This window comes from Kluyvera sp. 142486 (assembly GCF_046569695.1).
Lineage (GTDB): Bacteria > Pseudomonadota > Gammaproteobacteria > Enterobacterales > Enterobacteriaceae > Kluyvera.
This window is the reverse complement of the sequence record NZ_JBKHUI010000004.1, coordinates 286,503-331,403: the sequence shown is the minus strand read 5'-3', so window position 1 is coordinate 331,403 and position 44,901 is coordinate 286,503. Positions and strand designations below refer to the sequence as shown.

At 54.5% G+C, this 44,901-nt stretch carries 46 protein-coding genes and 7 tRNA genes (1 of these 53 cut by a window edge); 12 read left to right on the top strand and 41 right to left on the bottom strand.

The window, feature by feature from the left end; genetic code table 11:
- Positions 1-137: 137 nt before the first annotated feature.
- Positions 138-566, bottom strand: coding sequence for a universal stress protein UspG (gene uspG / locus ACLGE8_RS07345; RefSeq protein WP_185669843.1), 429 nt, complete (start codon positions 564-566; stop codon positions 138-140).
- 184 nt (positions 567-750) lie between these two features.
- Positions 751-1,161, bottom strand: coding sequence for a nucleoside diphosphate kinase regulator (gene rnk, locus ACLGE8_RS07340; protein WP_185669842.1), 411 nt, complete (start codon positions 1,159-1,161; stop codon positions 751-753).
- A gap of 234 nt (positions 1,162-1,395) precedes the next feature.
- Between rnk and ACLGE8_RS07335 the strand changes: the two genes are divergently transcribed.
- Positions 1,396-2,226 (top strand): alpha/beta fold hydrolase, encoded by an 831-nt coding sequence (locus ACLGE8_RS07335; RefSeq protein WP_410997527.1) that lies wholly within the window; start codon positions 1,396-1,398, stop codon positions 2,224-2,226.
- A gap of 38 nt (positions 2,227-2,264) precedes the next feature.
- Here the strand turns inward: ACLGE8_RS07335 and rna are convergent, their stop codons facing one another.
- Positions 2,265-3,065: a ribonuclease I gene (gene rna, locus ACLGE8_RS07330; RefSeq protein ID WP_410997525.1), complete on the bottom strand. Its 801-nt coding sequence runs from the start codon at positions 3,063-3,065 to the stop codon at positions 2,265-2,267.
- Positions 3,066-3,159: 94 nt separating this feature from the next.
- The gene (gene dcuC / locus ACLGE8_RS07325) at positions 3,160-4,530 is read right to left on the bottom strand and encodes an anaerobic C4-dicarboxylate transporter DcuC (RefSeq protein ID WP_185669839.1); all 1,371 of its coding nucleotides are present in this window, start codon (positions 4,528-4,530) and stop codon (positions 3,160-3,162) included.
- A 674-nt stretch (positions 4,531-5,204) separates the two neighbouring features.
- Here dcuC and pagP point away from each other — a divergent pair.
- On the top strand, positions 5,205-5,780 hold the full coding sequence (gene pagP, locus ACLGE8_RS07320; RefSeq protein WP_410997523.1) for a lipid IV(A) palmitoyltransferase PagP: 576 nt from the start codon (positions 5,205-5,207) through the stop codon (positions 5,778-5,780).
- Positions 5,781-5,940: 160 nt separating this feature from the next.
- Positions 5,941-6,150: a transcription antiterminator/RNA stability regulator CspE gene (gene cspE, locus ACLGE8_RS07315; protein WP_000034825.1), complete on the top strand. Its 210-nt coding sequence runs from the start codon at positions 5,941-5,943 to the stop codon at positions 6,148-6,150.
- A 60-nt stretch (positions 6,151-6,210) separates the two neighbouring features.
- Here cspE and crcB read toward each other — a convergent pair whose 3' ends face one another.
- Complete coding sequence (gene crcB, locus ACLGE8_RS07310; protein WP_410997521.1) at positions 6,211-6,588, bottom strand: fluoride efflux transporter CrcB; 378 nt, start codon at positions 6,586-6,588, stop codon at positions 6,211-6,213.
- A gap of 117 nt (positions 6,589-6,705) precedes the next feature.
- Between crcB and ACLGE8_RS07305 the strand changes: the two genes are divergently transcribed.
- The gene (locus tag ACLGE8_RS07305; RefSeq protein WP_410997519.1) at positions 6,706-7,494 is read left to right on the top strand and encodes a deaminated glutathione amidase; all 789 of its coding nucleotides are present in this window, start codon (positions 6,706-6,708) and stop codon (positions 7,492-7,494) included.
- Between the two features lie 126 nt (positions 7,495-7,620).
- Entirely contained in the window at positions 7,621-7,821 is a 201-nt protein-coding gene (gene tatE / locus ACLGE8_RS07300; protein WP_410997517.1) for a twin-arginine translocase subunit TatE, read from the top strand.
- Between the two features lie 212 nt (positions 7,822-8,033).
- Here the strand turns inward: tatE and lipA are convergent, their stop codons facing one another.
- The 15 genes from lipA to leuS all read right to left on the bottom strand — a co-directional run bounded on the left by lipA (position 8,034) and on the right by leuS (position 23,614).
- Positions 8,034-8,999 (bottom strand): lipoyl synthase, encoded by a 966-nt coding sequence (gene lipA / locus ACLGE8_RS07295; RefSeq protein WP_185669836.1) that lies wholly within the window; start codon positions 8,997-8,999, stop codon positions 8,034-8,036.
- A 200-nt stretch (positions 9,000-9,199) separates the two neighbouring features.
- Entirely contained in the window at positions 9,200-10,156 is a 957-nt protein-coding gene (locus ACLGE8_RS07290) for a YbeF family transcriptional regulator (protein WP_317983867.1), read from the bottom strand.
- Positions 10,157-10,463: 307 nt separating this feature from the next.
- Entirely contained in the window at positions 10,464-11,105 is a 642-nt protein-coding gene (gene lipB, locus ACLGE8_RS07285; RefSeq protein WP_410997515.1) for a lipoyl(octanoyl) transferase LipB, read from the bottom strand.
- Between the two features lie 99 nt (positions 11,106-11,204).
- Complete coding sequence (gene ybeD / locus ACLGE8_RS07280; RefSeq protein WP_035894333.1) at positions 11,205-11,468, bottom strand: DUF493 family protein YbeD; 264 nt, start codon at positions 11,466-11,468, stop codon at positions 11,205-11,207.
- 105 nt (positions 11,469-11,573) lie between these two features.
- On the bottom strand, positions 11,574-12,773 hold the full coding sequence (gene dacA, locus ACLGE8_RS07275; RefSeq protein WP_123650106.1) for a D-alanyl-D-alanine carboxypeptidase DacA: 1,200 nt from the start codon (positions 12,771-12,773) through the stop codon (positions 11,574-11,576).
- A 138-nt stretch (positions 12,774-12,911) separates the two neighbouring features.
- Positions 12,912-14,024, bottom strand: a complete 1,113-nt coding sequence (gene rlpA / locus ACLGE8_RS07270) for an endolytic peptidoglycan transglycosylase RlpA (RefSeq protein WP_410997513.1) — start codon at positions 14,022-14,024, stop codon at positions 12,912-12,914.
- 10 nt (positions 14,025-14,034) lie between these two features.
- Positions 14,035-15,147 carry a peptidoglycan glycosyltransferase MrdB gene (mrdB, locus tag ACLGE8_RS07265; protein WP_410997511.1) on the bottom strand — a complete coding sequence of 371 codons (1,113 nt, stop codon included), beginning with the start codon at positions 15,145-15,147 and terminating at the stop codon, positions 14,035-14,037.
- Positions 15,148-15,149: 2 nt separating this feature from the next.
- Positions 15,150-17,051, bottom strand: coding sequence for a peptidoglycan DD-transpeptidase MrdA (mrdA, locus tag ACLGE8_RS07260; RefSeq protein ID WP_410997509.1), 1,902 nt, complete (start codon positions 17,049-17,051; stop codon positions 15,150-15,152).
- Between the two features lie 26 nt (positions 17,052-17,077).
- On the bottom strand, positions 17,078-17,545 hold the full coding sequence (gene rlmH / locus ACLGE8_RS07255; RefSeq protein WP_035894327.1) for a 23S rRNA (pseudouridine(1915)-N(3))-methyltransferase RlmH: 468 nt from the start codon (positions 17,543-17,545) through the stop codon (positions 17,078-17,080).
- Between the two features lie 3 nt (positions 17,546-17,548).
- Entirely contained in the window at positions 17,549-17,866 is a 318-nt protein-coding gene (gene rsfS, locus ACLGE8_RS07250) for a ribosome silencing factor (RefSeq protein ID WP_410997507.1), read from the bottom strand.
- Between the two features lie 260 nt (positions 17,867-18,126).
- Positions 18,127-18,738: an adenosylcobalamin/alpha-ribazole phosphatase gene (locus ACLGE8_RS07245; RefSeq protein ID WP_410997505.1), complete on the bottom strand. Its 612-nt coding sequence runs from the start codon at positions 18,736-18,738 to the stop codon at positions 18,127-18,129.
- Between the two features lie 23 nt (positions 18,739-18,761).
- Entirely contained in the window at positions 18,762-19,421 is a 660-nt protein-coding gene (nadD, locus tag ACLGE8_RS07240; RefSeq protein ID WP_410997503.1) for a nicotinate-nucleotide adenylyltransferase, read from the bottom strand.
- The gene (gene holA / locus ACLGE8_RS07235) at positions 19,414-20,445 is read right to left on the bottom strand and encodes a DNA polymerase III subunit delta (protein ID WP_410997501.1); all 1,032 of its coding nucleotides are present in this window, start codon (positions 20,443-20,445) and stop codon (positions 19,414-19,416) included. Before holA ends, nadD begins: the two co-directional genes overlap by 8 nt.
- Positions 20,445-21,017 (bottom strand): LPS assembly lipoprotein LptE, encoded by a 573-nt coding sequence (gene lptE / locus ACLGE8_RS07230; protein ID WP_410997499.1) that lies wholly within the window; start codon positions 21,015-21,017, stop codon positions 20,445-20,447. The genes holA and lptE overlap by 1 nt, the downstream gene beginning before the upstream one ends.
- Positions 21,018-21,031: 14 nt before the next feature.
- On the bottom strand, positions 21,032-23,614 hold the full coding sequence (gene leuS, locus ACLGE8_RS07225; RefSeq protein ID WP_410997497.1) for a leucine--tRNA ligase: 2,583 nt from the start codon (positions 23,612-23,614) through the stop codon (positions 21,032-21,034).
- A gap of 225 nt (positions 23,615-23,839) precedes the next feature.
- On the opposite strand from leuS, the gene ACLGE8_RS07220 reads away from it, so the two are divergent.
- Positions 23,840-24,322 carry a zinc ribbon-containing protein gene (locus tag ACLGE8_RS07220; RefSeq protein ID WP_333495039.1) on the top strand — a complete coding sequence of 161 codons (483 nt, stop codon included), beginning with the start codon at positions 23,840-23,842 and terminating at the stop codon, positions 24,320-24,322.
- An 81-nt stretch (positions 24,323-24,403) separates the two neighbouring features.
- On the opposite strand, the gene rihA is transcribed toward ACLGE8_RS07220, so the two are convergent.
- The 10 genes from rihA to miaB form a co-directional block, all read right to left on the bottom strand.
- Positions 24,404-25,339 carry a pyrimidine-specific ribonucleoside hydrolase RihA gene (gene rihA, locus ACLGE8_RS07215; RefSeq protein ID WP_410997495.1) on the bottom strand — a complete coding sequence of 312 codons (936 nt, stop codon included), beginning with the start codon at positions 25,337-25,339 and terminating at the stop codon, positions 24,404-24,406.
- Between the two features lie 181 nt (positions 25,340-25,520).
- Positions 25,521-26,246: an amino acid ABC transporter ATP-binding protein gene (locus tag ACLGE8_RS07210; RefSeq protein WP_410997493.1), complete on the bottom strand. Its 726-nt coding sequence runs from the start codon at positions 26,244-26,246 to the stop codon at positions 25,521-25,523.
- Positions 26,246-26,920 (bottom strand): glutamate/aspartate ABC transporter permease GltK, encoded by a 675-nt coding sequence (gene gltK, locus ACLGE8_RS07205; RefSeq protein WP_333495036.1) that lies wholly within the window; start codon positions 26,918-26,920, stop codon positions 26,246-26,248. The genes ACLGE8_RS07210 and gltK overlap by 1 nt, the downstream gene beginning before the upstream one ends.
- Positions 26,920-27,660 (bottom strand): amino acid ABC transporter permease, encoded by a 741-nt coding sequence (locus tag ACLGE8_RS07200; RefSeq protein ID WP_035894314.1) that lies wholly within the window; start codon positions 27,658-27,660, stop codon positions 26,920-26,922. The genes gltK and ACLGE8_RS07200 overlap by 1 nt, the downstream gene beginning before the upstream one ends.
- A 167-nt stretch (positions 27,661-27,827) precedes the next feature.
- Positions 27,828-28,748 (bottom strand): amino acid ABC transporter substrate-binding protein, encoded by a 921-nt coding sequence (locus tag ACLGE8_RS07195; protein WP_185669820.1) that lies wholly within the window; start codon positions 28,746-28,748, stop codon positions 27,828-27,830.
- Positions 28,749-29,178: 430 nt separating this feature from the next.
- Complete coding sequence (gene lnt / locus ACLGE8_RS07190) at positions 29,179-30,717, bottom strand: apolipoprotein N-acyltransferase (protein WP_410997490.1); 1,539 nt, start codon at positions 30,715-30,717, stop codon at positions 29,179-29,181.
- Positions 30,718-30,722: 5 nt separating this feature from the next.
- Complete coding sequence (corC, locus tag ACLGE8_RS07185) at positions 30,723-31,601, bottom strand: CNNM family magnesium/cobalt transport protein CorC (protein ID WP_185669850.1); 879 nt, start codon at positions 31,599-31,601, stop codon at positions 30,723-30,725.
- Positions 31,602-31,760: 159 nt separating this feature from the next.
- The gene (gene ybeY / locus ACLGE8_RS07180; RefSeq protein ID WP_395595467.1) at positions 31,761-32,234 is read right to left on the bottom strand and encodes an rRNA maturation RNase YbeY; all 474 of its coding nucleotides are present in this window, start codon (positions 32,232-32,234) and stop codon (positions 31,761-31,763) included.
- The gene (locus ACLGE8_RS07175) at positions 32,231-33,277 is read right to left on the bottom strand and encodes a PhoH family protein (RefSeq protein WP_185669817.1); all 1,047 of its coding nucleotides are present in this window, start codon (positions 33,275-33,277) and stop codon (positions 32,231-32,233) included. Before ACLGE8_RS07175 ends, ybeY begins: the two co-directional genes overlap by 4 nt.
- Positions 33,278-33,430: 153 nt before the next feature.
- Positions 33,431-34,855 (bottom strand): tRNA (N6-isopentenyl adenosine(37)-C2)-methylthiotransferase MiaB, encoded by a 1,425-nt coding sequence (gene miaB / locus ACLGE8_RS07170; RefSeq protein WP_410997488.1) that lies wholly within the window; start codon positions 34,853-34,855, stop codon positions 33,431-33,433.
- A 149-nt stretch (positions 34,856-35,004) separates the two neighbouring features.
- On the opposite strand from miaB, the gene ubiF reads away from it, so the two are divergent.
- Positions 35,005-36,180, top strand: coding sequence for a 3-demethoxyubiquinol 3-hydroxylase (ubiF, locus tag ACLGE8_RS07165; RefSeq protein WP_410997548.1), 1,176 nt, complete (start codon positions 35,005-35,007; stop codon positions 36,178-36,180).
- Positions 36,181-36,320: 140 nt separating this feature from the next.
- Here ubiF and ACLGE8_RS07160 read toward each other — a convergent pair.
- The 8 genes from ACLGE8_RS07160 to ACLGE8_RS07125 all read right to left on the bottom strand — a co-directional run bounded on the left by ACLGE8_RS07160 (position 36,321) and on the right by ACLGE8_RS07125 (position 37,596).
- Positions 36,321-36,395: transfer RNA gene (locus ACLGE8_RS07160), tRNA-Gln, on the bottom strand.
- Between the two features lie 37 nt (positions 36,396-36,432).
- Positions 36,433-36,507 (bottom strand) — tRNA-Gln (locus tag ACLGE8_RS07155).
- A 45-nt stretch (positions 36,508-36,552) separates the two neighbouring features.
- A tRNA-Met gene (locus ACLGE8_RS07150) sits at positions 36,553-36,629 on the bottom strand.
- Positions 36,630-36,649: 20 nt separating this feature from the next.
- Positions 36,650-36,724 (bottom strand) — tRNA-Gln (locus ACLGE8_RS07145).
- A 37-nt stretch (positions 36,725-36,761) separates the two neighbouring features.
- A tRNA-Gln gene (locus ACLGE8_RS07140) sits at positions 36,762-36,836 on the bottom strand.
- Positions 36,837-36,859: 23 nt separating this feature from the next.
- Positions 36,860-36,944 (bottom strand) — tRNA-Leu (locus ACLGE8_RS07135).
- A gap of 9 nt (positions 36,945-36,953) precedes the next feature.
- Positions 36,954-37,030 (bottom strand) — tRNA-Met (locus ACLGE8_RS07130).
- Positions 37,031-37,230: 200 nt separating this feature from the next.
- Positions 37,231-37,596: a hypothetical protein gene (locus ACLGE8_RS07125; protein ID WP_035892675.1), complete on the bottom strand. Its 366-nt coding sequence runs from the start codon at positions 37,594-37,596 to the stop codon at positions 37,231-37,233.
- 206 nt (positions 37,597-37,802) lie between these two features.
- On the opposite strand from ACLGE8_RS07125, the gene ACLGE8_RS07120 reads away from it, so the two are divergent.
- Genes ACLGE8_RS07120 through ACLGE8_RS07100 form a run of 5 tightly spaced genes read left to right on the top strand, consistent with a single transcriptional unit; the run spans position 37,803 to position 41,514 of the window.
- Positions 37,803-38,129 carry an HMA2 domain-containing protein gene (locus ACLGE8_RS07120; RefSeq protein WP_410997486.1) on the top strand — a complete coding sequence of 109 codons (327 nt, stop codon included), beginning with the start codon at positions 37,803-37,805 and terminating at the stop codon, positions 38,127-38,129.
- Positions 38,130-38,147: 18 nt separating this feature from the next.
- A complete protein-coding gene (locus ACLGE8_RS07115; protein ID WP_410997484.1) occupies positions 38,148-38,849 on the top strand; it encodes a hypothetical protein in 702 nt (233 codons plus the stop codon).
- Positions 38,833-39,144, top strand: a complete 312-nt coding sequence (locus tag ACLGE8_RS07110; RefSeq protein WP_410997482.1) for a hypothetical protein — start codon at positions 38,833-38,835, stop codon at positions 39,142-39,144. Before ACLGE8_RS07115 ends, ACLGE8_RS07110 begins: the two co-directional genes overlap by 17 nt.
- Positions 39,128-39,433, top strand: coding sequence for a YtxH domain-containing protein (locus ACLGE8_RS07105; RefSeq protein WP_410997480.1), 306 nt, complete (start codon positions 39,128-39,130; stop codon positions 39,431-39,433). Before ACLGE8_RS07110 ends, ACLGE8_RS07105 begins: the two co-directional genes overlap by 17 nt.
- Positions 39,430-41,514, top strand: coding sequence for a heavy metal translocating P-type ATPase (locus ACLGE8_RS07100; protein ID WP_410997478.1), 2,085 nt, complete (start codon positions 39,430-39,432; stop codon positions 41,512-41,514). Before ACLGE8_RS07105 ends, ACLGE8_RS07100 begins: the two co-directional genes overlap by 4 nt.
- 182 nt (positions 41,515-41,696) lie before the next feature.
- On the opposite strand, the gene asnB is transcribed toward ACLGE8_RS07100, so the two are convergent.
- From asnB to ACLGE8_RS07085, 3 genes are all read right to left on the bottom strand, one after another.
- Positions 41,697-43,361: an asparagine synthase B gene (gene asnB / locus ACLGE8_RS07095; RefSeq protein WP_185669362.1), complete on the bottom strand. Its 1,665-nt coding sequence runs from the start codon at positions 43,359-43,361 to the stop codon at positions 41,697-41,699.
- Between the two features lie 283 nt (positions 43,362-43,644).
- Positions 43,645-44,553, bottom strand: coding sequence for an amidohydrolase family protein (locus ACLGE8_RS07090; RefSeq protein WP_410997476.1), 909 nt, complete (start codon positions 44,551-44,553; stop codon positions 43,645-43,647).
- A gap of 279 nt (positions 44,554-44,832) precedes the next feature.
- A protein-coding gene (locus ACLGE8_RS07085; protein WP_410997474.1) for an oligogalacturonate-specific porin KdgM family protein crosses the window boundary here: on the bottom strand, positions 44,833-44,901 show its final stretch. 636 nt of this gene lie beyond the right edge of the window; only the last 69 of its 705 coding nucleotides appear in the window; the start codon falls outside the window, past its right edge; its stop codon occupies positions 44,833-44,835.

Genomic DNA, 44,901 nt, shown 5'->3' with positions numbered 1-44,901 from the left:
AATGTCAGATCGTATGCGCCTGTTAGGGCGCGGCTGGTAAGAGAGCCTTATAGGCGCATCAGAAAAACCTCCGGCTATGCCGGAGGATATTTATTGTGACTGCTATTTCCCGGCGGCGTTTTGCCTGGCCGGCTACATTATCTGACGACTAATACTGGGATATGCGCGTGGCGGATAACGCTGGAAGCGTTGGAGCCAAGCAGGTGCGTGCTGATAGACGGGTTACGTGAACCGATCACCACCATATCGGCGTTCAGTTCTTCCGCCAGTTCGTTCACGGCATCGCGGACGCTGCCGAGGCGAACGTGAAGCTTAATGCGCGAAGGGTCGATGCTGAAATGGCTCACCATGGTGGTCAGGCGGCTTTCGGCTTCCTGCTGCAGATGCTCTTCAAAGCGGCGCAGGTCGGCGGCAAAGCGGCTCATGGTGTAGCTGGCTGATGCAGGCAGCACGTGAAGCAGATGGATAATGCCATCCTGCTGGGCTAAAAATTCCGCGTGACGAACGGCTTTGTCACTCAATTCCATCTCAAAAACATCAACTGGCATAATGATTGTTTTGTACATATGGCTCCTCCTTGTCTTTGTGGAACTATCAGAACACATAATAGGTTCTAAATATGTCATTTAGTTCGCAAAATAGTTTATCGAGGCGAGGGGCGTTGTAAAGTTTCGTGAAGTGGGTAGGAGTTGAGGGAGCAAAAACAGAAAGAGGATGCAGAACATCCTCTTAATAGGTTAGCGCGGGAGATTAGCGATGAAATTCGCCAGCGGCTTCCGGCTGGTAAAGCAGTTCGAGCACTTCGAGATGGGTAGAAGTACCGCCCGGCAGTTCCCAGTGAATGGCGCTGCCCGCGCGCAGGCCGAGCAGCGCGGCGCCAACCGGGGCCATCACGGAAAGCTGGCTGCTGCTATCGGTCATCTGGGCCGGGAAGACCAGCGTACGGACGCGCTCTTCTCCAGTGGTGAGATCGCGGAATCTGACCTGGCTATTCATACTCACTACATCATGCGGCATGTCCTCTGGGGCACACATCTGGGCACGATCCAGTTCGTCGTTTAGCGCGTTCGCCACCGGGGAATTTGCGTAAGCAGGTTGCTCAAGCAGGCGGTCGATACGCTCGGCATCGAACTCATTAATAATGATGGCAGGTCTGGTCATTATTTACTCCATGTCTATCGATTATCCAAAAGAAAACCCTCACCGCCAGCGGCAAGGGTTCATCTCATCCCATCATACTGATCCTGAGGTCAGGTTTGAAGTGATACAGCGCACATTCGAGAATGGCAACGAACGGTGTTGTGTGAATTTTGTGCGAAATACATCGCAACCTATAAATCTGGATTATTCTTTTTAGGCTGCACCTGGCAGCGTCCTTCCTGTACAGGAGATCGTATGAGTGGTTTCGATAAACTGACCCTGAAAGATGGTAGCTATCTCTGGTTTAAAGATTGGGGGAGCGGACAGCCAATTGTGTTTAGTCACGGCTGGCCGCTGACATCTGATGCGTTTGAGGATCAGATGCTGTATCTGGGGTCAAAGGGGTATCGGGTTATCGCCCACGATAGACGAGGCCATGGGCGCTCGGCGCAGCCCTGGGATGGGCACAATATGGACCAGTATGCGGATGATCTGGCGGAGCTGACCGCCCATCTGAATCTGAAGGATGCGGTGCACGTCGGTCACTCAACCGGCGGCGGCGAGGTGGCTCGCTATATCGGCCGCCACGGCACGCAACGGGTGGCTAAAGCGGTGCTGATTGGCGCGGTAACGCCCATTATGGTGAAAACGGACTTTAACCCGAACGGCGTGCCGCTGGAGGTCTTCGACGGTATTCGTGACGGGGTGATTAACGATCGTGGCGCGTTTTTCTATGAGCTGACGGCGGCGTTTTACGGCTATAACCGTCCAGGGGCGAAGGAGTCGAAAGCGGTGCGTGAAGGCTTTGTTGAGCAAGGGCTACAGGGTTCGATTAAGGCGCTGTACGACTGCATCAAGGCGTTCTCAGAAACCGACCTGCGCGAGGACCTGCGCAGAATGACGATCCCAACGCTGGTGATTCACGGCGATGACGATCAGATTGTGCCGTTTGAAACCTGCGGGAAAGTGGCGGCGGAAATTCTGCCTGACGCGGAGCTGAAGGTGTATCACGGCGGCTCGCATGGGATCTGTACCACGCATAAGCACCAGATCAACGACGATCTGCTGTCGTTTATCGAGCAGTAGCGCGAATCGCCCCCTAAGGTCGGGGGCGTATCAAACGATTAGTAGCCGTTTTTATCCAGGATGAACTGTTTACCGCAGTTGCCGGGGTGCGGCTGTGGAAGCAGTGAATCTGCGCTGAGCGGGTTGTTGATGCTGGCAGATTTAATGGCAATCTGCATTTCGGTCAGATAGGCCGGGTTGCCGTCGCAGGTCAGCTTGACCGCTTTCACATTCTCTTTGCCAAAGGCACGGGCAACCGCATCGTCAAAGCTCGCGCGGGTAACGGTTTTGCCGTAGTTAGCGGCAAGGAACTGACCTATCGCGCTTTGCTTCACTTCGCTATTCATGCGCACCATGGTGCCGAAGTAGGCATCCGGATCGAAGCCGAAGCAGACGCCGTGCTTGGCGTACTCGTAGCGCTCAAGGCAAGTTTCCCCACCGCTGCCCGGCATCACCTGGTTGAGTTTATTGGCCACCTCCAACGACAAACCGGTCTCATCGGCGGCACATTTCCGGCTGGCTTTCGCTTCCGGCATATTAGGGATCGGACGCGTGGCGCAGCCGAAACGCATCCAGCGGTTGTTGTCCACGCCGCGTGAGGCAATGGAGCCCGGCAGCCCAGGCCATAGGCCGTGTACCGTCAGATAATCGGCCTTATTGGCGGCCTCTGTTGTCCGCTGGCACTCTAGCGGCTCTTTGCGGTTTCTATCATGCTGGCTCTGGCAAAACCCGTTTTGCCAGGAGAGTGCCAGGACGTAACGGTCGAAGTCGCCATATTGTGTGGGTGCCAGTGGGGCCGCTTGAAGGCTGCCAGCGCAGAGCAGCAGCGCGCATCCTGATACAATATTCTTCCCTAACATTTTCCTGACTCCACGTTTTTAATCATTTAGTGACGTTATTACATAATAAAATAAGGCGCTCTCAGGCGCCTTATTTTATTTATCCGATAAATGATTATCCGGCGACGCCGGGCACCAGGACCTCGGTGGCGATAATCACCACGATAAGCCCAATGATGACCGGTACCGACGTGCGTTTAACCACTTCAAACGGAGAGATCTTCGCCATACCGGCAACCGCAACCACTACGCCGGAAACCGGGGAGATGGTACGACCGAGGTTGGATGCCTGCAGCATCGGAATCGACAGGTAGGCCGGGTTGATGCCGGAAGAGTGCGCCAGTTTCGGGATCATTTCCACGAAAGCGTAGAATGGCGCGTTACCGGAGCCGGTGGTCATCGCGGCCAGCATGGTCAGGATCACCAGCACCAGCATGAGAATAATGCTGGCCGAGCCGAACGATGTGGCAATGGAAATCAGGCTGTTAATAAAGCCGATGGTGCTTAGACCCTGGGCGAAAACGCCTGCGGCAACCAGCAGCATGACCACGCCGGCGAAGGCATCGGCCATTCCGCGGTAGGCCACTTCCAGGCCAGCAAAGACGTTCTGGGTATTAAAGCCACGGAAGAATTCCAGTACTGCCGCCAGCAGCATACAGATAACCAGAATGGCGATGATGTGCAGTTCCGGGCCCCATTTGCCGTCAAAGATCAGTACGCCGAAAATAGGGGTGAACGGCAGAATAGCGTAGAAGCGAGGCGCGCTGGTGGAGATTTCATTCACATCCAGCATTTCGTGAGAGATATGCTCTTTTTTATCCAGGTAGCGCTGCCAGAAGAAGTGGGCAATCGCCATGGCGACAATCGCCACGATGGAAATAGGCAGCGTGGTTTTAAAGGCGAAATCAATCAGCGGCATTTCTGCGGCTTTTGCTGCCAGCACGACGTCACCGGACGTTGGAGAGAGAATAATTGCCGCCGGGGAGGCGCAGATTGCAGCCGCCGCGCCGCGGCTGATGCCGACGTTCACCATCACCGGGAACAGGGTACCCATCAGCAGTACGCCGAGGCCGGTTGCCGAAGAGACGGCCAGTGACATCAGACAGGCCACGAAATAGGCCGCAATCATCAGTAAATAAGGTGAGTTGATAAACTTCAGCGGTTTAGAGGTCAGCTTAACGACCATATCATTCGCGCCGATATGCGTCATATAAGCGGCAAAACCACAGAGCATCATAATCATCATGCCGAGGTCGCCACCGCGGCTCATTAATAAGATCTTGATGTATTCAACAATATCGGTGGCAGAGTAACCCGTGCTGGTTGCGCTGCTAGGTAAAATCTTGTGACCCATCAATGCGCTGGCAATCAGTAGCAGTAAGCCACCGACGAAAAGGACTCCCGTTGCGGAATAACCTTTGATGATGTAGCGGGCTACACCCACAATAACCACAACACCAATCAGGAGTTCAAAGAACGTTAACATTATTAACACCTATCGCCCAGTTGTAAAAATTGACGCAGTGCTGCATCAAAAGTAAGGGGTGAAATGTGCCGAAAAAACCGACAAATTTAGCTGATGAAAATCAATAAAAAGAGTAATTAAAGATGGCGAAGTTGTCATTTACTCGGTGTACTCACAAAGTAGAGCGTTGTCACCCCAATAAGTATAGCGTGCTGGTGGAATACTATACAGGCAGAGGGAATGAAATGTTGTCTTGCCGGGCACGAGGGTGAAAGGCAGGCGACGCATGTCGTGGTGGGAAGGTACGGTGTTGATGCTACCCTTCAGCAGGTAACGTGTGAAATAAAATAGGGACGATGAAGTTGTATAAAACATACGCTAATTAAATCGTTATTTAATGATTAAGCATTTATTCTCATATTACGAAAATAATATGGGAAATCATTTGGTTTAATATAATTAGAAGGCACTTTTAATTTATGGTTTTCTACTCATGGACGATAATGCGAATCGTTGACGGTAATCGTGCATTATAATTTAGCTTAGCTTGTGCAGTTGGCTTGACGGTTTGTTTAGGAATATTCTAATTTGTAATTCAGATGGAGAAAAAAGCTAAGCCGCCACTTTGGTTACGATATCATTGAGCATACGCTTGGTAGAATATTCTTAATTAATCATTTTTTGGCAAGACTATCGTGTTAAAACTAAATAGATTTTTCGCACTGCTGTTTGTGATGGTCGGGCTGTCGAGCACTGCTCTGCCCGCGTATGCGTCTTTTACCGAGACGATTAAGGATGGCTATAACACGGTGAGCAATAACATCGTGCAAACCTGGGATGAACCGCAGAATTACGATCTGTATGTGCCGGTGATTACGTGGCACGCGCGTTTTGCCTACGATAAAGAGAAAACGGACAAATACAATGAGCGTCCCTGGGGCGCCGGCTTTGGCGTTTCGCGCTGGGATGAAAAAGGCAACTGGCACGGCATCTATTTGATGGCGTTTAAAGACTCCTATAACAAATGGGAACCGATTGGCGGCTACGGCTGGGAAGCCACCTGGCGACCGCTGACGGACGATAAATTCCACGTTGGGTTGGGTTACACGATTGGGGTGACCGCGCGGGATAACTGGAACTACATCCCGCTACCGGTGGCGCTGCCGATGGCCTCTATCGGTTACGGCCCGGCGACGTTCCAGATGACCTACATTCCTGGCACCTATAACAACGGCAACGTCTACTTCGCCTGGCTTCGTTTTGACTTCTGAAACCGGCCTGGAGCACAGCGGGCGCTAAAGTCAACCCGCAAATAAAAGTTAGAGACATTTATCACTTTTTAACGAAGTTAGGCTGGACAAAACCGACGACAATTGTTGTACTGTTAACTGACACAGATTAGTGTCGTTTTTTCATATAAAGGTAATTTTGATGTCTAAGATTAAAGGTAACGTTAAGTGGTTTAATGAGTCCAAAGGATTCGGTTTCATTACTCCGGAAGATGGCAGCAAAGACGTATTCGTACACTTCTCTGCAATCCAGACCAATGGTTTTAAAACTCTGGCTGAAGGTCAGCGCGTAGAGTTCGAAATCACTAACGGTGCCAAAGGCCCTTCTGCTGCTAACGTCATCGCTCTCTAAGCGAAAAATAGCAGTTCAGAATTCAAAACCCGCTTAAATGCGGGTTTTTTTTATCCTTTTTTAGCGACTGGCGCTGAACAACCAGAATGCGGCGGCGGTCATGGCGAATGAACCCAGCAGGTTCATCGCGACGTTTAGCAGCGCCCAGCTCAATTTCCCTTCCTGTAGCAGAAAGACAACTTCGGCCGAGAAGGTAGAAAAGGTCGTCAACCCGCCGCAAAAGCCGGTGGTGATAAGCAGTTTCCAAACCGGATCAATCTGCGGCAGACGGTTAAACCACGCCAATCCCGCGCCGATGATAAACGCCCCGGCCAGGTTAGCCGTCAGCGTGCCCAGCGGAATGGCATGGTGCATAGGATTAAACCTCAGGCTCAGCAGCCAGCGAGCGACGCTGCCGGTACCACCGCCGATAAAAACGGCTAACAACAGTTGCATCATGCGAGTTTCCTGCGATTTTCAATTAATGCTGCCAGTGTAGCGCTGAACGGGTGAATCTGGCTATATACTCATCAGTATTCATCATATTGATATATTAGAAAAAGCTGAGGTGTGCGGATGCGGGTAGCAGCAGGGCAGTTTGTCGTTACGCCGGAGTGGCAGGTTAATGCGCAACGCTGCGTCGCGTTGATGCGCTCGGCGGCTGGAGCTGGCGCATCTCTGCTGGTGCTCCCGGAGGCGTTGCTAGCACGTAGCGATAGCGACCCGGATATGTCCGTCAGGTCGGCTCAGACGCTGGACGGTGGCTTTATGCAGATACTGCTAGCGCAAAGCCGTAGCGATGCGTTGACCACCGTACTGACTATCCACACGCCGTCAGGGGAAGACAGTGCGCGAAATACGCTGGTGGCCCTGTGTGGTGGCGAAGTTATTGCCCACTATCACAAGCTCCACCTCTATGATGCGTTCTCTATTCAGGAGTCAAAGCGGGTGGATGCCGGTGATGCGTTGCCGCCGCTGATTGAGGTTGAAGATTTTAAGGTTGGCCTGATGACCTGCTACGATCTGCGTTTTCCGGAACTGGCGATGACGCTGGCGCTCCAGGGGGCTGAGATTCTGGCACTTCCAGCGGCTTGGGTGCGTGGGCCGCTGAAAGAGCATCACTGGGCGACTCTGCTTGCGGCACGCGCGTTAGATACCACCTGCTACCTGGTGGCGAGCGGGGAGTGCGGTACGCGAAATATTGGTCAAAGCCGAATTATCGATCCACTTGGCGTGACGCTGGCAGGGGCTACGGCAGAGTCGCAGCTGATTATTTCTGATATTCAGCGCGAGCATCTTTTGAGCGTCCGCCAACAACTTCCTGTATTGGCGAATCGCCGGTTTGCGCTACCGCAATTAACGTGACGTTTTTTTAAACAACGCTTGATTCACCTTGTTACAGATTGCTATTGTGTGCGCGCGCCGGATGACCGTTAATAAATGACAGTGATGTGGCGCATTCTGCAGCCTGTTTTTGAGAAGAAGGTATCTATGGGTGAGATTAGTATTACCAAACTGCTGGTAGTGGCAGCACTGATTGTTCTGGTGTTTGGTACCAAAAAATTACGGACTCTGGGTGGGGATCTGGGTTCAGCCATCAAAGGCTTCAAGAAAGCCATGAATGATGATGAAACCACGGCGCAGAAAAGCGTAGAAGAAACCCCGGCAGAAAAACTCTCTCATAAAGAGTAAGCAGGGCAGCGTTTCACATGGTGTGCTGATGTAGCGCGCCATGCGCAGGTTTAGCCGCCTGTGGAAGGGGCTACAGCGTAAGCACGTTGTAGCCCTTTTTTATGGGAATAACATTTCTAACATTGTCTTATTGCAACAATATATTTCTCGTCGAGCCATTAAAAAAGCCGCTTTCAATAGAGAGCGGCTTCTTATTATGGGTCTCAGAGAGCTTATTTTACTTCAAGGCCTTTGGCCTGAAGGTCGGCGTGATAAGACGAACGCACGAATGGGCCACAGGCCGCGTGGGTAAAGCCCATCGCCAGCGCTTCGGCTTTCATCTCTTCGAACTCATCCGGGCTGACGTAACGCTGCACCGGCAGGTGGTGGCGGCTTGGTTGCAGATACTGACCGAGCGTCAGCATAGTAACGCCGTGGCGACGCAGGTCGCGCATCACTTCAACGATCTCGGCGTTAGTTTCGCCCAGGCCCACCATCAAACCTGATTTGGTCGGGATTTCAGGGTGCGCTTCTTTAAAGCGCTCCAGCAGTTTCAGCGACCAGTTATAGTCAGCACCCGGGCGCACGTGGCGGTAGATGCGCGGCACGTTCTCCAGGTTATGGTTGAAGACGTCTGGTGGGGTTGCGGTCAGGATCTCTAACGCGCGATCCATACGGCCACGGAAGTCTGGCACCAGCGTTTCAATCTTAATGGTCGGATTTTTTTCACGAATGGCGGAAATGCAGTCAGCAAAGTGCTGAGCGCCGCCGTCACGCAGGTCATCACGGTCCACTGAGGTGATAACCACATAACGCAGTCCCATGTCCGCGATGGTCTGGGCCAGTTTTTGTGGTTCGTTAGCATCCGGGGCTACCGGGCGACCATGGGCAACGTCGCAGAACGGGCAGCGACGGGTGCAGATAGCGCCCAGAATCATAAAGGTCGCGGTGCCGTGGTTAAAACATTCTGCCAGGTTTGGGCAGGAGGCTTCTTCACAGACGGAGTGCAGGCCATTTTTACGCATGGCCGCTTTGATACCCTGGATACGGGAGGAGTCTGCCGGAAGTTTAATTTTCATCCATTCCGGTTTTCGCAGCAGCGCTTCGCGCTCTGTTGCCACGTTTTTAACCGGGATAAGGGCCATTTTATCGGCATCGCGGTACTTAACACCGCGTTCCATCACAATGGGTTTACTCATAGCGTACGTATTCCAGTTCCGAGTATCGAGGGAAAGCGTTTCAATTCAAGGGAATGTTGTATTTATCAACTATTTTTGAATTTATGGCAGGCAGTATACCATTTAAATGGGGTGCAAAGCAGCCTACTGTGCCGGCAAATTGTAAAATAGTTGTTGAATAATGCTTTTTTGCCGGCCAGCGAAGATGAGGAGTACGAGGTTCAGAACGCCTGATGGATGACGTTGATAATGTTTTGCATTACCGGATCACGCAGGCTGAGCTTATTGTAATGCAATGAAAAGTCGACGCGTTCCTGCTGGAGCGGCATGAAGTCCAGCGTTTGCAGCGGCCAGCACTGTCTGAAGATATGGTAAAAGCGTAGCGGCATAATGCCAATCAGGTTGCTTGAGGCGATCAGTGACGCGATGGTGAATAAATTGTAACTGCTCACGCTTACCTGACGATCGGGCAGCATGTCGCGTATCCGCCGGTACTGGTCGTTTTGCCCCGCGCCGTCCATCGTCAGCAGCGTGTGTTCGTACTGCATCAGCGTGTCCAGAGAGGGAGATTCCTCCAGCGCCGGGTGGTCGTTGCGACATACCAGCACCAACTTGTCGCTAAACAGCGCATGACGGCCCAGCGTGCGCGGGTTGTTGTGTTCGTGGTTATCGATAATTAAATCGGTCTGGAACTGGCTGAGTTGCGCGTTGGCATCGGTAACGGCCACGTTTCTCAACAGCACCTGTGGGTAGGTCTTCTTCACAACCTGATAGATAACCGGCATCACGATAGCCCCCACCGAGGCGGCGGTGCCGATAGTAATCACTCGCTGCTTGTCATAGCTGCCGTTCAGATCCAACGCGCCGAGAATCGACTCCAGCCCCTGGCTGATATATTCATGAAGATGGGTAGCGTACGCCGTTGGAGTGACGCCCTGGCCTTTGCGAATAAAGAGCGGATCGGGGAAGAGCAGTCTAAGTTTCTGAATCGATTGGCTTATCGCTGAAGGGGTGAGATTCAGTATTTTCGCAGCGTTGACGATACCTTTATGCACGTAGACCGCTTCAAATATGGTCAATAAATTGAGGTCAATATTACGCAGCGTGCGGAAGATTTGTGGCGTCTCATTTTCAACGTTGAGGTTAGTTTTATTTTCGGGCTTATCGTTATAATCCACACTGCTTACTCCGTATTCATTCACTCCATGAATGATAGTTGAGAATAATAATATTATTATTATTCTGAGAAACGCAGATTCGCAAGGTAAAAACGTGATTTTTACGTTAATAATCAATGCATTAATGTTGCTAATACATTGTTGGTATCTATGTCGTTATGCGTGTCATTGCGCAAAAGTGAGCGTTGCGGTGCACTTTATGGCGAAATTAAGCAGAAAAAATAGAGAAACTTGCCGTTATTGTAAAGAGGGAGATGAAAAGATAGTGAATGACCCAACGGATTATTGGGTCAGGATGTATAATATATTAAGAGTGAATATATTCATGAGGTGGATTGTTTAGCAAAGCTAAAAAGTGGGAGACCAACCGAGGTGATATATTTTCCGGCGTTGCGTCATTCATCCACTGTGACACCTGGGCCATTTCCATTCCCGCATATCCGCAAGGGTTAATTCTCAGGAAAGGTGACAGATCCATCGCGATATTCAGCGCCAGGCCGTGGAATGAACAGCCTTTACGGATACGTAGCCCCAACGAACAGATCTTTTTATCCCCTACGTATACCCCTGGCGCATCGGCGCGAGGGTGCGCTTCGATACCCACCTCCGCCAGCGTATTGACCACCGTCTGCTCTAACAGCGTGACGAGTTCGCGTACGCCAAGCTTACGGCGCTTGAGGTTTAACAGGACGTACATCACTTGCTGACCGGGTCCGTGATAGGTCACCTGACCGCCGCGGTCGCTCTGAATGACCGGAATATCGCCTGGCACCAGCACATGTTCGGCTTTACCTGCCTGGCCCTGCGTGAAGACGGGCTGATGTTCTACCAGCCAGATTTCATCCAGCGTGGACTCATCGCGGCTATCGGTAAAATCATGCATTGCCTGGGAAACCGGTTCGTAAGGTTGCAGGCCAAGTTGACGGATCAGGAGGGTATTTAAGTCCAAAACAGCGTCTCCGCAGAGAGGGGAAATGATGGACGCAGAGTATATCACAGGGAGGAGGGGAGAGGCGTTACCCGGCAGTGCCGGGTAACGGTGATGCGATTACAGCACCATACGGACGATTTCGATATTACCCAACTCTTCGTACAGCGTTTCTACCTGTTCAATGTGGGTTGCATTGATGGTAATGGACACCGAGTGGTAATTGCCTTTGCTGCTCGGTTTTATCTGCGGAGAGTAGTCACCTGGCGCATGGCGCTGTACCACTTCAACCACCAGGTCAACCAGCTCAGGTTTCGCCAGACCCATTACTTTGTAAGTAAATGGTGTAGGGAATTCAAGCAGTTCGTTCAGTTTGGTTTTCATGTCAGCTCCAGTGTTGAAAAAGAACAACTCCCGCAAATGTGCGGGAGTTGTTTTTACTATGCATAGTATATGGGGATGGAAATCACACTTTCAAGTGGGTGATTTTTAACCAAACCAGTGGTGGAACATTAATTTAATGTAATCAATGATCTTACCGAAGAAGTTGCCTTCAGGAATTTCCTGCAGCACCACCAGAGGACGCTGATCGATGGTTTTGCCGTCCAGCTGGAAGTTGATAGTACCCACAACCTGGTTTTTCTGCAGCGGCGCGTGCAGCTCGCTGGTGGTCAGCACGTAGCTCGCCTTCAGATCTTTCATACGGCCGCGTGGGATGGTCAGGTATACGTCTTTATCCACACCCAGGGAGGCGCGGTCGGTGTCACCAAACCAGGCTGGCTCAGAAGCGAACTCTTTACCGGCTTTAATTGGGTTCACGGTTTCAAAGAAACGGAAGCCCCAGGTCAGCAGTTTTTTACTTTCGGTTTCACGACCTTTATAGGTACGACCGCCCATCACGGCGGAGACCAGACGCATCTGGCCTTCGGTTGCGGAAGCCACCAGGTTGTAGCCGGCTTTATCGGTGTGACCGGTTTTGATGCCGTCGACGTTCAGGCTGTTGTCCCACAGCAGACCGTTACGGTTCAGCTGACGGATACCGTTAAAGGTGAACTCTTTTTCTTTGTAGATGGTGTATTCGTTCGGCACGTCGCGGATCAGCGCCTGGCCGATCATTGCCATATCACGTGCGGAGCTGTACTGACCATCTGCATCCAGGCCGTGAACGGTCTGGAAGTGGGTGTTTTGCAGACCCAGCGCGGTCACGTAGCTGTTCATCAGCCCAACGAAGGCGTCCTGGCTACCGGCGACATAGTCGGCCATTGCGACACAGGCATCGTTACCGGACTGCAGGTTAATCCCGCGGATAAGTTGAGATACCGGGACCTGCATGCCTGGCTTCAGGAACATCAGGGAAGAGCCTTTGAATACCGGGTTGCCGGTGGCCCAGGCATCGTTGCCGATGGTGACCAGATCGGACTCTTTAAATTTACCTGCTTTCATTGCCTGGCCGATGACGTAGCTGGTCATCATTTTGGTCAGACTCGCCGGGTCGCGACGGCTGTCAGCATTCTGCTCAGCCAGAACTTTACCGGAGTTGTAATCAATAAGAATGTAGGATTCCGCGTCAATCTGCGGAACGCCTGGAATCATGGTTTTGATATTCAGGTCATCGGCGTGGGCAGCGGAAGAGAGTGCTGCGACGGAGAGCGCCGGAATGAGTAAGCGAGCGAAAAAAGAGGTCTTCATGGTCAAAACAACGACATCCGTGATGGAGTTAAAAAAGTGCCTTACTATAGCAAATGCCCTGCAGACAGGCATCCGACATCGCATATGACTTTGTTAATGACTTTTACATATACGAAGATTCGGATACCTCTGAGCGTTCTAGTTGGCGCGAGTAATAAACGATTGCAGCTGTGCTTCGCTCTGCAAACGTTGCTGTATGGTGCTGGCTTCGCCTTTGCTGCTGAACGGGCCTAGCTGAATACGCCAGACCGCGCCGTTTTGCGTGACGCGGCCTGGTACGGAAAACTGCTGGCTTAAGCGCTGTTGGTACTGCTGCGCGCGAGCCTGATCGCTCACGGCGCCAACCTGTACGACGAAATCGCCGGTGGCGGCAGGCGAGGCGGTTGCCGCAGCAGCCGGTGTTGCTACCGCAGCTGCTGGCGCAGTCACTGGCGCGGCTACCGATGGTGTTGCCGCTGGAGCTGGCGTCGGTACCGGCTCTTCGAGAACGCCGCTATTTAATGGCGTAGGGGCGCCAAGGAAGCCGCCGCTTTTAACCGGGGCACCATCGCCGCTGTTTGCTGGGGTCAGCGTATCGTTACTGATAGGGCGGATATCACCCTGCGGCGCTGCCGCCTGCGGGGCGGAAGAGGCGCTGCCCATACCGCCGCTCAGGTCTGGACGACTTGGCAACGCATAGGTCTGTTTGGCGACGGTGGTACAGGCCATGCCAGGACCGGAAAGCGAACCATCCTGCGCCACAATTATTGGGTCAATACGGACCTTGGTGTTATTGGAGGTGTTCAGGCGATCTGCTGCCGCACGGGAGAGCGAAATCACACGATCGTTGCCATAAGGGCCACGATCGTTAATGCGCACGACGATCATCCGTCCGTTGGCCAGGTTGGTGATACGCGCGTAGCTTGGAATGGGTAACGTCGGGTGCGCCGCCGTCAGCTGCGTCGGGTCAAACGCTTCGCCGCTGGCGGTCAGATTGCTGCCCGGTTCGGCGTCGTAAATAGCAGCGAGGCCCGCCTGGCTGAAGTTTGATGGATCCTGAACGACTTTGTATTTCTTGCCGTCACGTTCGTAGTCCTGATTCGCGGTCGCATTCAGGGGTTCAAAGTGTGGATCTGCCCCGCTGATTTCGACCGACGGGCCGTTACATACCGCAGGTTGTGGTGCAGATACGGTTTGTTGTTGACCATCATCGCTCGAACAAGCCGCCAGCAGCCCCGCCGCTATGCAGATCCCAAGCCATTGCTTACGCATTGAGCACCCCTTAGACGCTTTTTGACAACATTTTTCTGTGTGTATGTATCGACATCACGATACCGAACCCGGCCATCAGTACGATCAGGGCAGAGCCCCCGTAGCTGACCAGCGGTAGCGGTACGCCAACCACCGGCAAGATGCCACTTACCATACCAATATTTACGAAGACATAAACGAATAAAATCAGCATTAAACCGCCGGCCATGACGCGGCCGAAGGAAGTCTGCGCCTGAGCGGCAATCCACAGCCCGCGCATAATCAGCAGGACGTAGAGCGCTAACAGGATAAGGATACCGATAAGCCCCAGTTCTTCGGAGAGAACCGCGAAGATAAAGTCGGTATGGCGTTCCGGTAGGAATTCGAGCTGCGATTGCGTGCCGTGTAGCCAACCTTTCCCGCGCAGGCCGCCGGAACCAATGGCGATTTTAGACTGAATAATGTGGTAGCCCGCGCCGAGTGGATCTGATTCAGGGTCCATCAACATCATGACGCGCTGTCGCTGATAGTCGTGCATCAGGAAGAACCACAAAATTGGGATAAAGGCGGCGACCAGCAGGACGGCGACCAGAATCAAGCGCCAGCTTAAGCCCGCCAGGAACAGCACGAACAGGCCGGACAGGGCTATCAGGATTGAGGTACCAAGGTCAGGCTGCGCGGCAACCAGCAGGGTCGGCAGGAAGATCAGCACCAGCGCAATGCCGGTGTTTTTCAGCGTCGGCGGACATACATCGCGGTTGATAAAGCGCGCGACCATCAGCGGAACCGCGATTTTGGCAATCTCCGACGGCTGGAAGCGGACGATACCGAGATCCAGCCAGCGCTGTGCCCCTTTGGATATCGCCCCGAAGGCATCTACCGCAATCAGCAGAATAATACAGAAGATGTAGAGCCACGGCGCCCAGCCTTCGTACACGCGCGGCGGGATCTGCGCCATCACAATCATGATGACGAGGCCCATCGCAATCTGGCCGATTTTACGTTCCATCATGCCCATGTCCTGGCCGCTAGCGCTCCAGATAACCAGCGCGCTGTAGGTCAGCAGCGCCAGCAGAATGAGTAGCATAGCTGGGTCGAGGTGGATCTTATCCCAGAACGATTTTTTGTTCGGATTATCCGTCATGTTTATTGGTCCTCCGCCGCGGCGGCCGCTGGGTTTTCAGCCGGTAAATCGGTGTTGTTATCGCCCAGCATGATGTGATCAAGAATTTGACGCATGATGGTACCGACCGCCGGGCCTGCGCCACCGTTTTCTAAAATAATAGCGACCGCAACCTGAGGGTCGTTATACGGCGCAAATGCGGTCATTAATTTGTGGTCACGCAGACGCTCCGCAATACGGTGTGCGTTATACGTTTCGTTAGCTTTCAGGCCAAAGACCTGCGCAGTACCAGACTTAGCAGCAATCTTATAGGGTGCGCTGGCAAAATATTTATGTGCGGTACCGTTGCCACGGTTGGCAACGCCGAACATCCCGTCTTTGGCAATTTCCCAGTAGCCGGAATGGATGTCGCCTATCGGCGGCTCCTGCGGCTGTATCCACGGCACTTTCTTGCCTTCTTCGACGGTGCTAGCCAGCAGGTGAGGCGTTTTGATAATGCCATCGTTAATCAGGATCATCAGCGCTTTGCTCATCTGGATAGGGGTCGCCGTCCAGTAACCCTGGCCGATCCCCACCGGAATGGTATCGCCCTGATACCACGGCTTTTTAAAGCGTTTAAGCTTCCATTCACGGGTCGGCATATTACCGGAACGCTCTTCCGCAAGGTCGATACCGGTATAGTCACCGTAGCCGAACTTACTCATCCACTCTGATAGACGGTCAATACCCATATCATAGGCGACCTGATAGAAGAAGGTATCCGCGGACTCTTCCAGCGCTTTGGTAACGTTCAGGTGGCCGTGGCCCCATTTTTTCCAGTCACGGTAGCGTTTTTCTGAGCCAGGAAGCTGCCACCAGCCAGGGTCGAACAGGCTGGTGTTGCGGTTAATTACGCCTGCACTCATGGCGGAGACCGCCACATACGGTTTCACCGTGGAGGCAGGAGGGTAAACCCCTTGGGTTGCGCGGTTAACCAGCGGCGTGTTCGGATCGTTTAACAGGCCGCTATAGTCTTTACTGGAGATGCCATCAACGAACAGGTTAGGGTCGTAGCTTGGCATTGAGACCAGCGCCAGAATGCTGCCGTTACGCGGGTCCGTGACCACCACGGCGGCACGGCTGCCGGCCAATAGCGTTTCGATGTACTGCTGCAGCTTGAGGTCGAGCGTCAGGTAGATATCGTGACCGGCCTGCGGCGGCACCTCTTTCAGCTGACGGATAACGCGGCCGCGGTTGTTGACTTCAACCTCTTCGTAGCCGGTCTGCCCGTGCAGCATATCTTCGTAATAGCGCTCAATGCCCAGTTTGCCGATATCATGGGTTGCCGCATAGTTGGCGAGCTTGCCATCTTTATCAAGGCGATCGACGTCTTTATCGTTAATTTTAGAGACGTAGCCGATAACATGTGTCAGGGCAGAACCATATGGATAGAAGCGGCGCTTATAGCCTTTGACCTCAACGCCCGGGAAGCGGTACTGGTTGACGGCAAAGCGCGCCACCTGCACTTCGGTGAGGTTGGTTTTCAGCGGAATAGAGGTAAAGCGGTGCGAACGTGCACGCTCTTTTTTAAAGGCGGCAATGTCGTCATCGGAAAGGTCGACAACATCGCGCAGGCCATCAATGGTCCCCTGCACGCTGTCAACTTTTTCCGGCATGATTTCCAGCTGGTAGATAGTGCGGTTAAGCGCCAGAGGCGTACCGTTACGATCGTAAATAATGCCGCGGCTCGGCGCGATAGGTACCAGCTTGATACGGTTTTCGTTAGAGCGCGTCTGGTAGTCGGTAAAACGAACGATCTGCAAATTATAGAGGTTGGCAATCAGCACGCCGGTAAGCAGCAAAATTCCCAAAAAAGCGACCACCGCCCGGCGCACAAATAGCGCGGACTCTGCCGTATAGTCGCGAAAAGAATTCTGTAGTTTCATTCGCTGCTTAATCTACCTAGGTCTCATTACTCGCGGTGGTAAGGGTGGTTGGTGGTGATGCTCCACGCCCGATAAAGGCTTTCGGCAACCAGCACGCGCACAAGCGGGTGCGGGAGCGTCAACGTGGAGAGCGACCAACTTTGTTCTGCTGCGGCTTTGCATGCCGGGGAAAGACCTTCTGGGCCGCCGATCAGTAGGCTAACGTCACGACCGTCGCCTTTCCAGCGTTCCAATTCACGTGCAAGCTGCGGCGTATCCCAGGGTTTGCCTGGAATATCCAGCGTAACGATGCGGTTTTTTCCTGCGGCGGCGAGCATTAACTCGCCCTCTTTATCCAGAATACGTTTGATGTCCGCGTTTTTACCGCGTTTACCGGCAGGAATTTCCACCAGTTCGAACGGCATATCTTTCGGAAAACGACGAAGGTATTCGGTAAATCCGGTTTGTACCCAATCCGGCATTTTGGTGCCGACGGCGACCAACTGCAGCTTCACAACTTAACCCCAGAGCTTTTCCAGTTCATACAGGCGACGGCTGTCTTCCTGCATGACATGGACAATGACATCGCCTAAATCAACAACAATCCAGTCGCCGGTATTTTCGCCTTCAACGCCCATCGGCAGCAAACCGGCGGCGCGGGATTCCTGGACCACATGGTCGGCAATGGACATTACGTGGCGGCTGGAGGTGCCAGTACAGATAACCATGCAATCAGTGATGCTGGATTTACCTTTAACATCAATAGCGATGATGTCCTGACCTTTTAAATCATCAATTTTGTCGACAACAAAATCCTGGAGTGCTTTACCCTGCAAGTGTTCCCCCTGGGGTGTGAAGATAAACGGTATTAAACAGCCAGACAGTATACCCGAATTGAAAATATTATCGGGACAAAAAATCACCGAACGGGCGTTCTGGCGGGCTATCATCCCATCCCTTAGCGCCGATTGCATCGCCATTTTTGTAAAACAATTTCTGTCCACAAATGTTGGAGGGGGATGATTCTGGCTGCGGAGGATAACAGCCTTGCAACGTGTGTCAATGGGTGGACGGAGGTCTGATGCAGAAATCCGTTTTATTCCGCTTCCGGCAGCCAGATTGCGCGACTATTGAGCACCCGGAGGGTGACAAATTCTGCTGAAAAATCAATGACGCTCCACGCGCCGTGATCGATGCGGAAATGCCACATTCCGGCCATCGGCATGCCGAGCAGCAGCGCGGTCAGCAGGCTGAGCACACCCTGATGGCTGACAATCAGCAGATTGTGGTCATCGTAGTGGGCAAGCTCGGAGGCAAACGCTGAAACGCGGCGAGAGAAATCGGGGAAACCTTCACCGTTAGTGGGGGCGGCATGCTGCCAGTCGGCGCACCAGGCGGCATAGTTGTCTTTATCTTCAATCTGAAGATCGCGGTGATGGCGCATCTCCCAGTCGCCGAAAAACATTTCGTTCAGCAGCGGGTGAGAGGTGATGGGGATTTGTCGTTCGCCCAGCAATAGGCGCGCCGTGTGATGGGTGCGCTCCAGTTCGCTGCACAGTACACGGTCGAAAGGAACCTGATGCAGCAGCTCGCCGAGGCGTTCAGCCTGCTGCTGGCCTTTAACGGTCAGTGGGGTTGGCGCATGACCGCTGTACAGTCCTGCCACGTTGGCTTCGGTTTCACCGTGACGTACCAGCCAGATTTTCATCGCGTTTCCCCTGTTGTGTGACGCTAGGCACCGTGTTGATACAGCCCCTGATTGATGATGTAAGAGAGTACGGCCTCCGGCATCATTTCTTCACAGGACTCACCTCGCTCTAAGCGTTCGCGAATCAACGTGGCGGAAACATCAAACCACGGCGTTTCTGCCAGGTAAATTTTCCCTGCCGGCTGATTGTGCAGATCTTCGATGTTGCTGGTGAGGTGGCGATCCAGCCACTGCTGGTGCTCCTCCTGCTTCATGGTCAGCGGATAGCCCGGCCGACGAGTGACCAGCAGGTGAGTGTTGTCGAGAATCGTCTCGTAGCGCTCCCAGCTTGGGAAAGTGAGCAGCGAATCCTGGCCGATGATAAAGGCGAGCGGTTGCTCTGGGCCCTGTTCCTGTCGCCACTCCCGCAGAGTATCCGCCGTCCAGGACGGCGTGTCACGGCGCAGTTCGCGTTCGTCGAGCACGAACAGCGGCTTATCGGCAATGGCCAACTCGACCATAAACTTGCGCTGTTCGCTGGTGGCTTCCGGCTGTGGACGGTGCGGCGGCACGTTATTGGGCATAATGATGACCCGAGACAGGCCTATCTGGTTAGCCAGAATCTCTACTGGTTTGAGGTGGCCGTAGTGAATGGGATCGAAGGTCCCGCCGAAAAGCGCCTGTAGTTTTGCCATATCATCCATCGATAAAAACGTCGGCCAGTGCTTTATGACAAAGCAGCAGCGACAAACTTTCCAGTTCAGCCCAGACCGACTGACCATAATCCTGTTTCAGCGTCAGCTCCGCGTGGCTTAACAGCGTCACCGCTTGACGAAGCTGCGGCGCACTTAGACGGTTGAGCGCATCGCCCACCATGCCGCGCCGGTTTTGCCAGACCCGATGCTTATCAAACAGTGAACGCAGCGGCGTGTGCGCGCTCTGACGTTTTAAGGTCACCAGCATCAGCAGTTCACGCTGTACGGTGCGCAGCAGAATAACCGGCTCGCTGCCTTCCAGACGCAGCTGTTGCAGGATATGCAGCGCGCGTTTGCTCTTGCCAGCTAATAGGGCATCGACCCAGTGGAAAGGGGTAAAGTGCGCGGCATCGTTGACGGCCTGCTCTACACGAGGCAGCGTCAGCTTGCCGTCCGGCCACAGCAGCGACAGCCGCTCCAGCGCCTGCGACAGAGCAAGCAGATTGCCTTCATAGCAGTAGCAGAGCAGCTGGCTCGCGGGTTCATCAAGCTGCAGGTTGTTCTGCTTCGCGCGGTTAGCTAGCCAGCGCGGTAAATTCGCGGGTTCCGGCGTCTGACAGCTAATCTGCACGGCGCGGGTTGCCAGTGCAGTTAGCCAGGCGGCATTCTCCTGCGCTTTGGTCAGCTTGTTGCCGCGAATAATCAGCAGGAGATCGTCATGCAGCAGGCTCACCAGCGTGGCGAGCTGTTCGTTGATCGCGGCGTTAGGGCCGTTTTCAGGTAGCAGCAGGAGCAGCGTCTGGCGGCTGGCGAACAGGCTCATCGCCTGACACAGGGAAAAAAGCTCGTTCCAGTCGGTGCTGGCATCAAGCGTGAAGGAATGGTGCTCGATAAAGCCTTCGCTGACGGCGGCATGCCGGATGGCGTCCTGGCTTTCCTGGAGGAAGAGGGGGTCATTACCGAGCAGGAGATACGCCGCGCGCAGCCCTTCAGAGAGCTGCGCGCGGAGTTGTTCTGGGTACAACCGAATCATCAGTTACCCAGAGTGGTTGATACACGAGAGCTGGCGCCAGGCTGGGTCGCCTGATTTTCCGCTCTCTCTTTGGCATCGGCAATGTGTACGCTTGGCAGCTTACGAATCAACTGTTCGGCCGCCTTCTGGTACATCTCTTGTACGATCATGCCCTGTTCGCTATCTTTCGCCAGCGCTTTCTGCGGGTTGTCGAAGAACGAACGGTACACTTTGGTCGAGATAGGGAAAATATCCTGACCAGGGATGAGCACCGTGGCGTTAACCGTCATCACCATCTGATATTCAGCCGTTTGACCATTCTGGAACACGGAAGCCGTGTCCTGCTGGAGGCTGAATGAGCCCAGACGCAGGGACGGAACGTCCTGGCGCGTTGTGCTTTGATCAAGCACGGTAATGCCACTCGTTCTCAGCTGCTCGCGAACTGCACGGCTCAGAGGGCCGTTTGGATCGCTAGACTGGAAAATCAGCGTTTTCATTTCGTCCGGCACCTGCGTAGTGCTACGCAGATGCCAGCCGCATCCGGCGGTGACCAGCACCGCCAAAGATAACAACAATGTTGTCAGGTATCGCACGCTTCCTCCCGCGCTTAGCCAACGACCAGGTTAAGCAGCTTGCCCGGTACGTAAATCACTTTACGCACGGTTACGCCCTCAAGGTATTTCGCAACCAGGTGTTCCTGGCCTGCGCGTTCACGCACTTGCTCTTCGGTCGCATCAACCGCAACGGTGATTTTACCGCGAACTTTACCGTTGACCTGAACAACGACCAGCGTGGTGTTTTCTACCATCGCTTTCTCGTCAGCCACCGGCCACGGTGCGTTGTCGATATCGCCTTCGCCGCCCAGTTCTTGCCACAGCGTGAAGCTAACGTGTGGGGTGAACGGGTTGAGCATACGCACGACGGCCAGCAACGCTTCCTGGATCAGCGCTCTGTCCTGCTCGCCTTCCTGCGGTGCTTTCGCCAGCTTATTCATCAGCTCCATAATCGCCGCGATAGCAGTGTTGAAGGTCTGACGACGACCGATATCATCGGTAACTTTAGCAATAGTTTTATGAACGTCACGGCGCAGTGCCTGCTGATCTTCCGTTAATGCCTCCACGTTCAGCGCCGCAACCGGGCCCTGAGCGGTGTGTTCATAGACCAGTTTCCAGACGCGTTTCAGGAAGCGGTTTGCCCCTTCAACGCCGGATTCTTGCCATTCCAGAGTCATATCTGCTGGAGATGCAAACATCATGAACAGACGCACGGTATCCGCACCATAGCGCTCAACCATCACCTGCGGGTCGATGCCGTTATTTTTGGACTTGGACATTTTGCTCATGCCGGTATACACCAGCTCATGGCCCGCCGCGTCCTTCGCTTTCACGATACGGCCTTTCTCGTCGCGTTCAACGATAGCATCAACCGGGGAAACCCAGTTACGTTCGCCGTTTACGCCCACGTAGTAGAAGGCATCCGCCAGCACCATGCCCTGACACAGCAGCTGTTTAGCCGGTTCGTCAGAGTTAACCATACCCGCATCACGCATCAGTTTGTGGAAGAAACGGAAGTAGAGTAGGTGCATGATGGCGTGTTCGATACCACCAATGTAGATATCAACCGGCAGCCAGTAGTTCGCCGCTTTAGAGTCCAGCATGCCTTCCTGATACTGCGGGCAGGTGTAGCGCGCGTAGTACCATGAAGATTCCATGAAGGTATCAAAGGTGTCGGTTTCACGCAGCGCAGGCATACCGTTAACGGTCGTTTTTGCCCACTCTGGATCGGCTTTGATTGGGCTGGTAATACCGTCCATGACCACATCTTCCGGCAGGATAACCGGCAGCTGATCTTCTGGGGTTGGCAGCACGGTGCCATCTTCCAGCGTAACCATTGGGATTGGCGCACCCCAGTAGCGCTGACGGGATACGCCCCAGTCGCGCAGACGGTAGTTCACTTTACGCTCGCCCACGCCCATTGCCGTCAGTTTGTCAGCAATAGCGTTGAAGCCGTCTTCAAAGCTCAGACCGTCGAACTCGCCGGAGTTAAACAGGGTGCCTTTTTCGGTCAGCGCCTGCTCGGAGAGATCCGGCTTGCTGCCGTCTGCGGCGAGGATAACTGGCTTGATGTTCAGGCCATATTTAGTCGCAAATTCATAGTCGCGCTGATCGTGGCCCGGAACGGCCATCACTGCGCCAGTACCGTACTCCATCAGCACGAAGTTTGCCGCCCATACCGGGATCGCTTCACCGGTCAGTGGGTGAATGGCTTTAAAGCCAGTGTCGACGCCTTTTTTCTCCATGGTCGCCATATCGGCTTCAGCCACTTTGGTGTTGCGGCATTCGTCGACGAAAGCCGCCAGGGCTGGGTTGTTAGCGGCAGCCTGCTGTGCCAGCGGGTGACCCGCAGCAACGGCCAGGTAGGTGCAGCCCATAAAGGTATCTGGACGGGTGGTGTAAACGGTCAGCTTGTCGGCGTAGTCGTTAACGTCAAAGGAGATTTCGACCCCTTCGGAACGGCCAATCCAGTTGCGCTGCATCGTTTTCACGGTGTCAGGCCAGTGATCCAGGTTGTCCAGATCGCGCAGCAGTTCGTCAGCGTAAGCGGTGATTTTGATAAACCACTGTGGGATCTCTTTACGCTCAACTTTGGTATCGCAACGCCAGCAGCAGCCGTCGATAACCTGTTCGTTCGCCAGTACGGTCTGGTCATTTGGGCACCAGTTCACCGCAGAGGTCTTCTTGTACACCAGGCCTTTTTTATACAGCTCGGTGAAGAACTTCTGCTCCCAGCGATAGTATTCCGGGGTGCAGGTGGCCAGCTCGCGGCTCCAGTCATAGCCAAAGCCCAGCATTTTGAGCTGGTTTTTCATGTACGCGATGTTGTCGTAGGTCCATGGCGCAGGCGCGGTGTTGTTTTTTACCGCAGCACCTTCAGCCGGCAGGCCGAACGCATCCCAGCCGATTGGCTGCAGAACGTTTTTGCCCAGCATGCGCTGATAGCGAGCAATAACGTCGCCGATGGTGTAGTTACGGACGTGGCCCATGTGTAGTCGACCAGAAGGATAGGGAAGCATCGACAGGCAGTAATACTTCTCTTTGCTCTCGTCTTCAGTAACTTCAAATGTGCGCTTCTCATCCCAGTGAAGCTGGACTTTCGATTCTATCTCTTCCGGGCGGTATTGCTCTTGCATGGCAGCCAGTGATCCTGTTTTCAATACAGCTACAAATGTAGCCTATAGATGTGGTATTTCAGATCCGCATAGCATAGCCCAAACGTTCACGTCAAAACAGCCTTTCGCACGTTAAGGCGGCGAAAAGCTCCGGGCGTCATTTATCAACTCTGTGGTGAAGCTGGCAAAGCAGAAATCAAATAACGGCTATTATTATAAGAGGTTAACTGGCTGGGAGAGGAAACAATGAACAAGGTTGCTCAAATTTACCGTGAATTGGTGGGCTCGCTAACTGAACGTCTGCGCAATGGTGAACGCGATATCGATGCCCTGGTTGCACAGGCGCGGGCTAAGGTCGCACAAACCAGCGAGTTAACGCGTACTGAAATTGATGAGCTGCTGCGCGCCGTTCGTCGTGACCTCGAAGAGTTCGCGATGAGCTACAGCGAAAGCCAGGAAGATGATTCCGACAGCGTATTTCTGCGGGTCATCAAAGAAAGTCTCTGGCAGGAGCTGGTGGATATTACCGACAAAACGCAGCTGGAATGGCGCGAAGTGTTCCAGGACTTGAACCATCACGGGGTGTATCACAGTGGGGAAGTAGTGGGGTTGGGTAACCTGGTGTGTGAGAAGTGTCACTACCATTTGGCGGTGTACACGCCGGACGTGCTACCGCGCTGCCCGAAGTGCGGGCATGACCAGTTCCAGCGTAGGCCTTTCGAGCCGTAATGGGTATTCCCGGCGGCGCTTCGCCTGGCCGGGCTACAAGCGACCTGTAGCCCGGCCAGGCGAAGCGCCGCCGGGACAGGCTCAATGGTAAAATGCTAACCGCTCCGCCAATAGATCAACAAACGCCTCACGGTCTACATCGACCATGACCGTCGCATTCGGTTTATTCCCCGTCAGGAAGTAATAATCCACTACCGTCATCCCCTGCGTATATTTCCCCTGCGTTTCCACACCCACCCAGCGCTCAACGGTAGTGAAGATCTCAGGCTTCAACAGCCAGGCGATGGTGCACGGGTCATGCAGCGGCGCGCCGATAAAGCCCCATTTTTCATCCTTGTGATACTCCATAAAGAAGTCGAGCAACTCGGCAACAATGGTGGAAATCGGGTTGCCAATGGCGCGAAAACGTTCGATATCGGCGGCGTGGATCTGCGCTTTGTGGGTTACATCAAGCCCCGCCATTACCACCGGAATACCCGACTGGAAGACGATTTCTGCCGCTTCCGGGTCAACGAAGATGTTGAACTCGGCGGCTGGGGTCCAGTTGCCGAGGGTCATCGCGCCGCCCATGATAACGATGCGGGCGATTTTTACGTGCAGTTCCGGGTGCCCGTTGAGCAGCAGTGCCACGTTGGTTTGCGGGCCCGTTGACACGATAGTGACCGGCTCCGGGCTTTCACGCAGAGTTTTGGCCATCAACTCGACGGCGGTGCATGACTGCGGCGCAAAGGACGGCTCCGGCAACGCCGGGCCATCAAGCCCGCTTTCGCCGTGTACGTTGTCGGCAATAATCAGCTCACGCATCAGCGGCTTCACTGCGCCGCGGGCGACCGGAATATCCGGACGCTGGAGCAGCGTCAGCATGCGTAACACGTTACGCAGGGTTTTGTCCGGCGTTTGGTTGCCAGCGGAAGAGGTAATGGCTTTCACCTCCAGCTCAGGGGAGGCGAGGGCGAGAACAATAGCGATCGCGTCATCATGACCCGGGTCGCAATCAAGAATAATCGGCAGTGCCATAGCGGTTCCTTGTCAGCATTATTTTGTGACAAGGGTAAAGCTTGAATGGACAAGGGACGAGAATAGAGACGTCAAAGCGTGATGCAGCGCGCAAAAGGGTAGCCCGTCCGAGCAAAGCGACGCCGGGGCGGGCACCAGGCTATCCCGGCGTCGCTTTGCTCGGCCGGGCTACATCAGGAAGTTAGTGCAGTATTTTGGCGAGGAAGTCTTTCGCGCGTTCAGATTTCGGGTTAGCGAAGAAGGCCTCTTTGTCGGCATCTTCAACGATCTTGCCTTCATCCATAAAGATCACCCGGTTAGCCACTTTACGGGCAAAGCCCATTTCGTGGGTCACCACCATCATGGTCATCCCTTCGTTCGCCAGCTCGACCATCACGTCCAGCACTTCGTTGATCATCTCCGGATCGAGCGCTGAGGTTGGTTCATCAAACAGCATTGCCACCGGGTCCATGCAGAGCGCTCGGGCGATCGCCACACGCTGTTGCTGGCCGCCGGAGAGTTGCGCTGGGAATTTGTTGGCGTGCGCAGAAAGCCCTACGCGCTCCAGCAGCTTTAAGCCTTTGTCGCGGGCCGCAGCTTTATCACGTTTCAGAACCTTAACTTGCGCCAGCGTCAGGTTCTCAATAATCGACAGGTGCGGGAACAATTCAAAGTGCTGGAACACCATGCCGACGTGAGAACGCAGCTTCGCGAGGTCGGTTTTTTTGTCGTTGACCTTGGTGCCGTTCACCAGGATCTCTCCCTGCTGAACCGGCTCCAGACCGTTCACGGTTTTAATCAGCGTGGACTTGCCGGAGCCGGACGGCCCGCAGACCACCACTACTTCGCCTTTTTTCACTTCCGTGGAGCAATCGGTCAGCACCTGAAAGTGACCATACCATTTAGAGACGTTTTTCAGGGTAATCATTATACGGTCCTTTTCTTCAAGTAGCTGACCAGCAGCGAGGCGCTAAGGCTAATCACAAAATAGACAAAACCAGCAAACAGGATCATTTCCACCTGAGTCCCGTCACGCTCACCAATCGTGGAGGCGGTACGGAAGAAGTCCGCGAGGCTCAGGACGTACACCAGCGAGGTATCCTGGAACAGGACAATCCCCTGGGTTAACAGCAGCGGCACCATGGCGCGGAAGGCCTGCGGCAGAATGATGAGCTTCATTGACTGCCAATGGGTCATCCCCAGCGCCAGCGCGGCGCTGGACTGCCCGCGCGAGATGCTCTGAATGCCCGCGCGGATAATCTCGGAGTAGTAGGCAGCTTCAAACATCGAGAACGCCACCATCGCCGAGATCAGGCGAATATCGCTTTTCGGCGACAGCCCGAGCACGTTTTGCAGGAAGCCCGGCACGATCAGGTAGAACCACAGCAGCACCATCACCAGCGGCACGGAGCGGAAGACGTTGACGTAGGCTTTAGCGAACCAGGCAATAGGCTTAAATGCCGATAGACGCATCACCGCCAGCAGCGTACCCCAGACGATACCGATGATAATCGCCGTAACGGTAATTTTGAGGGTGATAACCAGACCTGCCAGCAGGTAAGGCATCGACGGAACAATCGAACTCCAGTCAAAATCGTACATTATTTACCTCCCAGATTGCCTGGCAGGCGGATTTTGCGTTCCACCAGCGCCATCACCAGCATAATCACGGCGTTAATGAAGACGTAGGCGAGGGTGATCGCCGTAAAGGATTCCCAGGCGTGCGCGGAGTAGTCCAGCAGCTTGCCCGCTTGCGCGGCCATGTCGACCAGACCAATCGTGGAGGCGATGGCCGAGTTTTTTACCAGGTTCATCATCTCGGAGGTCATTGGCGGCACAATCACGCGATAGGCGTTTGGCAGCAGTACATAGCGGTAGGTTTGCGGTAGCGTCAGGCCCATCGCCAGACCGGCGTTCTTCTGCCCGCGCGGCAGCGACTGAATGGCGGCGCGCACCTGCTCGCAAACGCGGGCGGCGGTAAACAGACCCAGACAGATCATCGAAGAGAGGAAGAACTGAATGTTCGGATCGAGCTCCGACTTAAACCACATGCCGAGGTTTTCCGGCAGCAATTCCGGCACCACAAGGTACCAGGTAAAGAACTGCACGATCAGCGGAACGTTACGGAACAGCTCGACGTAGCAGGTGCCGAGCGAGGATAAAAAGCGGTTAGGAACGGTACGCAGGATGCCGAACAGCGAGCCGACGAGGAAAGCGATAATCCAGGCGGTAATCGAGAGCGCGACGGTGACCTGAAAACCGCTCCACAGCCAGCCGAGATAGGTGGTGTTGCCGAAGGGGGCCTGTTGTAAAAAGATACCCCAGTTCCAGTCTATTGACATAATGAACTCCAGAAAAAAAAAGGGTAGCAGTACGACCTGCTACCCTCGAAGATTGTTGAACAGCGTTTTGCGGTATTCAGGCCAGGTGGGGAACGACCACCTGACGTATAGTCTGTCCGTGCTGAACTACAATCGAGAGGGCAGATTTATCCGCCCCATTTTTTTAATTAGTTAAGTGCTTTGTCGTTTGGCGTTTTGAACAGCGTTTTCATCTCTTCTGACAGCTCAAAGTTCATGTTCAGGTTTTTCGGTGGAATTGGGTTTTTGAACCACTTATCAAACCATTTCGCCGCTTCGCCTGAGGTCTGCGCCTGAGCGATGGTGTCATCCATCAGCTTTTTGAAGTCTGGGTCGTTTTTGCGCAGCATGCAGCCGTAAGCTTCCTGAGACTGCGGCTTGCCGACGATTTCCCAGTTGTCTGGTTTCTTGGCTTTCGCACGTTCACCGGCCAGCAGGGCATCATCCATCATAAACGCCACCGCACGACCGCTTTCCAGCGTACGGAAGGAGTCACCGTGGTCTTTGGCGCTGATGATACGCATATTCATTTTTTGTTCGTCGTTCAGCTTGTGCAGCAGAATTTCAGAGGTAGTACCGGAGGTCACGACCACCGCTTTGTCTTTCAGATCCGGGAAGTCTTTAATCGGGCCGCCTTTTTTCACCAGCAGACGGGTACCGACCACGAAGATGGTGTCGGAGAATGCAGCCTGCTTCTGACGTTCGACGTTGTTGGTGGTGGAGCCACACTCAAAGTCGAAGGTGCCGTTTTGCAGCAGTGGAATACGGTTCTGGGAAGTGATTGGAATCAGCTTCACGTCCAGTTTCGGGTTGTTGAGCTTTTTCTTGATAGCGTCAACGATGGCGTTGGAGTAGTCCTGAGAGTAACCGACCACTTTCTGCTGGTTGTCGTAGTAGGAGAACGGCACGGATGATTCGCGGTGGCCAACGACGATAACGCCGTTTTTAGCAATTTTATCCAGCGTCGATTGCTGCGCGGCATCGGCTGCAGGCTGTGCGTCTTCTGCATGCGCCAGGCCAGCGGTCACACCCATGACCAGCATGGCGGCGGCCAGTTTACGTAATTGCATATCCAACTCCTTTATCCTCTGCATCGGCAAAGATGCATTGATACCCATTGTGATTGTTGTGTTGTTCTCGCTGCGTCTTTAGCGTGCAGCGTTATGTGTGTTTGTTAGCATTTAGTTTGGCTTAATGTAAAGATTTTGCTGCTTTATTGTTTATTTTTGCGAAGCGTGCCGCACCGATTTGAGGCAAAAATCGCAGTTTGCACGATTTTGGTGCTACCAATGGGTTGTGATGGTGCAACCAGGTTGCGCTATTCGGCGGAATGCAGCTTCTTGATTATATTAAGCAATTGGCGTGCCAGAATGGGGAGTTGCGGCAGGAAAAGATCTTGTAGGCCTGATAAGCGCATCGCCATCAGGCATGATACAGCACCGTTGCTTGCCGGATGGCGGCGTACCGCCTTATCCGGCCTACATTCGATAGTGCAGTGTTTTACTTGCGACGCTGACGCAGGCTCATCACCAGTGCACCAAAACCAAACAGCGCGGTAATCAGCCATACCGTCCAGTCGCCGGTACGTGCATAAGGCGTTAACCCGGTGGTTGGCGTCACTTTGGTGGTCAGTACCTGACGCGTGAACTGCGGGATCATCGCCTGAATTTCACCGCGTGGGCCAATCACGGCGGTAATGCCGTTGTTGGTGCTACGCAGCAGCGGACGCGCCAGCTCCAGCGCGCGCATGCGTGCCATCTGGAAATGCTGCCACGGGCCGATAGACTTACCAAACCACGCATCGTTAGAGATAGTCAGCAGGAAGTTGGTGTCCGGGCGGAAGTTGTCGCGCACCTGCTGGCCGAGAATAATCTCGTAGCAGATAGCAGCGGTTAGCTTCAGGTTATGCGCCTGCAGCTGCGGCTGAACGTACGGCCCACGGCTGAATGACGACATCGGCAGGTCAAAGAACGGCGCGAGCGGGCGTAGAATCGATTCCAGCGGCACAAACTCACCAAATGGCACCAGGTGATTCTTGTTGTAGCGGTTGGTCGACTCGTAGCTGTACGGGCTGTCTTTACCCAGCGTGATGATGGTGTTGTAAGTGTCGTAGCGATTCTGCTTATTGAGGCGCTGGTCGACAATACCGGTGATAAGCGTGCTGTCTTTGGCCCGCAGCAAATCATCCATCATGCTCAGGAAGCGCTGCTGGTTGATTTCCAGATCCGGAATTGCCGACTCCGGCCAGATAATCAGCTGCGATTTGCCCATCACCTGTTCAGTGGCATCAAGGTAGATTTTCAGCGTATTAATCAGCTGGCCTTCATCCCACTTCATGGCCTGTGGAATATTGCCCTGCACCAGTGAAACCTGGGTCGTTTTGTCGGTTTGCAGGGTATACCACTGGATATAGCGCAGCGGGAACGGCAGGGCGAAGAGAACGACGCCAACCACCAGCGGACGCCAGTTGCGGGTCACCAATGCCAGCACTAATAGGCCGCTAACTGCCATCAGCAGGAAGTTGATGGCCTCAACGCCCATCAGCGGCGCCAGCCCTTTCAGCGGGCCGTCAATCTGGCTGTAGCCAAACTGCAGCCACGGGAAGCCGGTCAGCACCCAGCCGCGCAGGAACTCGGTGATTTGCCAGACAACCGGCGCGGCAATGGCCACGCGAACCCAATTGGTCTTTGGCCACAGGCGCGACAGAATGCCGGCAAATAGGCCGGTATATAGCGACAGATAGGCCGCCAGCAGCACCACGAGGAAGACGTTGACCGGGCCCGGCATACCGCCAAACTGCGCGATGCTGACGTATACCCAGTTAATGCCGGTACCAAACAGGCCAAAGCCCCAGAAATAACCAATGGCGGCGGCCTGCACGGGGCAACGGTTAAGCGTCAGCGCCTGCAGCCCTATCAACGAAACAATCGCCGCTGGCCAGAAGTCATAGGGAGAAAAAGCCAGCGTACCGCTGGCTCCGAAAAGTAGCGCCAGCAGCAGACGAATGCGCTGGCGTTCAAGCAGTGAGGCAAATGCCATGAAGGTTATTCATCCAGTTTCGGTTGTGGGGAATCGTCCGGGATTTTAACGTGAACCTGAATAATACGACGGCTGTCCGCCATGGCGACCTTAAACTGGTAACCATCGATGTCGATAGTTTCCCCGCGGGCAGGCAGGTGGCCAAAGGCCTGCATCACCAGACCGCCAATGGTATCCACTTCGTCATCGCTGAAGTGGGTGCCGAACGCGTCGTTGAAGTCCTCAATAGAGGCCAGCGCGCGTACCGTCCAGGTGTGGCGGCTGAGTTGACGGAAGTCGATATCGTCCTCTTCGTCATACTCATCTTCAATTTCGCCAACGATAAGTTCGAGAATGTCTTCAATCGTCACCAGACCCGACACGCCGCCAAACTCATCGATAACGATGGCCATATGGTAGCGCTGGGAGCGGAACTCCTTCAGCATTCGGTCAACCCGTTTGCTTTCCGGCACGACAACCGCGGTGCGTAACACTTTATCCATGCTGAAGGCTTCGGAATCACTGCGCATAAACGGCAGCAGATCTTTCGCCATCAGAATCCCTTCGATGTGATCCTTATCCTCACTGATCACCGGGAAGCGCGAGTGGGCGGACTCGATGATCACATCAAGACATTCGTCCAGGGTTTGGTTGCGTTTCAGGGTAATCATTTGGGAGCGCGGGATCATGATGTCACGGACACGTTGGTCTGCGATATCCATTACCCCTTCAAGCATATCGCGCGTATCTTCATCGATAAGCTCGTTCTGTCCGGAATCACGGATCAGCGCCAGGAGATCGTCACGGTTTTTCGGTTCACCGTGGAAAAGCTGGCTGAGTAAGAGGGAGAAGAATCCCTTTTTGCTGTTTACTGTGTCACTACTGTGTGAATTGTCGTCGCTCATGGCGTCGTTTGGGTTCTCATGTTGATTTAACTGTCGCTCGTCACGCGTAAACTCAGCGCCGGACGGCATGTTTTGCCTGATGGCGCTTACGCTTATCAGGCCTACGAAAAGCATGAATGTAGGCCGGATAAGGCGCAAGCGCCGCCATCCGGCAAACTACTATTCTGCAATCTTCTCGGAAATGTACGGATCCTCATAGCCCAGAGCAAGCATTATCTCTGTCTCGAGGCTTTCCATTTCTTCCGCTTCCTCATCCTCGATATGGTCATAACCCAGCAGATGCAGGCTACCGTGCACGACCATATGCGCCCAGTGGGCTTCCAGCGGCTTGCCTTGCTCAACGGCTTCCTGCTCAACTACCTGACGGCAGATGATCAAATCGCCCAGCAGCGGCATTTCCATTCCCGGCGGTGCTTCAAACGGGAATGACAGCACGTTGGTTGGCTTATCCTTGCCGCGGTAGGTGAGGTTCAGTTCGTGGCTTTCGGCCTCATCCACCAGGCGAATCGTGACTTCTGATTCTTCCTGAAACTGCGGGATGACGGCATCCAGCCATGTCTGAAACTGACTTTCTTCTGGCAGACCGGTGTTGTTTTCACAGGCCAACTGGAGATCGAGGATCACCTGACTCATTTCTGCTCCTGCGCCTGAGCTTCGCGTTTACGTTCCGCGGCCTGCTCGGCTTTACGTTTTTGATCGGCTTCTTCCCACGCCTCATAGGCGTTCACGATACGAGCAACCACCGGGTGGCGCACCACGTCTTCGCTGTGGAAGAAGTTAAAGCTAATTTCATCGACTTCAGCCAGCACTTCAATAGCGTGGCGCAGGCCGGATTTGGTGCTGCGCGGCAGGTCAATCTGGGTGACGTCGCCGGTAATCACCGCCTTGGAGTTGAAGCCGATACGGGTCAGGAACATCTTCATCTGTTCGATGGTGGTGTTCTGGCTCTCATCGAGGATGATAAAGGCATCGTTCAGCGTGCGGCCGCGCATGTAGGCCAGCGGAGCAACTTCGATGACGTTACGCTCCATCAGTTTCTCGACCTTCTCGAAGCCGAGCATCTCGAACAGCGCGTCGTACAGCGGGCGCAGATATGGGTCAACCTTCTGGCTTAAATCGCCCGGCAGGAAGCCGAGTTTTTCGCCGGCTTCGACCGCAGGGCGGGTCAGCAGAATACGACGAATCTCCTGGCGCTCCAGCGCATCAACCGCGGCGGCGACGGCAAGGTAGGTTTTACCGGTACCGGCAGGGCCTACGCCGAAGGTGATGTCGTGGTCAAGAATATGGGCGATATACTGCGCCTGGTTTGGCGTACGCGGTTTAATCACCCCGCGTTTGGTTTTGATATTGATGGCTTTGCCGTAATCCGGCACGCTCTCCGCGCTCTGTTCCAGCACGCGCGCTTCTTTAATCGCCAGATGAATCTGTTCCGGCTCAATATCCTGAAGCTGGCCGCGCATTGGCGCGGTATCAACGTACAGGCTGCGCAGAATGTCGGCAGCGGCGGTCACGCAGATGGCGCGTCCCGTCAGTTTGAAATGGTTATCGCGGCGGTTGATCTCGATGCCCAGTCGTCGCTCCAGCTGTTTAATATTGTCATCAAACGGGCCACACAGGCTCAGCAGACGGGCATTGTCGGCTGGCTCCAGGGTAATTTCGCGAGTGTCTATGTTCAAACTGTTCCTCTTATGCATGAGTTGCCGGTAGTAAGACGTGACCGGCTGATAAAGGAATTATTCACGCCGCAGTAAAAAGGCGCAAGCATTGCAGTAAATATGGGGATGACGGCAGGAAATACAAGGCCCGTCAGGGGAGACGGGCCAGGGAGATTATGGTTGATAAATCCCAACGCCCGCCTCGCTCTCTTTACGAGTACGCGCAATCACCGACTCTGGCGATTCAACGATGCGCAGGCCCATTTCGTCCTCGGTGCGCACCAGTTTGCCGCGCAGTGAGTTGGTGTAGACGTCAACGATCTCCACATCGACGAATTTACCGACCATATCCGGCGTACCTTCGAAGTTGACCACGCGGTTGTTCTCAGTGCGCCCGGTCAGCTCCATAATGCTCTTGCGGGAAGTGCCTTCTACCAGAATGCGCTGTACGGTGCCGAGCATACGACGGCTCCAGGCCATTGCCTGCTGGTTGATACGTTCTTGCAGAATATAGAGGCGCTGTTTTTTCACCTCTTCCGGCACGTCGTCGATCATATCGGCCGCTGGCGTACCTGGACGCGCGGAGAAGATAAAGCTAAAGCTGACGTCAAAGTTCACGTCGCCAATCAGCTTCATGGTCTGCTCGAAGTCCTGGTCGGTTTCGCCCGGGAAGCCGACGATAAAGTCGGAGCTAATCTGGATATCCGGACGCGCTTCGCGCAGCTTACGGATGGTGGATTTGTATTCCAGCGCCGTATGGGTACGCCCCATCATGTTCAACACGCGGTCTGCGCCGCTCTGAATCGGCAGATGCAGGAAGCTCACCAGCTCCGGCGTATCGCGATACACGTCGATAATGTCGTCGGTAAATTCAATCGGGTGGCTGGTGGTGAAACGGATACGGTCGATGCCGTCAATCGCCGCGACCAGACGCAGCAGTTCGGCAAAGCTCCCGGTGGTGCCGTCAAAGTTCTCACCGCGCCAGGCGTTAACGTTTTGTCCCAGCAGGTTAACTTCACGCACGCCCTGAGCGGCTAACTGGGCAATTTCAAACAGAATATCATCACACGGACGGCTGACTTCTTCACCGCGGGTATATGGCACCACGCAGTAGGTGCAGTATTTGTTGCAGCCTTCCATGATAGAGACAAACGCGGTCGGGCCGTCGGCGCGCGGCTCCGGCAGACGGTCAAACTTCTCGATTTCCGGGAAGCTGACGTCCACCACCGGGCGGCGGTTATTACGTACGGCATCGATCATTTCTGGCAGACGGTGCAAAGTCTGTGGGCCAAAAACGATATCCACGTAGTGCGCGCGCTGGCGGATAAGCTTGCCTTCCTGTGAGGCGACGCAGCCGCCAACACCAATAATCAGCTTAGGATTTTTTGCTTTAAGTAATTTCCAGCGGCCTAAAAGGTGGAAGACTTTTTCCTGGGCTTTCTCACGGATTGAGCAGGTATTCAGCAGCAGGACGTCGGCTTCTGCTGCGTTTTCAGTCAGTTGATACCCATGAGTGGCATCCAGCAGATCGGCCATCTTTGATGAATCGTATTCGTTCATCTGACAGCCCCAGGTTTTAATATGGAGTTTTTTTGTCATCGACTTGCTCTTGCTCAATTATGAATAGCCCACATTGCAGGGCGCGTATTGTAATGCTTTGGTGCGGTTGTGACCAGCTTGACGGTTATTGGCCTCAAAGGGCGAAAGTCCGGTAAACTGAAGGTATTCGGCTTTAAGGATAATAAATGATGACAATTCTACACAAAGACGTTGCGGTGGTTGGCGGCGGGATGGTCGGTGGTGCGCTGGCGTTAGGGTTGGCGCAGCAGGGGTTCTCCGTGGCGGTGCTGGAAAAGAGTCCGCCGCCGGACTTTGACCCGAACTCACAGCCTGATGTCCGAATTTCAGCCATCAGCGCTTCTTCGGTGCAACTGTTACGCGGCCTTGGGGTCTGGGATGCCGTGCTGGCAATGCGGGCTCATCCCTGGCGTCGGCTGGAGACCTGGGAGTGGCAAACCGCGCACGTTGTGTTTGATGCCCGCGAGCTGAAGCTGCCTAATCTTGGCTATATGGTAGAGAACAACGTACTGCAACTGGCGCTTTGGCAGGCGCTGGAGGCGCATCCGCTGGTGACGCTGCTGCACGGTACCTCGCTTAATGAGATGCGGGCTGATGGCGATAGTCACGTTTTACATCTCGAAGATGATTGTCAGGTTGCGGCTCGCTTGGTGGTGGGCGCTGACGGCGCGCTTTCGCAGGTGCGCCAGCAGGCGGGAATTGGCACCAACGGCTGGCAGTATCCGCAGTCCTGTATGCTGATTACCGTACAATGCGACAATGAACCGGGTGACAGCACCTGGCAGCAGTTTACACCAACCGGGCCGCGCGCTTTCTTACCTCTGTTCGATAACTGGGCATCGTTGGTGTGGTACGACACTCCGGCGCGTATCCGCCAGCTACAGTCGTTGCCGATGCCGCAACTACAACGGGAAATCACGCACCATTTTCCGGAACGTTTAGGAACCATCACACCGGTTGCTGCCGGGGCATTTCCGCTGACTCGCCGTCATGCTCAGCAGTATGTGCAGCCGGGATTGGCGCTGATTGGCGATGCCGCGCACACTATTCATCCGCTAGCGGGGCAGGGGGTAAACCTTGGCTATCGCGACGTCGATGAGCTGCTGGATGTGCTGGCTAACGCGCGCAGCATCGGTGAAAACTGGGCCAGCCTGCCGGTATTACAGCGTTATCAGGCGCGCCGTCGGGTAGATAACCTGCTGATGCAGAGTGGGATGGATCTGTTCTACGCCGGTTTTAGTAACGATCTCGGCCCGCTGCGAATTTTACGCAACGTGGGGCTGATGGCGGCGCAGCGCGCGGGCGTGTTGAAGCGTCAGGCGCTGAAGTACGCGCTGGGGCTGTAGTTCTGATATAGGCCGGATAAGGCAGCACCGCCATCCGGCATTTTGCTCAGCTGTGCCTGATGGCGCTTCGCTTATCAGGCCTACGATATTCGGAAAGGGACAAAAACAAAAAAAGCTCGCCGAAGCGAGCTTTTTGAAAATGGCTGGGGTACGAGGATTCGAACCTCGGAATGCTGGTATCAGAAACCAGAGCCTTACCGCTTGGCGATACCCCAACGGGTGCGTCCACAAAAGTGAACGACTTTTTGAAAATGGCTGGGGTACGAGGATTCGAACCTCGGAATGCTGGTATCAGAAACCAGAGCCTTACCGCTTGGCGATACCCCAACAATTTTTTTTCGAATGTATCGATAACTCGATAGATTCTGAATTTGGTGGCTACGACGGGATTCGAACCTGTGACCCCATCATTATGAGTGATGTGCTCTAACCAACTGAGCTACGTAGCCGATACTAACATATTCTTCGATGGCTGGGGTACCTGGATTCGAACCAGGGAATGCCGGTATCAAAAACCGGTGCCTTACCGCTTGGCGATACCCCAATACCGTCGCGGCTATCCGCAAATATCGAAGAAAATATGGCTGGGGTACCTGGATTCGAACCAGGGAATGCCGGTATCAAAAACCGGTGCCTTACCGCTTGGCGATACCCCATCCGTGCAACGCTTATTGGTGAATGGTGCGGGAGGCGAGACTTGAACTCGCACACCTTGCGGCGCCAGAACCTAAATCTGGTGCGTCTACCAATTTCGCCACTCCCGCAAAAAAAGATGGTGGCTACGACGGGATTCGAACCTGTGACCCCATCATTATGAGTGATGTGCTCTAACCAACTGAGCTACGTAGCCATCTTTTTTTTCGCGTTACCTTATCGGCGTTGCGGGGCGCATTATGCGTATTGAGCCCAATACCGTCAACACCTTTTTCAATGAAATTCACCGGAATGTGACTGTTTGGTTGGGTTGTGAACAGCCTGGCGCATTATTCGGCAATTATTGGTTATTTCGCGTTAAATCATGCCATCAATGCATCCGGATTCACTGCAAGGTTATCGCGTTAATACGCTAACAAGTGAAACCACTGGGCCACCGACGGTACGCTTAAGTGCACCGAAAGCCAGTGTTTTTAATAAATGACTGGCGCCTACGCGCAGGGTGTTCTCGATATAGCTTTTATCTTTCTGGCTGCTAAGCCATTGCGCCTGTTCCAGCTCATTGAGCAGGGTTGAGGCAGAAATACGTGCGGGATCGAAGCTCACTGCCACGGAACCAGCATATAAACGGTGAATCACCTCTTTAATACCGTCGCGGGCGCGGAGTTGTTCAATCAGTTTCTCGACTTCATGCGGATGGCGTTGGATCCAACTGGAGCGGATGCGGATGCGATTGGGGGTCTGGTGCAGGTAAGGAGTCATAGCCGCCTCATTTTTACTTATGTAGTGGTAATGAGAGTAATTTATATTTGCATTCCACCCATGTCCAGCCTTCAGCGCACGCAGCGCAAAAAAGAATCCCGCATTACCTTTTGACGCATCGCAAGAGAAGGGCGATTAGTGCTATCTGGCGTTTTCTATCTGTGATTTCATAAATGTCACCTATAAATATCAGGGTATTAAATGATATGCCTGTCGAATCCTTGGGCGACTTACTGACTTTGCGCCGCTTTGTAGAAGTGGCGCACCATATCCCCGGGCGTTTGCGCCTGCGGTTTTCCAACAAGCTTGTAGCCAGCCTTAGTCAGGGGAAGCTCAAGCAGCTTGATGCTTATTGCTCCCCTGAGGGGTACCTCCGGCGTTATCAGATCAATAGCGAAACCGGCTCTATCGTCCTTGAGTACGATGCTGCCGCTATTCGCCCGCACATCCTCAATCAACTGTTTGGTCCGGATGGCGAGCAGGCCCAGCAAGCGCTGGAGCAATTGGCCGCCATTCTTAGCCCCTCTCACTAAATGAAAAGGACAGTCATCATGAGCACCAATGACAACAACGCACAGCAAGTTCCACCGGCCGGTTACTATCCGCCATACGGCTACCCGTGGTATCCGTACCCGCCAATGCCGCAGGGAATGGCATGGCCGCAGAACGGGCAGATGCCTCCTCAGCCACAGATGCCACCACAGCCGCAAATGCAGATGCCACCGCAAATGGCGATGGGGTTCCCGCCTATGGGCTTCCCACCAGCACCTCAGGGGGCGGTACCGCCGCAGTTTGCTCACCCGCATCACCATCATCATCACCACGCTGCCGCGCAGCAGGGCGTGGACTGGAGCCAGTACGCTCAGCACGTGGTTGATGGCGCGATGGGCGACCAGGCTGGCCTGCTGAAAAATATCATCAGCACCGTCGGCATGGACGACAAAGAGTTCTGGAAAGGCGCAATGGTTGGCGCGGCGGTGACGCTGCTGCTGACCAACGATTCCGTGCGCGGCATGCTGATGCAAACGTTGGCGGGTGCGGGCGACATGCTCAAAGCAGGTTCCAGCAAAGTGAAAGATGGCGTGAAGAATAGCTCTGAGGCCATCAAAGATACGGCAACCTCCAGCGCGGCTATCTTTCGCGACACCGTGAAAGCCGGCAAAGAAGGCTTCCAGGAGTCCGTAGAGCGCCATCGCCAGCCGAGTGCCGTCTCCTTTGATGATGAGGGCGTAGCGGATGAACAACAACCGTGACAGACAAAACCGCGTAGGCCGCGCCGCTATTGCCGGCGCGCTGGTTGGGGGAAGCGCTGCCTGCGCGCGTGAATGGCAGCGCTACCAGCAAAATGAACAAACGCTGAATGAGGCGGCCTGTACGGTGATGAAGGCGACGGCGAAGGCCAGTCTTATCAGCGGAACGGTGATGGCGATAGCGGATGCGAATAAAACTCGCCCGCTGCAGTCTGTGCTGACCCTTATCGGGGTGGGCGCCGCTTCTCTTTATCTTATGGATGCGATAGCTAAGCGAGGAAATGATGAATCAGCCTGAATACCTGTACAACCCGTGGACCGGCGTGTGGGAACGTAACCCCGCAGCAATGCCGGTGCAGGCGCCTGCGGCAACCAATAGCCGTACCCACCTGTTAACCGGGCTGGTGGCCGGTGCGGCAATCACCTACCTTCTGACCAACCGAAACGTACAGCAGGGGATCACCAATACGGCGAGTAAAGCCTGGGGTACCGTGCGCGGCGAAATGGAAGAGATGAAAGAGCGTATTGCCGATCTGCAGGCAGAACTGGACTACTACCGTAGCCAGAATAAGGATGAGATCGAGTGAGTGCGGTAGGCGAACGGGTTACCGTCGTTCACCAGATCCCCGGACGTGTACGTCTGCGCATTGCGGCGCTCGGTGACTACCCGGATGCAGCCGGATGGCTGAAACAGCAGCTCCTGACGTTGCCCGGCGTTAGCGGTGTGCGTATTCGTCCTTCGGCGCGCAGCGCGGTGATCCAGTGGGATCGCGCCCGGACTTCACTTGCTGCGATTATGGCGGCGGTGGACGCGCTGAACTGGCAAACGGCGGAAGACAGCGAATTCGAAACCGAATACTGCGGTGGCGATAACCTCCTTAACCTCGCCGGGTTGGCGCTAACGCAGGTGCTGCCGTCTCGCTGGGCTCGTCTGCCGGCGGCGCTGCTGACCGCACCAACTATCCTGGAAGGGGCGCATACCCTCAGCCAGGGGCAGTTGAAGGTGGAAGTGCTGGACGCGCTGGCGCTGAGCCTGTCGATGCTGCGCGGCGATAACCGTACCGCGATGTTGACGCAGTCGCTGCTGACGCTCGGTGAGTATATGGAGCAGGAGACCAGCCGTCACTCTGACGCGCTGCTGGCCGATCTGATGCAGCCGCGCGAGCACCCGGTGTGGGTTGAGCGCGATGGCGAAAGCGTGGAGATCAACAGCAGCGAACTGGTGGCAGGCGACGTGATGCTGCTCGGTCCGGGGGATAATATCCCTGCCGACGGTACGGTGCTGCGCGGTGTTGCTCAGGTTAACCAGGCGTCTATGACTGGGGAAAGCGTGCCAGTGCGTCGCGAGCCGGGTTCCTGGGTCTATGCGGGAACGCAAATTCAGGACGGCAACGTGGCGATCACCGCCGAGCAGGTGGGTGAGTCTTCCTCGACGGCGCATATTCGCCGCTTTATCCGTGACTCGTTGACCCAGCGTAGTGAAACCCAGCAGGTTACTCAGGCCATGGCTGACCGTCGTGTCGGTATCACGCTTGGGGTGGGCGCGGCGGTGTTTGCCATGACCCGCAGCTGGGAGCGTCTGGCTTCGGTATTCCTCGTCGACTACTCCTGCGCGCTGAAGCTCAGTACGCCAATCGCCTTTAAATCGATTATGTATCGGGCAGCGCAGAACGGTTTGTTGCTGAAAGGCGGGCGAGCGATTGAGAAGCTGGCTGAGGTTGATACGGTGGTATTTGATAAAACCGGCACCCTGACCCACGACGAGATGCAGGTGACGGACGTCATCAGCTTCAACGATCAACTGGTGCAGGCTAAACGCCTGCTGGCGATCGCCGCCTCGGTGGAAGAGCACAGCAATCACCCGTTGGCGCACGCGGTTGTGGCGGCGGCAGAACACCATGAACTGCCGCATATTGCGCACGGCGAAGTGGAGTATGTCATTGCTCACGGTCTGCTTTGCGCACTGGAAGATCATCAACTGGTGATCGGCAGTCGTCACTTCCTGGATTGTCACTACGACATCGATTTCACGCCGTATGAAGCGGAAATCGATGAACTGGCGGCTCAGGGGCGGCATCTGCTGTTTATTGGCTTTGATAATCAGTTGGTGGGAATGATCGGCCTACAGGATCATCTGCGCGATGAAGCCTCAGAGGTGATCGAACAGCTTAAAGCCTCCGGCATTCGTCAGGTAGTCCTGTTGACCGGCGATCGCGCTGAGAAGGCCTGCCAGCTGGCGGAGCGCGTAGGCATCGATCGCTACGTGGCCGAAGCCACGCCAGAAAGCAAGGTTGATGTGGTGAAAGCGCTGCAGGAAGCGGGGCATAAAGTGATGTTCGTTGGTGATGGTATCAACGATGCGCCGGTGCTGACGCAGGCAGACGTGGGCCTCGCCATGAACCAGAGCACCGAGCTGGCGCAGCAGGCGGCGGATGCCGTGCTGTTACAGGATAACCTTTACGGTGTGGTTACCGCGCGCCAACTCTCGCTGGAGGCGATGAAGCTGGTGAACAGCAACATCAAGCTGACCGAGTGGGTGAACAGCGCCATTATGCTGGCGGCGGCGCTAGGTTGGCTGACGCCGGGGGCGAGTGCCATGCTGCATAATGGCACGACGCTGGGCGTGTTGCTGCGATCGCTGGCGGCGAAGAAGGGGCGTGGGGAGTAGGTTTTCCCTCACCCTAACCCTCTCCCAGCGGGAGAGGGTACCGCTCGGAGTGGGCTGTTCGCTCGTTTTTCTCCCTCGCCCCTTCGGGGAGAGGGGCGGAGTGAGGGGAATCATCCGCACCGAGCCAAAACAAAAAGCCCCCGATGTCACCATCAGGGGCTTTTTCTATCTCATTATCACGCTTACTTGTAAGCAGACTGGTGCACGCCTACCGCACGACCAGACGGATCGTCCATGGTTTTGAACGCTTCATCCCACTCAATCGCTTTCGCAGAGGAGCACGCAACGGACGGGCCGCCAGGGACACATTCCGCAGCGCTTGGCACTGGGAACAGCTCTTCAAAGATTTCGCGGTACAGATAGCCTTCTTTAGACGTTGGCGTGTTGTACGGGAAACGGAAGTGCGCGGTTTCCAGTTGCTGATCGGTCACCTGTTTTGCCGCGACTTCTTTCAGTGTATCAATCCAGCTATAGCCTACGCCGTCGGAGAACTGCTCTTTCTGGCGCCATGCAACGCTTGCTGGCAGGTAAGATTCGAAGCATTCACGCAGCACGTGCTTTTCCATCTTGCCGTTGCCGCACATTTTGTCCTGCGGGTTGATGCGCATCGCCACGTCGAGGAATTTCTTATCCAGGAACGGTACGCGTGCTTCCACGCCCCAGGCGGACATCGCTTTGTTAGCACGGGCGCAGTCATACATATGCAGCGCCTGCAGTTTACGTACGGTCTCTTCGTGAAGTTCTTTGGCGTTTGGCGCTTTATGGAAGTACAGGTAGCCGCCAAATACTTCATCAGAACCTTCGCCGGACAGCACCATCTTGATGCCCATCGCTTTGATTTTACGCGACATCAGATACATCGGCGTAGAGGCGCGAATGGTGGTCACATCGTAGGTTTCGATGTGATAAATCACGTCGCGAATCGCATCCAGACCTTCCTGCACGGTGAAGTGAATTTCATGGTGCACGGTGCCAAGGTGGTTTGCCACTTCCTGCGCGGCTTTCAGGTCAGGAGACCCTTCCAGGCCGACGGCGAAGGAGTGCAGTTGCGGCCACCAGGCTTCTGAACGTTCCTGATCCTCAACGCGGCGAGCGGCGAATTTTTTGGTGATCGCGGAGATAACCGAAGAGTCCAGGCCGCCGGAGAGCAGCACGCCGTAAGGCACGTCTGACATCAGGTGGCTTTTCACTGACTCTTCCAGCGCCTGACGCAGTTCGTTTTTGTCGGTCACGTTATCTTTAACCGCATCGTAGTCGAACCAATCGCGCTGATAATACTGACGGATTTCACCGTCTTTGCTCCACAGATAGCTCCCGGCTGGGAACTCCTGGATGGTGCGGCAAACCGGGGTCAGCGCTTTCATTTCAGAAGCAACGTAGAAGTTGCCGAATTCGTCGTGGCCCATATACAGCGGAATGATACCGATATGGTCGCGGCCAATCAGGTAGGCGTCTTTTTCGCTGTCGTACAGCGCGAAGGCGAACATGCCCTGCAGGTCGTCGAGGAATTCAGGGCCTTTCTCCTGATACAGCGCGAGGATAACTTCGCAGTCAGAACCGGTCTGGAACTGGTAGCGGTCACCGTATTCAGCGCGCAGCGCCTGATGGTTGTAGATTTCACCGTTGACGGCCAGAGCGTGCGTTTTCTTTTCGTTATACAGCGGCTGGGCACCGGCGTTGACGTCAACAATCGACAAGCGTTCATGCGCGAGAATCGCTTTATCGCTCGCGTAAATCCCGGACCAGTCCGGGCCACGGTGGCGCATCAGGCGGGAGAGCTCAAGCGCCTTTTTACGCAGCTCGACCGCATCAGTTTTAATATCCAGTACACCGAAAATAGAACACATAGACTTCTCCGTTAACCCTGTTGTGCTGTGAAATGTTGCGGCGCTGTGCTGTCGCAGCGTCTTTGCATGACTAAAAAAATGCCGCAAAGGGCGAGCGGGCGCAAGGCTTTTTCAGCCCCTGGAAGAAATAATGCAATAGGAGTTAATGAATACTAAAAAATACGTATGTGTATTCTTCTATTATTGATGGATCGTCATTTTTAAGCGTTATTTTTTGATGGTTCTATTTTGTAAGTGGCCGGGTGATGTTGCATTTTCGCAGATCGCCCGGCGAAGTTAGCGGTCAGGCAATACCAAACGGCCAGATGTCCTGTACCGTTTTGTAGAGTATTTGCTGGTGGTCCTGCGGCGATAGCCACGTCAGATGGTCGCGGTACAGCGCCACCGCCTCGGCATAGCTCAGTTTATCCAAACAGATAGGCCAGTCGGTTCCCCACATCAACCGCTGCGGGCCAAAGGCATCGAACACCTGTTTCACCTGCTGCGCGGCGTCTGGATACGGATACGCCTGCTGAGAGAGCGACCACATGTGTGAAATTTTCACGTAAACGTGCGGATAACGCGCAAGCGCTAACAGCTTGTGCAGCTCTTCCGGCTGATGAAGCGGCGAGTCGGCCATATGATCGATAACGACGGTAAGATCGGGATTCTGCTCGATCCACGGGATCAGATCCGGCATGCGGCTGGGTGGGGCCAGAATGGTCATCGGAACCTTAAGGTCGGCCGCCTGACGCCACAATGGCTTCATTAGCGGCCCGCGAATCCAGTCGCCATCGCCTTTCCCCGAGGGACTCAAACGCACCCCGCGAAAGCCGTCTTCGTGCGTTAGACGTGCCAGATGATCCGGCGCTGTCGGGTCTTCCGGGTTAACGCGGCAGATGCCCTGAAATTTATCCGGATACTGACGCAGAACGTCGGCCAGATAGCGATTATCCCAACGGTAGTGAATAACCTGCACGATCACCGTGCGGGCAACGCCATTCGCAGCCATCAGCGAGAGCAGCATTTCGGCGGTGAAATCCTGCGGTGGTGCTTTGCGGTCCTTAGCGTAAGGATAGCGCGGGTCGGTTTTCCAGACGTGCACGTGGGAGTCAATCATGAGCGGTGAGGGCAGGGCGGCAAACGCCGGGCGTAACGCGCAGGCAAGCGGCAGTGCGGCGCTGGCGGCAAGGAATTGACGACGGCTAAGCATGTTTTTCTCCATTGCATCGGCCGTTGGCAGCCCGAGGGTGTCAGAGGCGGTTGTTATAAAGGGTGAACGGGCGAATGCGTGAACTGACGAGATACTATAAAACGCGAGGCGGTAGGGCGACTCGGGCTAATGCCCAGGAAAGGTTGAGCGATATTGGTAGGGCGAACAAGGTTGTGTGATCTCATTCTCCAGAATGCGTACCGTATTGATTTCGTAAATGGGGATTGTGATGCAGTGCTTCCGGCGGCCAGCATCCCCGCCGGAAGTTCGTTTCTGTTTTTAGAAATGGTAATACACGCCGACACGCACGCGGTTTTCGTCATCGCCATTGCTGGCTTTGTCGAGGTA

What these genes read in the sequence shown, in the direction of transcription:
- uspG (WP_185669843.1), bottom strand. Translation starts at nt 566, where the DNA reads ATGTACAAAACAATCATTATGCCAGTTGATGTTTTTGAGATGGAATTG.
- rnk (WP_185669842.1), bottom strand. Translation starts at nt 1,161, where the DNA reads ATGACCAGACCTGCCATCATTATTAATGAGTTCGATGCCGAGCGTATC.
- ACLGE8_RS07335 (WP_410997527.1), top strand. Translation starts at nt 1,396, where the DNA reads ATGAGTGGTTTCGATAAACTGACCCTGAAAGATGGTAGCTATCTCTGG.
- rna (WP_410997525.1), bottom strand. Translation starts at nt 3,065, where the DNA reads ATGTTAGGGAAGAATATTGTATCAGGATGCGCGCTGCTGCTCTGCGCT.
- dcuC (WP_185669839.1), bottom strand. Translation starts at nt 4,530, where the DNA reads ATGTTAACGTTCTTTGAACTCCTGATTGGTGTTGTGGTTATTGTGGGT.
- cspE (WP_000034825.1), top strand. Translation starts at nt 5,941, where the DNA reads ATGTCTAAGATTAAAGGTAACGTTAAGTGGTTTAATGAGTCCAAAGGA.
- crcB (WP_410997521.1), bottom strand. Translation starts at nt 6,588, where the DNA reads ATGATGCAACTGTTGTTAGCCGTTTTTATCGGCGGTGGTACCGGCAGC.
- ACLGE8_RS07305 (WP_410997519.1), top strand. Translation starts at nt 6,706, where the DNA reads ATGCGGGTAGCAGCAGGGCAGTTTGTCGTTACGCCGGAGTGGCAGGTT.
- tatE (WP_410997517.1), top strand. Translation starts at nt 7,621, where the DNA reads ATGGGTGAGATTAGTATTACCAAACTGCTGGTAGTGGCAGCACTGATT.
- lipA (WP_185669836.1), bottom strand. Translation starts at nt 8,999, where the DNA reads ATGAGTAAACCCATTGTGATGGAACGCGGTGTTAAGTACCGCGATGCC.
- ybeD (WP_035894333.1), bottom strand. Translation starts at nt 11,468, where the DNA reads ATGAAAACCAAACTGAACGAACTGCTTGAATTCCCTACACCATTTACT.
- dacA (WP_123650106.1), bottom strand. Translation starts at nt 12,773, where the DNA reads ATGAAGACCTCTTTTTTCGCTCGCTTACTCATTCCGGCGCTCTCCGTC.
- rlpA (WP_410997513.1), bottom strand. Translation starts at nt 14,024, where the DNA reads ATGCGTAAGCAATGGCTTGGGATCTGCATAGCGGCGGGGCTGCTGGCG.
- mrdB (WP_410997511.1), bottom strand. Translation starts at nt 15,147, where the DNA reads ATGACGGATAATCCGAACAAAAAATCGTTCTGGGATAAGATCCACCTC.
- mrdA (WP_410997509.1), bottom strand. Translation starts at nt 17,051, where the DNA reads ATGAAACTACAGAATTCTTTTCGCGACTATACGGCAGAGTCCGCGCTA.
- ACLGE8_RS07245 (WP_410997505.1), bottom strand. Translation starts at nt 18,738, where the DNA reads ATGAAAATCTGGCTGGTACGTCACGGTGAAACCGAAGCCAACGTGGCA.
- nadD (WP_410997503.1), bottom strand. Translation starts at nt 19,421, where the DNA reads ATGGATGATATGGCAAAACTACAGGCGCTTTTCGGCGGGACCTTCGAT.
- holA (WP_410997501.1), bottom strand. Translation starts at nt 20,445, where the DNA reads ATGATTCGGTTGTACCCAGAACAACTCCGCGCGCAGCTCTCTGAAGGG.
- leuS (WP_410997497.1), bottom strand. Translation starts at nt 23,614, where the DNA reads ATGCAAGAGCAATACCGCCCGGAAGAGATAGAATCGAAAGTCCAGCTT.
- ACLGE8_RS07220 (WP_333495039.1), top strand. Translation starts at nt 23,840, where the DNA reads ATGAACAAGGTTGCTCAAATTTACCGTGAATTGGTGGGCTCGCTAACT.
- rihA (WP_410997495.1), bottom strand. Translation starts at nt 25,339, where the DNA reads ATGGCACTGCCGATTATTCTTGATTGCGACCCGGGTCATGATGACGCG.
- ACLGE8_RS07210 (WP_410997493.1), bottom strand. Translation starts at nt 26,246, where the DNA reads ATGATTACCCTGAAAAACGTCTCTAAATGGTATGGTCACTTTCAGGTG.
- gltK (WP_333495036.1), bottom strand. Translation starts at nt 26,920, where the DNA reads ATGTACGATTTTGACTGGAGTTCGATTGTTCCGTCGATGCCTTACCTG.
- ACLGE8_RS07200 (WP_035894314.1), bottom strand. Translation starts at nt 27,660, where the DNA reads ATGTCAATAGACTGGAACTGGGGTATCTTTTTACAACAGGCCCCCTTC.
- ACLGE8_RS07195 (WP_185669820.1), bottom strand. Translation starts at nt 28,748, where the DNA reads ATGCAATTACGTAAACTGGCCGCCGCCATGCTGGTCATGGGTGTGACC.
- lnt (WP_410997490.1), bottom strand. Translation starts at nt 30,717, where the DNA reads ATGGCATTTGCCTCACTGCTTGAACGCCAGCGCATTCGTCTGCTGCTG.
- corC (WP_185669850.1), bottom strand. Translation starts at nt 31,601, where the DNA reads ATGAGCGACGACAATTCACACAGTAGTGACACAGTAAACAGCAAAAAG.
- ybeY (WP_395595467.1), bottom strand. Translation starts at nt 32,234, where the DNA reads ATGAGTCAGGTGATCCTCGATCTCCAGTTGGCCTGTGAAAACAACACC.
- miaB (WP_410997488.1), bottom strand. Translation starts at nt 34,855, where the DNA reads ATGACAAAAAAACTCCATATTAAAACCTGGGGCTGTCAGATGAACGAA.
- ubiF (WP_410997548.1), top strand. Translation starts at nt 35,005, where the DNA reads ATGACAATTCTACACAAAGACGTTGCGGTGGTTGGCGGCGGGATGGTC.
- ACLGE8_RS07125 (WP_035892675.1), bottom strand. Translation starts at nt 37,596, where the DNA reads ATGACTCCTTACCTGCACCAGACCCCCAATCGCATCCGCATCCGCTCC.
- ACLGE8_RS07120 (WP_410997486.1), top strand. Translation starts at nt 37,803, where the DNA reads ATGCCTGTCGAATCCTTGGGCGACTTACTGACTTTGCGCCGCTTTGTA.
- ACLGE8_RS07115 (WP_410997484.1), top strand. Translation starts at nt 38,148, where the DNA reads ATGAGCACCAATGACAACAACGCACAGCAAGTTCCACCGGCCGGTTAC.
- ACLGE8_RS07110 (WP_410997482.1), top strand. Translation starts at nt 38,833, where the DNA reads ATGAACAACAACCGTGACAGACAAAACCGCGTAGGCCGCGCCGCTATT.
- ACLGE8_RS07105 (WP_410997480.1), top strand. Translation starts at nt 39,128, where the DNA reads ATGATGAATCAGCCTGAATACCTGTACAACCCGTGGACCGGCGTGTGG.
- asnB (WP_185669362.1), bottom strand. Translation starts at nt 43,361, where the DNA reads ATGTGTTCTATTTTCGGTGTACTGGATATTAAAACTGATGCGGTCGAG.
- ACLGE8_RS07090 (WP_410997476.1), bottom strand. Translation starts at nt 44,553, where the DNA reads ATGCTTAGCCGTCGTCAATTCCTTGCCGCCAGCGCCGCACTGCCGCTT.